Genomic DNA, 56,911 nt, shown 5'->3' on the forward strand with positions numbered 1-56,911 from the left:
AGACCGAGCGGCTCGTGAGCCGTTCCGTGACCGCCAAACTTCCGACCCGTCACGGCAATTTTATAGCCCATCTTTATGAGGATGTTTTGAACAAGGAACATCATCTGGCGATTGTTCACGGAGATGTTGATGGAAAGAAAGACGTTCTGGTCCGCGTGCACTCGTCCTGCTTTACGGGAGACACGCTGGGCTCGCTGCGCTGCGATTGCGGAGAGCAGCTTCACAAGGCGCTCGCCCGCATCGCTCAGGAGAAGCGGGGCGTCCTGCTCTATATGCATCAAGAGGGGCGCGGCATCGGCCTGGAAAACAAGTTGAAGGCCTACGCGCTTCAGGACCAGGGCATGGACACCGTCGAGGCCAATGAAGCGCTGGGATTCAAGCCGGACCTGCGTCATTACGGGATCGGCGCCCAGATTCTGGTGGACCTGGGGTTGAGCAGCATCCGTCTGATGACCAACAATCCCCGGAAAATCGTCGGGATCGACGGCTACGGCCTGCACGTGACCCAGCGGGTGCCGCTGGAAGTGCCGGCCAACCGGACCAACCGGAAATATTTAAGAACGAAAAAAGAAAAAATGGGACATTTGCTGGAACAAATTACAGTACAGTAAACACACGTCGTCACCCCCGAATGCCCCTGTCCCGTCACTTGTCGACGTGGGACTGCCCCGACAATATGACTTCACAGGAGGACGGGGCTGTCGGGGGTCCAGCAAAGTCATTCTGGATCCCCCGCCAGCGACCGCGGGGGATGACGTTGGGTGTAGTAAGGGAAAATTTATGGTGACCGCTAAAACGAAACTCACTCTGCCTAAGGATGCCGCTGCTGGAAAACGGTTCGGTATCGTGGCGGCGCATTATCACGAAGAGCTGACGCAGGTCCTGCACGCGGGCGCGGTCTCGGTCTTAAAAGAGCACGGCGCCAAAGCGGACAATATCGTGACGGTCTGGGTTCCGGGGTCTTTTGAGATCCCTCTGGCGGCCCGGGCCATGGCCCAGCAGTCTTTTGACGCCATTATTTGCCTCGGTGTGATTGTGAAGGGGGAAACCTCTCACGATAAGTACATCGCCAGGGAAGTGGCGCGCGGCATTTCACAGATCTCCCAGAAATCAGGTATTCCTGTGTCCTTCGGTGTGCTGACCACTCAGACGCTGGAGCAGGCGCAGGCGCGCGCCGGCGGAGACAAAGGAAACAAGGGCGCTGAAGCGGCGGAGACGGCGGTGGCCATGATTCACGTTTTGAAACAAATCAAAGATTGTTCAGCGAAACCGAGCCAAAGCGTCGGTTTCGGCTTCGGACCCCAATAACCCATGGCCAACGGATCACGTCGGCAGGGTCGCGAAGCGGCTTTGCAGGTTGTTTATATGGTTGATTTGTGCAAGCAGTCCGTCACCGACGTGACGGCGGCGGCCTGGTCGGAGGAGCCGCTGACGGAAAAAATACGCCAGTTTGCCCAGCATCTGGCGCAGGGCGTGGTGGAGCGGCAGGCGGAAATCGATCAGCTGTTGAAGAAGTACACGGAGAACTGGGAACTGAGCCGGATGGCGGCGATCGACCGGTCTATCTTGAGGATCGCGGCCTTTGAAATTTTGCAGGATCTGGAAACGCCCATTAACGTGATCATTAATGAGGCCGTTGAAGTGGCGAAGAAGTACTCCACGTCGGAGTCCGGCCGGTTCGTGAACGGGATTTTGGACAAGCTGAAGCTGGAACGCAAGAGCTGAATCTGTTTTAATCATCTACACATGGATCGAGCCGAAGCCAGAAAAACCATCGAGCAGCTCCGCGAAGCCCTCCTCCAGCACGATTATCTTTATTACGTTCTCGCCCAACCGGAAATTACCGATACCGACTATGACAAGAAGTTGCGCGAACTGGAGAATATCGAGAAGCAATTCCCGGACCTGATCGTGCCCGATTCTCCCACCCAGCGCGTGGGAGGGATGCTCGTCGGCGCGTTCCCGTCGGTACCGCACCGCTCGCCCATGCTCTCGCTGACGAACGCCTACAACGAGAATGAAGTGCTGGAGTGGGACGACCGGCTTCGGAAGGCGCTGGGGATTACGGAATTCAATTACGTGACGGAGCCCAAGATCGACGGGGTCAGCCTGTCGCTCATTTACGAGAACGGGGTGCTTGTGCGCGGGGTCACGCGCGGTGACGGCGACACCGGCGAAGACATCACGCTGACGGTGCGGACCATCCGTTCGATTCCGCTGCGGCTTCGGCCTCCTTTTCCGACATTTTTTGACGTGCGGGGGGAAGTCTACATGGACCGGAAAGACTTCGCCCGCATGAATACCCAGTTGGAGAAGCAGGGGGAAGAATCGTTCGCCAATCCCCGCAACGCCGCGGCCGGTTCGCTGCGGCAGAAAGATCCCGCGGTTGCCGCGTCACGGCCGTTGCGCTTTTTGGTCCATTCCTTCGGTGTTGCCGAGGGGCTTAACTGGGCCAATCACTACGATTTCCTGAAAGCGTGCACCGTGATGGGACTGCCCGTGCCGCCGTACAACCAGCGCTGCGACACCGTGATGGAGTGTATGCGGCATTGCCGGTTTCTGGAGCGCGAGCGCGACAGCCTGGCTTACGATATCGACGGCGCGGTGCTCAAGGTGAACGATTTCCGGCTGCGGGAGCGGACCGGTTCGACGCATAAATCCCCGCGTTGGGCGATCGCCTACAAATTTGCAGCCCAGCAGGGGCTCACCCAGATCCTCGATATCAAAGCGTCCGTCGGGCGGACCGGCACCATTACCCCGGTGGCGAAACTCAAGCCGGTCTCGGTCGGCGGGGTGACCATCTCGAGCGCCACCCTTCACAACTTCGATGAGATCAAGCGTCTGGGCGTGAAGATCGGGGACCCCGTCATCGTTCAGCGCGCCGGCGATGTGATTCCCAAGGTGCTCAAAGTGGTGGAAGAACAGCGCACTGGCAAAGAGAAAGTTTTTCAAGTGCCCGAGGAATGCCCGGTCTGCGACAGTCCCATCGCCAAGGAGAAAGAAATCGAGGTGGCCTACCGCTGCACGAACCCGGGATGCCCGGCCCAGCTTATGCGCGGGCTGCTGCATTACGCCAGCCGCGAAGCGATGGATATCGACGGGATGGGCGAAGCGCTCGTCAATCAGCTGGTGGAACGGAAAATGATCCGGGACATCGCGGATATTTATTCGTTAACGAAGAAGGACATCAGCCGTCTGGAACTTTACGCGGATAAGCGCACCGACAATCTTCTCAAGGCGCTCCAGCGCAGCAAGACGCGGGCGCTCTCGCGCCTGCTCTTCGGGCTGGGCATACGGCATGTGGGGGAAAAGGCCGCGTATGTCCTGGCCCAGCAATACCGGACGATGCCCGCGCTGATGGAGGCCACCGAGCCGCAGCTACGCGCGATCCATGAAGTCGGGCCGGTGATGGCCAAATCCCTCGTGTCCTATTTTGGTTTTCCGACGACACGCACGGTTTTGAATAAACTCCGGCGGGCCGGGCTCACCATGGAAGAGAAAGTGGCCGAGGTAAAAGGGCCGCAGCTTCTGGCCGGCAAAACCGTGGTGTTCACCGGAGAACTGGAAAGCATGAGCCGCAGCGAAGCGGAAGCGAAAGTCCGTCAGCTGGGGGGGAATCCCACCGGAAGCGTTTCCGCCAAGACCGACCTGGTGGTGACCGGCAACGCGCCGGGATCCAAATTTACGAAAGCCCGCAAACTCGGCGTCAAAGTCCTCACCGAAAAAGAATTCCTCGCCAAATACGACGGCCAACAAAACTAAGCTCGGGGAGCCGCCTCCGCGTTCGCTCTAGCGCAGTTTCCCCACACGGAAGCCCGTGTGGTCGCGTCACGGGACTGCCTTCGGCTCGGAGCCCCACACACGGGTTCCTCGCCGAAACACCCGGCCGCCCCGTTCCGCTGAAACTGCAATATCGCTCACCGCGAAGGCGGCTCCCCTCGCAATAAAAACGTAGGGGCGCACCGCTGCCCGCGCTTCCGCAATTTCTTGTAGCGCGCAGGCACCGCGGTCGTATGCGGTGTGCGCCCACCATGTATTCGCCGGCCAACCCCCGCCGCGCCTCTCGATAAGATGAATAAATGACCTCCAAGTGGCTCTAAGAGCCAGGAGGTCTTCCCTTGACGGGCTGTAAACTTATAGCTACACTCGATAAGGTATGAAGAAGAAAATACAGAAAAGACCCCCGGCTGTTCCCTATGAAAAAGGACTTTACGAGGATCTTCGCAATCCCGAAGAAGCCGCTGGCTATCTGAATGAAGCCCTGAAAGAGGGAGACCCGGACGGGATCCTTCTGGCTATGCACGATGTCGCCAAAGCGCGCGGTATGTCTCGTATCGCCGACACAATCAAGGTGCACCGCGTCAGTCTTCACAAAATGTTGAGAAAGAACGGCAACCCAGGCTTACGGACATTTCTGATGCTCTTGAGCGAATTCGACGTACAGCTTTCCGCCGCCAGTCACAAGCCTCTCCCACGCGCCGCGTAGTAGGGGCGTACCTAAATGATAGGATTTGAGCAAGATGACAGAGATTTGCGCAGGAATTTTCATTTTTATCTTTTCTGCTCTCGTGCCATCAATTCTAGAGAGTTTCGTTTATCTCTTTATTGCTTATGTGGTTGCTCTTATATGTGAATTTGTTGTGGTTTTTTCGTATCTTAAAAAACGTTCCTTGGTGCCAAGAATTTCTATTTCGGTAATTGCATGCCTTCTATTCGGTTTGATTTTCTGGAAACCTCTTCATGAGAAATATATAAAGGAATACGGACAAAGAAGAGATGATTTATACAGTAAAGGAATCGAAGATACGCTTGAGAGTAAGAGACATGTTGCAGCCTTGAAACATGATCGTAAGAATAGCCATTCCATTTCATCTAAAGATTTTTCGTTCTATATAAATAATGTGAAATTTGCTTATAGGGATAATGGTGACCCTATGCCAATTCAAGTTGACCTATCAAACAGTACTGGGACCAATATTGTTATCAATGTGCATAATGATGCAAAAACTCTTGATAAAGCACTGATAAATTTTCAAATACAGGATTGTGGTGCTGAAACTCCAACTGGTGATTGGACAAAGCTAACCACTCCTGAGAATGTGGCAGGATTATCATTTGCAATATCGTCCCAAACGAAGCCACCCTTTTTAACTCGTGGCTTCCCCACAAATTTTCCGATTATTAAAATAGATTGCAAGGGATTACTTGATGTACATGGCAGAATGGATTTATATGCAGACGAGGTAGCAAATCCAACACCATATTTCTTTAGATTAGTTGATAAAAAAATGGTTTTCGCAAAATAAAAATGAACTAAGAACAATTAAATCTTCTGATAAAACTGGTCTCCCAGCCTGCGAAACCATTAAGCACAAAGCAAAGCGAGCAGGCCCAGTACGTGGGGACGGGGTCTGACACTTTCCGAGAAGCTAGGGGTTCAAAAGGGACAGAGCATTTCCCCAAAAGGCCCACCTGATAAGATAAAGTGAATAGTGAGAGGTGAACCAACCATGAGAAAAGCACTTTACCGCAGCCGGTCCGCTCCGAAGAAGAAATCCCGCGCCAGGGTGTGGCACCGGAAACCCGCGGCCAAACCGCTTGCCAAACGCGCGGGCCCGCGCAGTAACTTTCAGAACATCAGTCAGGAAAAAAGACGCCGCAAAAAACCCGGAAAATAACTGCGCCTGCCGCGGAGGAGAAGTGTCATGGAAGAATTGACGGTTGAAGAACTGGCGCAAAAAGCGGCCAAGCTTGTGGATTGGGCCGATTACCAAAAAGGATCGATCGTCAGCCGGAAGATTATTCAGAAGGAAACGGGATCTGCGACATTCTTTGCCTTTGACCAGGGCCAGGAGCTGAGCACCCATCGCGCTCCTTATGACGCCCTCGTATACCTTGTAGACGGTGAGGCGGAAATACAGATTGACGAACAGCTCCACCATGTTTCGGCAGGGCAGATCCTGATGCTTCCCGCAAACCGGCCTCATGCGGTGAAAGCGGCCCGGCGCTTTAAGATGCTGCTGGTAATGATATAGTCTTGAAGAAAGATGCCTGACCCAAAGGAGCCTGGATCGATAGACGAGCGAGCAGGTTCTAGAGGTTGCGGCGGTTCAGGAGGACGGCTCCGGCGATGGCGGCGGCCGCGCCGCTGACCAGCATCCACATCGCCTTGTTCGTGGCGGAGCCGGTGAAGAACCTCGAGACATCCGAGCTGAAGGACTGCGACGCGTTGAAGCCGGTAACGATCAGGATGATACCCGCGACCAGCAGGGCCAATCCGAGTGCTTTAGTCATAGAACCTCCGGGGGAAGCGATTTAAACTTTTTTGTGCCGGATGTATCCGATCAATTTCAGGAAAACGAAGGCCCCGATCACGGCCATAATCAATTGACCGAGCAGGCTGTAGGCCGCAATACCGAGCAGGCTAAAAAGAAATCCACCGATAAACGATCCGAGTATGCCGATGACCATATCCCCGATGATCCCAAACCCGCTGCCCTTGGTCAGGCGCCCCGCTATGTACCCCGCCAACAGGCCGATCAGTAAAAACCAAACGAAGGATAATCCCATAGGCCCCACCCTCCCTTTCACCCGTCATTCATTCCTTCAATTTCTATTTAACTTCATTGCGAGGAGTCCCGCCATCAGGGTTTTACCGATGGTAAATATAGGCTTGACCCGGACGGGGGAGTAATTGCCTATAATCAAACGATAGCAGTTGGGTAGATAGCCGATACGGATAGATGGAATCCATTGGATATGTAGGGGCGCACCGCTGTGCGCCCGATAGCCAGGAGGTCGCCGTATGATGCCCGTTGGTCCTTTGATGGTCGAACACCGGCTGATCGAGCGGATGATCGCTCTGCTGGGAAAGGAATCCGCGCGGATCCGGTCCACGGGCCTGGTCGATGTGGAGTTTGTTCTTTCCGCGGTTGATTTCATCCGGACCTATGCGGACCAGTGCCATCACGGGAAAGAGGAGAATATCCTTTTCCGGGATCTGGGAAAGAAAACGTTGTCGTCGGAGCATGAGCGGGTCTTGATCGAGCTGATAGCGGAACACGTCAAAGGCCGCCAGGTTGTCCGGGATCTCGTGGCGGCGCAGGAACGGTATCTCAAGAACGACAAGACCGCTGTCGATGAAGTCGCCCGGCTCATGGACGTTCTCGTCCAGTTTTATCCGAAACATATCGAAAAAGAGGACAAGCATTTCTTTATCCCCTGCATGGCGTATTTCACGAAACCCGAGCAGGAGGCGATGCTGGCGGAGTGCTACGACTTCGACCGCCGGCTCATTCACGAGAAATACGACCAGGTTGTCCGGCATCTGGAAGGGAGCAGGTGAGTCATGGATAAATACCGCTGTACCGTTTGCGGGTATCTCTACGATCCTGCCAAAGGAGATCCCGAGGGGAATATCCCGCCGGGAACGGCTTTCGAAGACCTTCCGGACGGCTGGCAATGTCCGCGATGCCACGCTTCCAAAGAATTGTTTGAACAGGAGGGGGAGTAAGATATGCTTTATTGTCTGCACGTCTTCCTGTGCGGGATGAGAGGGTTTTAATAACTCGCTCCAAGAAAGGACCTTTATGGCCGGCCTGCTGATCTTGCTGATATTTTATGGAGTTCCTGTCGTGGCGGCGGGGTACATCGCTCGCCAAAAAAAGCGCAGTGTGATTCTCTGGGCGCTGGCCGCTGTGTTCTTTTCGTACCTCGCTCTAATTGTGGTGGCCTTGCTGTCTTCGAAAGATCCAAAACCAGCGACCGGGAATAGCACGGTGAGCATTGTAGCGGTTGTCCTTGCTGTCATTTTTGGTGGCCTCATCATTCTCGGGATTCTGTCCGCCATCGCTATCCCACAGTTCATAAAGGCGAAGGTCAAAGCGGATGAAGACATCACCAAAAGCAATCTCCAGGACATTCGGTTGGCGCTGGATGCCTATTATGGCTCAACGAGCGGACACTACCCTAAAACGCTGGAGGAACTGACTTCTGCGAAGGGGGTACAGAATTTTCAGCAGATCCCGGAAGCGATTCTTCCCCGCACGGATAACAACGTCGGTCATCCGCGGACCTCTTCGGTCACCACCGGAAACCTGAGCGACGGGGTAACCGATACGGGCGGGTGGTTCTATGATACGAGCCGCGGCAATACCGCAGGCCGGGTTGTTGTGAACTGCTCCCACCAGGACGTGAGAAGTAAGCCTTGGGACAAATACTGATCTAACGAAATAACCCAATGTAACGTATTGGTGGGCGCACACCGCATACCCCGCTGTGCGCCCGACTTTGGTAGAATAAATTTCCATGAGTAAACCCCAGAAGCGCGTTTTGATCAGCGTCACCGATAAAACCGGCATCGTTGAGTTCGCCAATGAACTCCGCACCCGGGGCTATGAGATCATCTCCACGGGAGGCACCGCCAAGAAGCTGAAACAGGCGGAAGTGCCTGTGCGCGAGGTGGAGGAACTGACCGGCTATCCGGAAATCCTCGACGGCCGCGTGAAGACGCTCCACCCCAAAATTTTCGGTGCCTTGCTCGCCATCCGCGGCAATCCCCGTCATGAAAAAGACATGGCCGCTCACGATATCGAGGCGATCGATATGGTGGTGGTGAACCTATATCCTTTCGAGAAGGTCGTAACCGAAACGGTCCTTCCCGAAGAAGAGCTTCTGGAATACATCGATATCGGCGGCGTGACGCTGCTGCGGGCCGCGGGAAAAAATTTCCATCACGTGACGATCGTCAGCGATCCGGCGGATTACGCGGTGGTGCTTCAGGAATTGGCGGATTATCAGGACGTCCGCCTGCAGACCAAGCGGCGCCTGGCGGCCAAGGCTTTTGCGCACACCGCGCGCTACGATGCGGTGATTGCCTCCTACTTCCGCGAGCGCCAAAAGGGAGAGGATGTTTTCCCTCGGGAAATGACGGTGGGTCTCAAAAAAGTGCAGACCCTCCGCTACGGGGAAAACCCGCACCAGAAGGCCGCGATTTACCAGGAGACCGGCGCGCGCAGCGCGGAGTGGGGCATTGTTACGGCGAAGAAGCTCCAGGGCAAGGAGCTGTCTTATAACAATTACCTCGATCTGGAAGCGGCCTGGAGCCTGGTCAGCGAGTTTCAGCAGACCGCCTGCGTCATCGTCAAGCACAACACACCCTGCGGCGTGGCGCTGGCCGACAAACCGATCGACGCCTTCCATCTGGCGCAGGCCTGCGATCCGATGAGCGCGTTCGGCGGGATCGTCGGCTTCAACAAAGTCGTGGATGGTCCGACCGCTGAAGAGATGGTGAAAATATTTCTGGAGTGCATCATCGCCCCGGGTTACCGGCCGGAAGCGATGGAAGTCTTTAAGAAAAAAGAAAACCTACGATTACTGGAACTACCGCAGTTCATTACGACCGCCGCGAAAGAATTTGATCTGCGGCGCGTCTCTGGCGGGCTTCTGGTCCAGGAAAAGGATTACGCGCAGAACACGACGATGAAAACCGTGACCAAAAAAGCCCCGAGCGCGGAAGCGATGGCCTCGCTGGAATTCGCGTGGCGGGTGGTCAAGCACGTGAAGTCGAACGCCATCGTGCTGGCGCGCGGCCAGCAGACGATCGGGCTGGGGGCGGGGCAGATGTCCCGCATCGACGCGCTGCGCGTGGCTTGGATGAAGTTTCAGCAGCAGCAGCCACTGATCGTGGCGCATCCGCAGCCGCTGGTGCTGGCGTCCGACGCGTTCTTCCCGTTCCGGGACTGCGTGGATGAGGCGTCGCGGATGGGGATCGCGGCCATTGTGCAGCCGGGCGGATCGATCCATGACGAGGATTCCATCCGCGCGGCCGACGAACACGGCATCGCCATGGTCTTTACCGGCATGCGTCACTTTAGACATTAATGACCGCTAAACCCACAGTCGCAATTATCGGTCTCGGCCTCATTGGAGGTTCGCTCGGCCAGGCGTTGCGGCGCAGCAAGCGCTACCGGGTGATCGGCTTCAGCCGGCGGCCGGTCACGCTCCGGAACGCGAAACGTCTGGGCGCGGTCGACCAGACCTTCACCCGGCTGGACGATCTTCACTCCGCGCAGATCGTTGTCCTGGCGACTCCCGTCGACAGAATTATCCCGACCGTCAAAAAAATTCTCCCGCATCTGCGGCCAGGGACATATCTCACCGATGTGGGAAGCGTCAAAGGCACGCTCGTTCCGTCGATTTTCCGTCTATTGAAGGGACGGTCCATCCATTGGGTGGGCGGACATCCATTAGCCGGATCGCATAAAACAGGCGTAAAGGCCGCTAGAAGCGATTTGTTTCAAAAGGCGACGTGTGTGCTCGTTCCCGCCACGAAAGCCTCTTTAAAACCAATTTTGGCCCTTTGGAACGCGGTTGGCGCGCGGCCTCTCATCCTTTCCGCGCGGGACCACGATGCCGCGGTCGCGATCACGAGCCACTTGCCTCATGTGCTGGCCCATGCGCTGGTTCAATTAGTGGCGGCTCACCCGGACCAGGTCCTTCTGAAAAAAATGGTGGCCGGTTCTTTCCGGGATGTGACCCGTATCGCTTCTTCCGATCCGGAGCTGTGGGCCGAAATCTTCCGGGCCAATGCGCCTCAGCTTCGTCGAGCCATTCAGCTTTTCCGCCGGCAGCTGGTCCGCCTTGAACAAACGCTGGAACGGCCGAGCCTGCGACCGCTTTTAAAACGCTCCCAGCAATTCCGGTCTCCGCTTTTTCATGGAATCTAAAACCATCGCACCGGCAAAAACAGTTGCCGGGACGGTCGAGGTCCCCGGAGATAAATCCATCTCGCATCGCGCGGTCATTCTGGGCGCCCTGTCCAATCGCGTCTGCGCCGTTGATAATTTTCTTCTGGCGGACGATTGCCTCCGCACCGTGGAAGCCTTCCGGCAGATGGGGATCGTCATCGAATCCTCCGGCACGCATCTCTCCATTCGCGGGCAGGGGCTGGATGGGCTGAAACGTCCGGCCGGTCCTATCCAGTGCGGCAACTCCGGGACGACCACCCGGCTGCTGATGGGAGTCCTGACCGGCCAGCCGTTTGACGTGCAACTCATCGGAGACGCCTCACTTTCGCGCCGGCCCATGGATCGTGTCATTGAGCCGCTCAGCCAGATGGGGGCTAACTTTCTCGATATCAAAGACAAGCCTGCTTATCTACCGTTGCGGATGCAGGGGAGCCGGAACGTTCGAAGCATCCACTGGAAGAGTCCAGTGGCGAGCGCCCAGGTGAAATCCGCGATTCTGCTAGCGGGTTTGTACGCGTCGGGTTCTACAACGGTGGAGGAGCCGTCGCTCTCCCGCGATCATACCGAACGGATGCTTCAGGCCAGCGGCGTCACGCTGGAACGAAAGGGAGCCAGTGTGAGTGTGTTGGGGACCGCCACGGTGCGCGCGGACGCTTTTCAGGTTCCGGGAGATCTGTCGAGCGCGGCGTTTCTTCTGGCCGCCGGGTTGTTGCGTGGTCCTCGTGTTGTTGTGCGCGGGGTGGGTGTTAACCCGACGCGCACGGGATTTCTGGACGTGATCAAGGCCATGGGCGGAAGCTGCCGGTTCGTTTCAGCCACGGAGTCGGGCGGCGAACCGCTGGCGGATATCGACGTTCAGAAGTCTTCCCTGAAAGGACTTTCCATCGGCGGCGAGATGATCCCGCGCGCTATCGATGAGATCCCCATTCTGACGGTGCTGGCCACCCAGGCGCAGGGGCGGACGGTGATCAGCGATGCGAAGGAGCTGCGGGTCAAAGAATCGGACCGCCTGGCCGCCTTGCGCGAAGAGCTTTCGAAAATGGGCGCCCAGATCACCGAGAAACCGGATGGGCTGGTGATCGACGGGCCAACGCCTCTGACCGGCGCGGTGGTCAAGAGCCACGGCGACCATCGCCTGGCGATGTCCCTGGCCGTCGCCGGATTAGTCGCCGGCGGGACAACCACCATCGAAGATGTCGCCTGCGTAGCGACCTCGTTTCCGTCCTTCTGGTCTTTGCTGGAGCAGCTCCGGGGGAACGCATGAGCGCGCACCCCCACCGTCCCGGCCAGGCGAACCCGCTCTTCAATCCGTTCTTGTACTTTCTTGGGAAACAATTTACCGGCCGGTCTTTTGATCTCATCTGGCGGCGGCGCGTGTTCGGGCTGGAAAATATCCCGCCGGCCGGCACGCCGGTCATCTTTGCCGCCAACCACCGTTCCCTGGCGGATCCTAATCTCGTCGGCAGCGCGGTCCCCTATCCGATCCATTTCTTTACCAAGGATGAGCTCTTTCAGATCCCGCTTCTGGGGTGGTATATCCGCAGGGTGAACGCGTTTCCCGTGAAGCGAGAGGAGCATGATGTGGGCGCGTTCCGGCGGGCGGTCCACATTCTGGAGCATGGAGAAGCCCTGCTGCTTTTTCCGGAGGGCGGACGGCGGCTCAATCCCGCCCGCCAATGGAAAGCCAAGGCTGGTGTGGGCACGCTCGCCTGCATGACCGGCGCGCAGATTGTTCCCGTCGGTGTCCTTCATTCGGAGCGCTTTACCCGTCTGTCCGGCATTACGGTGCGCTTTGGAAAGCCGATTTTCCCGCCGGAAAAAGAGGGGAATCGAGCCATGTATCAGGAGTTAAGTAATCGTGTGATGCAGCGCATTAAGGAGTTATGTGATGAGCCCGAATAAGACCACGCTTCGTTTAATAATTGTGACGCAGGTGTTCACCTTGTTTGCTGTTCTTTTAATGCCTGTTCTGATCCGGATTCTGGATGAAACGTCCGGCATGGTGCTGTACGCGCTGCTCATCCTGATTTCAGTGGGATTGACTTTGGCCCTCCGCTACGCCCTGATCTCTCTCGATTAAACCGGCCGCCGGCCAGACGCGCCATCCGAGTGGAAATGGTATACTCCAGACGGCCAGATGGTTACACTGGCTGTACACATTTTTTGGAGGAGTAGGGTATGGCTGAAGAGAAACTTCTCATCGATGATATGTCCATGAGCGACTTGCTGGCGGGGATTCCTGAGCGCGTATCGAACGGGACCGTTGTGCAGGCGCGCGTTCTCGGGAAGTCCGCGGAGGGCGTGCTGGTGGATATCGGTCTCAAGATGGAAGGTCTCATCCCTAGCGGTGAATTCCCTGATTTTGAAAAAACCCTGCCCTTTGAGATCGGTGCGACGATCCCCGTTCTGGTGCGGCAGTTGGATGGTCGCGATGCCCATCACAAAGTTTCCTGGCGTGCGGCGAGGGAGTCCACCGCCTGGGACAAACTGACGAAGGCTTTTCAGGCACAAGAACCGCTGGACGGAGTGATTGTCCGGAAGGTTAAAGGCGGTTATATCGCCGATATCGGTGTGGACGCCTTTTTGCCGGGCTCACAGGTGGATATTCGCCCCACCAAGGATGCCGACAGCTGGATCAAGCGGAACGTTACCATTCTTATCACCGAAATGGACCGGAATAAATCCAATGTGGTTGTCTCCCGGCGCAAGCTTCTGGAGCGGGAACGGCAGCGCCTGCGGGAAATCACTTTGGCGCAACTTGCGGAAGGCCAGGTGTGCGAGGGCGTTGTGGCCAGCGTGACGAATTTCGGGGCCTTTGTCGACATCGGCGGCATTGAAGGGCTGCTTCACGTTTCAGATATGACATGGAACCGCGCCGAGCGTGTGGACAAATTGGTCAAGGTCGGACAGACGATGAAGGTTAAAATTTTGAAGTATGAGCCGGCCACGCAACGGATTTCGTTGGGGCTGAAGCAGTTACAGCCGCATCCCTGGGAAGGAATTGCCAAACGCTATGCGGTCGGATCCTTCGTGAAAGGGAAAGTCACGACCGTGACGTCCTTCGGTGTTTTTGTTGAACTCGAGCCAGGGGTCGAGGGGCTGCTGCATGTCAGCGAGCTTTCCTGGAAGGACCGTGCGGCCAAACCCCAGGACCTTCTGAAGATCGGCCAGGACGTGGAAGCGAAAGTGCTTCTGGTGGATTCGTCCAAAGAAAAGATTTCGCTCTCCCTGAAGCGCGTGGGTCCAAGCCCGTGGGATATGGCGAAGACCCATTATCCGGCAGGGACTCATGTGAAAGGCCCCGTGACGCACCTGACGCCGTTCGGCGCCTTTGTCATGCTTCCGGAGGGGATTGAAGGCCTGATTCATATTTCGGATATTTCCTGGACCCAGCGCGTCCAACACCCGTCGGAGCTGCTCACCGTCGGCCAGGACGTGGAAGTCGTGGTCATGGATGTGAAAGCGGACGCGGAGAAGATTATTCTGTCCCTGAAGCATCTGCAGCCGGATCCCCTGGCGAGTTTTCGCGTGGGTCAGGTCGTGACTGGGCCTGTCACGCGCCTGACGGATGCGGGAGTGGTTCTGGAATTGGCTCCCGGGGTGGAAGGATTTGTCCGCCAGATGGAGCTGCCCGAGAATCTCGAAGGCCAGCTTCAAATCCCGCCGGTCGGCCAGGAAGTGACCGGGAAGATCAGCCGGATCGATAACCGGGACCGCCGCATCGATATCGCCGTCCGGCGCTATGACCGGGAACAGGAACGGCAAATGATTAAACGGTATGCCAGTCAGAATCAGCAACCGTTAACGCTGGGGGATGTTCTGGTGGACGCCGGAAACACCGAGGAGGTCAGCGAGTAGCGATGGCGTCACGCCGTCCTCTTGTTCTGGACCTTTCGATCGTCGCGGTGGGGATGGCCCTGATCGTGTTGACTTTCCGTAGTTACGAAATCCCCAGCGCCATTAAACGAAACCACAAAACGTCCCGACTCTCAGCCTCTGAAGCCAACCGCCGCATCGAAGCCTGTAAATCCCGCCTGCAGAAAAATCCGGACGATTTTGACGTTTGGACACAAATGGCCATCGCCTGCTACGGGAAAGGTCCTGACTCTTATGTGGAAGCGCTGAATGCGCTGGAGAAAGCGCGTTCGCTGGGCGCGACGAGCGAAGAACTGTTTTATTATGCCGGTCTCATGTATGACGCGCTGGGGCTTCCCGCGTACGCCGTCAATGAGCTCACCAAATACCTGCGTCACCACCCGCAGGACTATGAAGCGCAGGCGCATCTGGCCAACGCGTACTTCAAAGAAAAACGATACGATGAAGCCTTGGATCTTTATAAGCAATCCATCCGCCACCGGCCGAAGGATATGACCGCCTGGTTCAATTACGCGGTGATCAATAAAGAAAAGGGGAATCTGGATGACGCGCAGGCCGCTCTGGAAAAGGCCAAAACCCTGGCCGGCGTGCTGCCGGAGGGGGGACTTTTCCAGGAAGGGGAAATCGCGCGGCTCAAAGGCTCTGATGTGAATGCCATGGCTCTCTACAAACAGGAGCTGGCCAGTCATGCGGAGTTTCTGCCTGCTTTAGAGGCTCTGGAAGCGGCGCAGCGGCGCGCCAACTTATGGAAAGAAGTTAAAGAAACACGGCAGCGGATCGCTGAAGTCAAAAAAGCGAAAACTCCCCCTTCTGTGCCGAATTAAGGGATTAACTTATGGCCAAGAACAAGAATCGCCATCATCTGAAAGAAACAAAGCCCCCCCGCCGCGTCTTTCTGTCTTCTCACAGCAAGAAATGGCTTGCGGCCGGGATCCTTCTGGCCATTCTCGGGTTCTGGCTGCTGACCTTCACAGACCCAGCCGGTCAAAACTGGGCGAGTACCTTGTCACCCTTCCTTCTAGTGATCGGTTATGTGTTCATCGGCATCGGATTTGTACTTCCTTCCCCTCTATCCTCCGAACCCGCTTCATCTCCCGAACCCCAAAAGAACTCCTGAAAGTTAATTCAGTTGATTTTATAAGCTGTTTTTGAATATTTTCTCGACGGAAAACGCACAAAAATGCGATTTTAAGGCCCAATTTTACGTAAATCGGCCTGGATATCGCGAGCTTCTAAACGCTTCTTGTGGTTTTTTCGGCGATAGTCATTTTTTGGTGCGACTCCTATCTTTTTTCGCTGGCTGATCTCTTCCGGGTTTTTCGGAGTTGGTTGCCTTTTACCTTCCTTGGCACGCTTTCTCCCTCATCCGGCACACTAAGCAGGTGAAAAAATCAATTTTGGTGCGTTTTATCGACGGAAAACGCTCAAAAATGCGTTTTTAGGGGGGTATTTTTTGAAAGATGCCTCCTGGTTCCTCCTTATGATGTATCCTTCCTGATGGTTTTTCTCAGCGGGGGGTATAAAGCCTTCTGCCTCCTGGTGTGTTTTTCTTCCCGCCTGCTGGTTGACTGATGTTTGCCTGGTGTGGGTGGTGGTCTTTTTCTTGCAGGGGAAAATGTACCGTGGCTCGTACCATTCCGCTCAAGAATCTGGCTGATTTCTGCCAATGTCTTCACCCATAAGCGCTCTGCTGCCAATTTTTGGCTTAAAACAGGAGTGCTAATATTGAATCCTTAAAGCATCCTATCGCCGCAGATAGTTGCTCTCTCAGGGAAATAGCTTTTGGCACAAAACCTCATATAAATACGAGCAGATGAGTATCGACGGTGATAAGGATTATAGGTAATATAATATATCTTATCGGAAGATGCAATTTTGGGTCTAGGGGGATAAAAATTCGAGAGAATGGCAGGGAGATTAATGAATAAAAGACGTGATAGAAAGCGAAGGAAGGCCCGTCAGAAAAGAACTAAATCAGCCAGGATTCGGCAAATGTGTCCTGAGTTGGGTAGGGTATGGAAATGGTTGTTTCGGTAGGCCAGCGTTCCTTTTTCTGGCCGTCCAGCTCGACTTCCACCTGGATCTGGAGCGATTGACCTTCCATTGCAGGCAGGTGTTTTAAAGGTACGGCGACTTCAATGACCTTCTTCGCCACCCCATTTGGAAGGTCTAAAAGCGGGTTGTCGGGAGGGTTTGTCAGGGCCTTCAGTTGAACGGTTGTGGCCAGTCCCTGGAACTTCACCCAGACCTCATATCCTTCCGGATTCAGAAAAATAATGGAGAGGGTTATTCCCTGCAAAACCTGGGCATCCAGAGGTTTCGAGAGGTCAAAACGGAAGTAAATAGTCTGCAGATCGAAGCCGTAATAAATGGATTTAAGCAGGTTTTGGGCGCGGTGCATGGTTCCTGTTGTTCCCGCCTCGGTTTCATAGAGTCCGGCCGATTGCCATTCAAAATAGCTGGTGACCCGCCCATCGATCTGGGGTGTGATGAAATCGATCGGGGGCCGGACCGCCGGGCCGACACGCTTCACTTTGATGGGTAGATGCAGGTCTTCCGGTGGTTTATCTCCCGTTAGACTGTAGACATTCATCAGGTGTTTCCGAAAAAGATAATCGAATGTGCCGTCATTGGCCGAGGAATGGTCGTCCCCATACCACCAACACCAGTCGCTGCCTTCCGCGATGTAGATTTCTTCCCAGGCGAGTTGAGCCGATGGTGAAGAGGCTTGTTCCGGATGTTTTTCAAGATGGCGCGTCAGGTAATCCCGTGTCCGGGTGACGAGATCCCAGGCCGTGTTATCCTCCCTGTGTCCGATCCAGATGCCAAAGTTGGCGTTGATCCAGGAGCCGGCCCAGAGTTTGGAGAGTGTTCGAATCTCCCCCGCCTTGGCGAGGGTGTCGCTAGCCAGTACGGTTTCCAGCGTCGGGTCTTCGGAAAGGCGTTTGTAGAGTTCACGCAAAAAGGGAAGGCCGTCCTGTTGATAGTATTCCCAGCAGTTTTCCCCATCCAGGATAACGGAAACCACATGAGAACGGGGCTGATTTCCGTCTTTCTTGATGAGACGGGACCGGATCCCATGCAACCGTTCGATGAAATCGTTTACGGCATCCGTTGCGTTCCAGCCCGGGTAAACGAAACCAATGGCGTCTGAGAGTTCGTGATCTCGGAAGAAGAAACGGAGCGTTTTTCCCCCCGCCTGGAATTGATAAGGTTCATAGATTTCTTCGCGTGTAAACGGAGCGGGTGAAACAGACTGCGCCAGAACCGACTCATCGGTGGCCACCCACTCGACTCCGGATTGGGCAAAAAGTTCTGCCGTCTGTTCGGAAACAGACCCTTCGGAAGGCCACATCCCGCGAGGGCGTTTGCCAAAGCGCCGTTCATGGTCGGCGAGCGCTTTATCAATTTGGGTCCGGGCGTCTTCCGGGTGCCTGAACCGTTCTTTGGGAAGAATCACTTGCGGCATGGCCATGAGGGCCGAGTTCGTGTCGCTCAGCAAGGGAAGAATCGGGTGGTAAAACGGAGAAGCGGTAACCTCGATCTGCCCGCGGTCCTGAACTTCCTTGTATTTGGCGACGACGAGACCGCAAATCGCGAGTTGTTTCTGGATGAGTTCCTGTTTTTCCTCTTCTGAGAAACCTTTCCCCTTCTCATGGAGCTTGCGAATAAATGGGTCTCGTTCGCGCCAGGTCGGATCAAACCATGACAGATTAAACCAGACCTGCAAGTCGAGCCAATCCTGCTGCTTGAAGTAGTTCTGAATGCGGGACAGGTCTTCCAGATGGGCTGACCGCCCGCGTTTTTCCAGAAGCTCCCTGTAACGGGGATAGGGATCGATCATGTTTTCCCAATGGGCCATGAAGAAGTTCAGAAGTAGAAAGTTCCGGTCTTCAAAGGAAAGGTCCCCCGCGCGCTTGAGCGTGAGCTCCACGAACTTGTCCTGGGCCCGGCCAGAAGCATAATCATCCAATTGAGTCAGAAGCGAAGGGACTAAATTAAAGTTGAGGCGGATTTTCGGGAATTCGTCCAGAATCGCCACCATGTCGTAGTAATCCTTGATGGCGTGCAGGCGGGCCCAGGGGAGCTCGTATCGATTGGTCAGCGGATCTTTATAGTAAGGCTGATGTTGATGCCAGAGGATCAGGACGGATAAAACAGGTTCAGCGGTCATACGAGCGAAGAGCTAAAAGCGTCCGACCGCTTCCACCAGGAAACGTGTGGCATTGTCTCGGTAAGCATAAGCCTTGCCAGGAGAAAAAAGCGCGACCGACCCTCGGAAACTCAAGTAGGACGTGTAAGCGAAGCCGATCCCGGCGTCGAGTTCAGTCCCCAGAGAGCTTTCGGTGCTGGAGGCTGGGAAATTCAATCCGGCGGTTTCCATGGCGTTAAAGACAAAATAGTCGATTCCGACGGAGACAAGGGATGTCGGATGGGCTGTGACGCCGGCGCCGATCACACGCATCCCGGAAAAGCCGGGAGGGAGGCCTGTGGAATTGGCAGCGAGGGCAGAGGACGATGACGTCGCGTCGTAAAGCGTCGCGCCGTAGAATTCGCCGAATCCGCTGCGTTCCATCCCGTCAAAACGACGCCCGTGCGTCGGCCGGAAAGAAGAATCCTTGCGAGCGTCTCCGGAATCCCCGCTGGCCATGCCGAAGGTCCCGTGTATTTCGATGGGACCGTATTTACTGAAACGTGTAAAAAGGCCTGCGGAGATCAGGAACGCATACCCGCTCAAGTCTACCGTTCCCAGGGTCACGCTGCTGCGGTTCACCTGCCCGTTCTGAAGGGCGAATTCCCCTTTGTAGAAGCCTCCTTCGAGAAGGCGTCCTTCAATGCGCGCATCATAAAAGTTGCGTGTGATATGGGACGCCCGGAGATCAGTCCCGGCCAGCGTGCCGGAGCTGATATTTTCAGAGGGGCGGGCGTAAAGGGTTGTGCCGCTGTTGTCCCGCTCCATCACCCAGGTGAGTTGGTAACGGATGTTGCGGGTGGGCTTGCTGATCTGAAAACCGTAGATGTCGGTATCGCTTGAACCGATGAGGGAATCCTGCACTTTAAAGGTAAAGGCATCCGCCTGAAGCCCGTAGAGGGGTAATCGCGACTGGAGGCGCAATCCGGTAAAACCCAGATCGTCATCGGACAGGATCATTCCGTCTCCCAGCATGATCGGCTGGCGGCCGATGGTGAGATCCACCGGCAAATCATAGAGCTGGCTGGCCTTCATATAAGCCCACTGGACCCACGGAGAAAAATTGGCGTTCGGATAACGGTTCCCCGCCGGAGTTGAAAACGGGTTGGTAATCGTAGCCGAGGATCCCGCCAGGCCGATGGCCTGGAACTGGGTCATCATTTCGATATTGGGTGAGAAGCGCCCGCTGACATGCGCCAGCGCGCGTTGAGAATAGAAACCGTAATCCTGACCGGAGGAGGCCCCAAAATCAGCCTTGCTCACCGAGATGCCGCGGAGACGATACTGCGTGCCGATATCGAGAATGGAAGCGGTATAAGAGGGGTGTATGCAAAAGAAAAGCAGGCTTAAGGTAAAAACGGCGCGTGTTTTCATGCGAAACGATTATAAAAGAAACCCCCGACTCCGACAAGCAAAATCGCTGACGGAGTCGGGGGCTGTTGAAAGACGGCTCTTAGAACTTAATCTTTACGTCTGAACCCAACCGTGTGATCGGACTGGTAGCCGTTCCCGCATTTTGAAGCGCATCCCCCACCTGGAAGGTGGCCGCATTCACCTCGAAGCTTACGTTGTCCGAATGCTTCCATGAGAGAATGAGGTCATACTCGGTTCCAGCGCTGGTCTTTCCATTGTTGGCAACAGTGCCGGCGTCGTACATGAACCGATAGGCGTTCACATCTACACCGAGCTTAGCCAATGGATTGACGCCCACCCCGATATCGGCAACCTTTAGATTGCAGAGGCCATTCGCTTGGTTCCGGTTCAGTGCGGAAGGACCATAGGTCGAATGTTCACCCCAGATCAATCCAAAGCGCTTGGCCGGATTAATCGCCAGGAAGTCGTCCGAACCGCGGCCGACTTCAAGTTGCGCACGCACCGGGAGTTTCGCCACTTCGGTACCGTATTTCAAGCCCAGAAAGGCGGCGTTGCCATGGTAGGCAGGAGTTCCTGCGGTGGCATTCGCCCGGCCGAAGTTTTGAATGTACTCGGCATGGTAACCAAGACCCGGCAGAAGACCTCCCTGAACCCGAAGTCCCGTTGCCGTCAGAGTGTTATTCCCTACAGCGGCAGCGGATTTTTGAATGTGGGTTTGCATGGTGTAATAATACAGACCCGCATAGGCATGCGGAACGAGTTTCTCGGAACCGATTTCGCCTCCGTAGTACGTAAGAGGACCACCAGCAACTTGATTGGCGTTCCGTGCCGGAGAAGCAACGGAAGCGAGTTGCCCAGCCACACCGCAGATGCGCAGTAAGCCGTTGCCAATCGTCGTGTCCGCGCGGAAGGAATCCACCGAGGCGACCGTCAGCAAGTCATCCCCATTCGGGCCGAAGAACACGTTCAGATCGCTGTCACTCGGTCCAAGGAACTGCCGGCCGATCGTCAGATCCACCGAGCCGAAGACCTTGTCGATTTTGACGTAGGCGTTGTCGAGGGTCAGCGTATCCTGAACGGTTGTCACCGTGCCGGCCGCTGTTCCCATTCTGGGCGAGCGGTCGACCAAAAGACGCGCATGGACATCATCCAGCAGGTCGAAGTTCGTTCCCACCATGACACGCACGTTGGTTTCACTCCGGTAATCATCCGCCGTGCCGTTGCGATCCGTTTCGTTATCGATCCCGAATGACCGTGTTTCAATGCTGCCGTCGAGTTTGACGTTTTTCAAAAGCTCCGCGCGGACTGGAAGAGAAATGGAGTATACCAGCGCAAGCGCGAGGCTCAGGCTTAAGAATCTTCGCATGTCGTTTCCCCCTTTTTATGTTTTAAATCGCTCCACCTTCCTCAGACGGGGCGAATAAGCGCTCGAATAATAAACAACTTTTTAATGGGTGTCAAGCCGCTTTGGTACAAAAGTCGATCTGATTTGATCAAAATGACCGGGAGGGGTTACTTGGAAGCAGGGGTTTTCAAACCCGACAGCGCCTGGATTCGGGTTCGAGCCAAGGCGGTCCAGGGGCTTTGTGGATAAAGGATCACAAACCGGTCGTAAATGGCTGCGGCGGCGGAGGTATTTCCTGTGAGCTCATTTAAACGGGCTTGCGTCATATACATAGGAGCGGTCAAGAAGTGATCGGGGTAACGCTCTATAAAACGTTGCGCCATGGCCAATGCCTGGGGGTTGTTCCCCGACTTTTCCTCTAACGTCGTTTGGGCGGATAAGGCCAATGGGCGCAGTTCCATGGGTTGAGCAGTTTGGGCCAATTCCCCATAGATCTGGGACGCCGTGACATAATCCGATGTTTTATCGAGCAGATTGGCTTTCAAAAATTTGGAATAAGATGCGGCCGAAGAGTTCCCGAAGCGATTTTCCCATTCCTGCAGGCTTTTGCGGGTGGTGTCGAAGTGGCCCTGGACGAGGTGGCCGTGAATCAGCCCGAGCTGGTTCCAGGCATCCTCGTTTTGAACTTTTTGATGACGGACTGCAAAATAAACGAAAACAATGATCAGGAGAGTTAATCCTACAGCAGCCCAGAATTGCTCACGGTGCGTTTCAATCCAAAGAAGCCCCTGTTTGAATCGGTTTTGAATAAAGGACTCTACTTTTGTGGGTTGTCGTTGTATTTTCATAATCAAACGGTCACTTTCTATTTGAAGTCAATGCCCCCAGCCGGAATCGCCCGACACACTACGGTCGGGCGCCCGCCTGGTGTGTGGCGGGCGAACCCATATCAATGCCCCCAGCCGGAATCGAACCAGCATCTGCTCCTTAGGACGGAGTAGCTCTATCCATTGAGCTATGGAGGCAAAAGGAGTTCTAGTAACGAAGCAGCGAAGTGACTTCATGCCCGCGCAGCTTTTCGCGGCCGTGCAGGAATTCGAGCTCAATGACAAAGGACAGCCCGATGACGTTGGCTTTCAACTGCTTGATCAATTGGCAGCAGGCATACGCGGTGCCCCCCGTGGCCAGGACATCGTCGATCAGAAGAACCTTGGCATCCGCCGGCATCGCATCCGCATGCATCTCGACGGTGTCGGTGCCATATTCAAGATCGTACGTATAGGAAATGGTTTTGGAGGGCAACTTGCCTTTTTTGCGGATCGGCACGTAGCCGGCGTTGAGCAGGTAGGCGACCGGCGCGCCGAAGATAAAACCGCGCGATTCGACGGAGGCCACGTGCGTAATTCCTTTTCCTCGAAAAGGACCGGCCATCCGTTCAAGAGTCGTTTTAAAAAGTTCCGGGGATTGGAGAAGCGGGGTGATGTCTTTAAATATGATGCCGGCCTTCGGGAAATCAGGGACATCCCGGATCGACGATCTAATTTTATCCAGCGTAGTGAGGGTGGGCATTAGACAATCCCCATGCGCTGAGCCAGACGGCGAAGCCGTTCCAGCCCGCGTTTTTCCAGTTGGCGAATACGTTCCCGGGACACTTTCAGCTTTTGTCCCACTTCTTCCAAGGTCTGGTTTTCTCCGCTGAGGCCGAACCGCATTTCCAGAATCTGCCGTTCGCGCAGCGGCAATTGAGAAAGCGCCACGTCCAGCTCATCGTGAAGCTTAAAAATAGAAATGAGCCGGTCCGGCGCATACAACTTGTCATCGGAGATAACGTCCTTAATGGTTAGATTTTCGTCGTCATCCAGAGGCGCTTCCAAACTTCCAATGCCGCGGGCCGCTTCTGCGGCGTCGAGAATTCCTTTCACCTGCCGCGACGAAAGACGCAGCTTCTGGGCCATTTCCTGGAGCGTGGGATCTCTCCCGAGTTGTCCATGTAAAAGGTCCCATTGGCGCAGCCACCGGCGCAGCGCTTCCCAGGCGTGGGGCGGGATTCGAATGGTTTTCGACTGTTCGTCGATAGCGCGACGGATGGATTGTTCGATCCAGTAGGCGCCGTAGGTTGAAAAGCGAAATCCTTTTTTGGGATCGAATTTGTCGATCGCGTGCATCAATCCCAGATTTCCCTCTTCAATAATGTCGAGAAAATCCAATCCAGGACGGTAATACTTCTTGGCGATCGGAATCACCAGACGAAGATTGCGTTCAACCAGTTCCTTTTTAGCGGCTTTTTCCCCTTTGTTGGCACGATGCCAAAGGGTGTTGAACGCCTCGCGGGAAAGCTCGGGGAAGTCCTTAATGGCGCGGAAATAAAGAGAAACAGCATCTAAACTTTCAGGCATTCGTCAATCAGTGTGCTTCCAGAGTTTGTGAAACCTGTATCGACTTCTCGTTAGCAGACTCGGGGCGCCGGGATTTGCCCGCCACACTTCAGGCGGGCACCCGACCGTCGTGTGTCGGGTGAACCCGGGATCTGTCGCCAGACATATGGCGACCACGCTACCTACCGAAACCCTCGGGGCGCCGGGATTTGAACCCGGGACCTCTTGGTCCCGAACCAAGCGCGCTACCAGCTGCGCTACGCCCCGAGGCTTTCGGCTCGAAATCTTACCATATTGCCTTTCAGAGACCCAAAAGCGGAGGCCGTCCATCGGCTGAGCTGACGATTCGAAAAATATGCCGGGCGATTTCCATGGCGGCGTACGGCAAAGCCACTTCTTTTGTTTTTTCAGCCATCCGCCGGAGTTTGGTCGGATGGGTGATGAGATTGTTCACAATGTCCGAAATGGTTTGCGGGTCATTGGCTTCTTCGGCGACTCCGCGTTTCAAGAGATACCGCGCATTGCGTTCCTCTTGCCCGGGGATAGGGTTGGTGATCACCATCGGCAACCCTTTCGCCAGCGCCTCCGAGGACGTTAATCCCCCGGGTTTTGTGACGAGTAGGTCGGCGGCGTCCATCAGTGTGTTAATCATTCGGGTGTACCCGAAAAGCCGGACGCGTTTATCGCGGCGATAACGTTTATTCAGGGTTCGAAACAGCCCACGGTTCACGCCGGCGCTGACAATGCATTGAATCGGGAGCGGATGCAGGTGATCGAGCAAGTCCTGGAGGGGACCCAGGCCCTGGCTGCCGCCCATGATGAGCACGGTGAGACGGTTGGGATCCAGCCGCAGTTGAGCGCGGGCCTGCGCTTTGGGAATCCGGCGCAAAAAACTCGGGCTGATGGGAATCCCGGTCACCACAATTTTCGACGCATGAATGCCTCGGCGGATCAATTCCCTGCGGGCTTCTTCCGAGGAAACGCAATAGAGATCCACTTCTTTATAGACCCAATAGGAATGAATGGCAAAATCCGTGACCACCGCGATCAGCGGAATCGTCAATTTCCCCCGTCTTTTTTCGGCGGCAAAGACCGAGCACGGGACCGCTTGTGTGCAAACGAGGGCCTGTGGGTCATGACGGCGAACCAGTTTCTTGAGTTTCGGGGAGGAGATGAGGTTCAACACGTCTCGAATTTCCCGGGTCGCTTCGACCACATCCGGATTATCGTAAATGTAATTCCAGAGCACAGGGGTGTGACGCAGCACTTCCAGATAGGTCCGGGCAATCAGTTTGCCGATCGTGGGATACGCGTAGGACAGGGAATCAATGCCAACGGTCTCCCAGGAGGGAATCAGCAGCCCCAGCGCTTCGCGAATGGCCTCCGCCGCCCGCTGGTGGCCCGACGACATCGAAATATAGAAAAAGAGGATGCGGGTTGTCATAAAAGGTAAATGCCTCGCATCGGGCCAGTGGGATTTGCCCGCCACATGTCAGGCGGGCACCCGACAGCTGTGTGTCGGGTGAACCCAGTCGATAGAATCGGGCCAGTGGGATTTGAACCCACGACCTCTCCCACCCCAAAGGAGCGCGCTACCCCTGCGCTATGGCCCGATTCTGTCGACTAGACAATTTGCTCTCCCACCCCAAAGGACCTGGCACTCTGTGTCGCCAGGACCCCTGCGTATGGCCCGATTGGCCGGACTTAAAAGGAAACATGGCAAGTGTATCAAGATTTGAGAAGCCGGAGGGATTCTTCCAGGTCTTTTCGAACATCCCGCAAGGTTTCGAGGGTGTGGGACGGTTCCGTTCCATTCACACCCAGGTCCAGCTTGAGCTGAGCGATACCGCGGCGGCCCTCCTGTTTCATAAACTGTTTGGCGCCCGAAATCGTAAACCCTTTTTCGTAAAGGAGTTCTTTGATCCGGAGGATCGAGTCGATTTCTTTCTGGGTGAACTTTCGCTGTCCGGATTCGCGCCGGGCGGGGCGTAAAGACCCAAACTGGGATTCCCAATAACGAATGACATACGGTTTCACCTGTGTCTGTTCGCTGACTTCGCTGATGGAAAAATAGATTTGAGGAGGCAGAAGCGTTTCAAGCATCGCATTCATTCAAGCAAAAAAAAGACTGATTGCCAACGATTCCCGCTTAATTCCTTGGAAAAAGGTCTTTGGATATCTTGAAACGGACCGCCCGGCGAGGAGGGATGGGAACCACCTGTCCCGTGCGCGGGTTCCGGCCCACCTTGGCTTTGCGCATCTTCACATGCAGGCTGCCGATGCCGGCCAATACGATTTTTTCTCCAGATCGCAGCGCCATCTGCATGGCCCGCATGACGGCATCGACCGCCGCGGTGGCTTCCCGGCGCGTACTGACCACCCGTCCGACCACTTGAACCAGTGTCGATTTGTTCATCGCGTCATTCCCTCCGGTAATCCCTGCCATTCCGTATACGTCTGGCGTTTCATCAGGTCATGCAAAGATGTTTTGGGATCCTTGTCCTGATAAAGGACCTCATAGATTTCACGGGTCAACGGACAATCCAATCCCAGCTGTTCGGCCAATTGCTGAGCGGCGGCGGCGGTCTTGTAGCCTTCGGCGACCATGGTCATCTCCGCCAGCGCTTCTTTTGTTTTTTTCCCTTTTCCGATCTTTTCTCCCAAAAGGCGGTTGCGCGAATGGGGCGACAGGCACGTCACGATTAAATCCCCCATGCCGGTCAGTCCAAAAAAGGTGAGCAGCTGGGCTCCCATTCGGACGCCGATGCGCGTCATTTCGTTCAGCCCTCGCGTGAGCAGCGCGGCGTTCGTGTTGTCGCCCAGGCCAAGACCGTAGCCAATCCCGGCGGCAATCGCAAAAATATTTTTTAGCGCCCCGCCCAGTTCGACACCGATCAGATCGGAATGCGCGTAAACCCGGAAGTAGTCCTGAGGGAAAAGCGATTGAACCTTCTCCACCGTTTTTTTATCGGTTCCTGCCGCCACAGTCAGTGTCGGGATACGGCGGCAAACCTCTTCGGCGTGGCTCGGTCCAGTCAGGACAACCACCCGGGATTCAGGAATGTGAAGCTCTTCGACAATCACCTCGCTCATGCGTTTCAGGGAAGGGGTCTCCAGGCCTTTGGTCACGCTCACCACGGTGGCCTGAGCGGCCAGTGCCCCTGAGGCGCGGGCGTTTTTCATCGTGGTCCGAACGAATTGTGAAGGCGTCGCTGAGATCACCAGAGGACGCTGTTTCAGGCTTTCGGCAAGATTGGAGGTGACCTGTACGGAAGGAGGCAACAACAAATCGGGAAGCGTGGACAAGCGCCGGGTGGCGGCCAGAGACGCGGCGGCTTTCGCGTCAAATTCCCACAAGAGCACATCCTGTCCATTGTCCGCCAATAAGCCGGCCAACGTTGCTCCCCAGGAGCCGCCGCCGAGAATCGCGATGTGTTCACGGGGGAGTGTCATGTGGTTTTCTTATCCCAGAGACGGGGTTCGGTTCCGTGCCAGAGACGCAGGATGTTGCTGCGATGTTTCCAGATGATAAAAAGGGCTACTAGAAAAGCCAGTGCGGTTTGAAGGCTAGACGGCGACCAGATCAACGAGGCGGCGGCCAGCGTCAAGGCGGCGAGGATGGAGCTGAGCGAAACAATGCGCGAGAAAAGAAGGGAAAGCGCAAAAACGCCGATGGAGGCGAGGAAGGCCTCCGGGAGCAGAGCCAAAAAAACACCCGCGGACGTGGCCACGCCTTTTCCCCCTCGAAAACGGACAAAAACCGATGTGGTATGCCCGAGAATCGCGGCCAGGCCGACCCCGACTGCCAGAGAGGCATCATTCGGAAAATGAGTATGGCACCAGAGGACCGGCAATAGACCTTTCAAGATGTCGATCAATAAGGTGAAGGCTCCCGGACCTTTGCCGAGAACTCGAAACACATTGGTGGCTCCCAGATTCCCCGAGCCCTGTTGCCGGATATCGATGCCTTTCCAGAACTTCCCGAGCCAGTACCCTGTGGGAATCGAACCAATCCCATAAGCGCCGATCAGCAGGCCGAGCGTTCGCAGGGTCATCCCACACTCCCCAGGCGTTTATTGCCGATCCATACATAATCGCAGGCCGATACAACGGTCGTGATCACCATGGCGTAAAGAAGGGGTTGATAAAGGACGGCCGGGAAAGCAAAAAGAATTGCGACGGACACAAACATTTGAAACGCCGTTGTTATTTTTCCGAGAGGGCGCGGCTGGATCTTGGAATTCCCCGTCAAGATATAGACCACGGTCCATCCGAGAACAATCAGCATGTCGCGGGAGAGCACCACTATAAAAATCCAGATCGGCAGGGCGCCCGTTATTGTAAAGACAATATAAGTGGACACCAGTAAAAGCTTGTCGGCCATAGGGTCCAGGAAGCTTCCGAGGGGGGTTCGCTCCCCGCGTAGGCGCGCGAGCGTCCCATCCAGTGCATCGCTCAAAACCGATACCACAAAAATCGTCCGCGCCCAGACCAGGTGATGTTCTAAAAAGAGAATGACAAACACCGGGATGGCGATAATGCGAAGAACGGTGATTTTATTGGCGAGCGTCATTTAGTGAACCATTGGGCCAATGTTGCCGGATGGGCTCGGACCTTCATCCGGATGCCTTTGCTGGTCATTTCCTGCGATACCACATCCATATAGTCATGCAATCGGGCCAACCGATGGCCTTCTTTGTAGGGAATCCAGATCTTCCGTTCCACCCACTGCGCGGCCAGCTGGCGCTCCACGTGAACAAGCAAACCCTTCAGGTTGTCTCCTGTCGTCGCTGAAAGAAGCACGCCCGAACGATTGTTGAAGCCATCGCGCTGGGATGGAGAAAGGCGATCCATTTTATTATATGCCGTCAGACGTGGCAATTGATCGACCCCGATGTCCTTCAAAATATCCAGGACGGTCGCTTCCTGGCTTTTCCAATCCGGGTCCGACGCATCCACGACATGAACCAATAAATCGGAGTTGGACACTTCTTCGAGCGTGGCTCGAAACGCCGCGACCAGCTCCGTCGGCAATTTACGGATAAATCCAACGGTGTCGCTGAAGAGGATGATGTGCCCGGACGGAAGGCGAACCCGGCGCGTGGTCGGATCGAGCGTGGCGAACAGTTTATCGTCCGCATACACCTGGTGGCGGTCCGCTTTGGGAGCCCCGGCGGAGCCGCGCAGGAGGGCGTTCAGGAGCGTGGATTTGCCGGCATTGGTATAGCCGACGAACGCCACCTGCGGAACCGGAATGCTGCGGCGCATGCGGCGCTGGATTTGCCGCTCTTGGCGTATGCGTTCGATTTGTTTTTCAAGGTGTGCCATGCGCTCCCGTATGCGGCGGCGGTCGACTTCCAGTTTTCGTTCCCCCGGGCCGCGGGTGCCGATGCCTCCCACCTGCTGTTCGAAGCGTCCAAACCGTTCCGTGATCCGGGGCAGAAGATAAGCCAACTGGGCCAGCTCGACTTGAAGAATGCCTTCCCGCGTGCGGGCGCGCCGGGCGAAAATATCGAGGATCAAGCGGGTGCGGTCGACGACTTTGGCGTGAGTGACGGCTTCAAGATTCCGTTGCTGGACGGGTTTGAGTTCATCGTCAAAGACGAGGGTCTGGACCGCCAGGGAGTACACCCGCTCCGTCAGCTCGGCGGCTTTTCCTTTGCCGACAAACGTGGCCGGATCGGGCCCGTCTTTTTTCTGGCTGTGCGCTTCCACGACGCGGCCGCCCGCGGTTTCCACCAGGCGCTCCAGTTCTTCCAGTGACGCCTGCGTTTGTTCGGCGCTGGCCCCCCGGCGCTGGAGCGCAACGGTTATGACTTTTTCCATTGCACCTTCATCTGATGGCCAAACCAGGTTCGCTGCCGTTTGACATAGCGGCGGGTATCCTGGATCAGTCGTTGCAGGGTTTCGTCCCGGCTGATCGTTCCTTTCAGAAAAGCAACGATATGAGGGTATCCGAGGCCGCTCAGACCGGCACAATTGTCAGAAAACCCTTTCTGTAGAATGGACTGCGTTTCTTCAATCATCCCATTAGCCAACATCCAGCCGCATCGCTGCTGGAGACGTTTTTCGAGTTCTTCCTTGCCCGGATCCAGGCCGATCACCTCCAGCGGTTCGTCCGGGTTCGATTTGACGGGATGCTCCAGGTGCCATTGTGAAATGGGTTTGCCGGTGAGCCGGTATACTTCCAGGGCCCGGACGACGCGATGGATATTGTTAAAGGGAATTTTGGTTGCGGAAAGAGGATCCACCTGCGCCAGCTGGTGGTGCAGATATTCGCGGCCGTGGTGGTCTGCGACGGTGCGCAGCTCTTCGCGCAGCGCGTCATCTGCTGGCGGCAACGGAGCCAGGCCTTCGAGGAGCGCACGGAAATAAAATCCGGTTCCCCCCACAAGGATCGGCATGCGTTTCCGGGTCCGGATGCCTTTGATGAGGTCCTCCGCCCGCCGGGCAAAATCCGCTGCGGAAAAAACAGCGTCGGGATTTAAAAAATCGACCAGATGATAAGGAATGCCGTCGACAAGATACGTCCGGGGGGACGCCGGGCTCCACTGGCCCCGGGGTTTGGCTGTTCCGATCGTCAGGTAGCGGTAGACTTGTCGGGAGTCAACGGAAACAATTTCCCCGCCGCGCTCCTTCGCCAGGGCCAGCCCCCATTCGGTTTTACCGGAGGCGGTAGGCCCGACGATGGCGATCACGTTCTTTTGAACCTCCGGTTCAATTCCGCCAGGGGCAGCCGGATATGGGTTGGACGTCCATGGGGACAGGTCATCGGCCGTTCACAGGCCGACAGGTCACTCAAGAGTTTTTCAACCTCCGGAGCCGACATTGAATCGTTCGCCATCACCGCCGCGCGGCAGGCGGCGCGTGCGGCGATCTCATGCTGGATCTGCGTCCGGTCCGTCGGCCGTTCCACGGACAGCGCTTCGATGACTTCTTCCAGAAAACGTTTCGCCTGGCGCGATTCAGGCAGCGCCACGGGCCACTCCTTCAGCGCGAAGGTCTTCGGCCCGAACGGTTCCAGGTAAAAACCGAGCCGTTCAAAATCGTCCCGATACGTGCGAAGCGTCTCGGCTTGCGCGGGTGTCACGTCCCAGAGCACCGGCGACAGCAAGGGTTGCCGCGGCGGGACGTTTGTTGAGGATTGGTCCAGAAGCCTTTCGAAGAGAACCCGCTCGGCCGCCGCATGCTGGTCAACGATGAGAAGCTCATCGTTCTGTTCGATCAGCAGGTAAAGTTTTTGAAATTGCCCAAGGAACTTTGGTTTTGAGGAAAGCGGCAGAGCCCCTTCCGATTCCACGGTCATCAAGGCCGGGTCCGCATCCGCCACGAGATCCGTCTGCAGGGAAGAAGGCGCTTCCCTTCTTTCTTGTCCGCGCAGAGAGAAAGCGGTCGAGGACGGTTGTCCCATCATCACCGGGATGGAGGCAAACTCTTTGAAACGTTCGCGGATCTTCGTAAAAAGCAAATCATAGAGCGCCCGTTCGTCGGAGAAACGCACTTCCCGTTTGGTCGGGTGAACATTGACATCCACGAGTGCCGGATCAATGTCCAGAAAAAGGACAAATACCGGATGACGGCCGACCGGAAGCCATTCGTGATACGCTTCGTAAATGGCGTGGGTCAGCATCCGTTGCTGAACCGGACGCTGATTGACGTAGAGAAGTTGGAAGGCTTTTGTGGCATGGTGCCCCGGGATCGCGTTCACGAACCCGTGGACGGCGCAGGGGCCTTGCTTAAACTCCAGCGGGATCAGTTTTTCGACCACAGGGAGTCCCCATAAATCGGACAACCGCTCTCTCAATTCCTGGGTCGCGGCGAGTTCCAGAATCATTTTTCCATCGAACGAAAGAGACCAGCGAACGGACGGATGCGCGATCGCGATTTCCTGAACGGTTTTGAGCAGGCGGGTCCGTTCCGTGCTGTCACGCTTGAGAAATTTTTCCCGGACGGGTGTGTTGAAAAAAAGATCCTGAACATCCAGGGTCGTTCCTGGCGGGCCGCCGACCGCGGTCCCATCGGAGAGCCGGCCTCCTTCCACCCGCAAGCGCCAGCCTTGCGGGTCGTGGCGGGTCCGCGTCGTCAGCTCCAGGCGCGAGACCGCGGCGATGGAGGGCAGGGCCTCTCCGCGAAAACCAAACGTGGCCAAGGCATGAAGGTCGTCGAACGCTTTCAGTTTGGAAGTGGCATGCCGGTCGAGCGCGAGTTCCGCGTCTTCCCGCGTCATCCCCTCGCCATCATCGGAGACGCGCAGGCGCGTCCGGCCGGCTTCCCAGATGACGATATCGATCCGGGTGGCCTTCGCATCCAGGCTGTTTTCGATAAGTTCTTTGAGGACGCTGGCGGGGCGTTCAATCACTTCGCCGGCGGCGATCAGACGGATGAGCGATTCAGGCAGTTTCTGGATTTTACCCATAGGGGTAAAATAATTTTACCGCGCGACCAATTTCGGAAATATCCTGGCTTTTTCATCTTTCTGGCACAGGGTAAAGAAGCCACACTCTTTGAAGCAGAACCGGCGATCCCCCTGCGTCAGGCGGTCTTCACAGGTGTTATAGGCTTTGACCAGTTTTTCGACTAGATGCGCCCACTGCTCCTGAAATTCCGAGAAGGCAATGGCGACTTGATACGTATCTCCCTTTCGGCTGGCGCGGACCACGCGTCCCTGAACCTTGGCATTGACGAGCCCCGGCAGTTGTAGGCCGAACGTGACCCGTTGGGCGATTTTCGGCAGGGCAAAACAGATCATGCAGAGCCCGCCCGCGGAGATGTCGACCAAGATCGCCGGCGACGGATGGTTGAACCCTTCGCACTGGAAATCGACGAGCTTGGCGATGCCCAGGTGAAGCGGCAGTCGCGGATGTTTGCGTCGTTCTTTGGCTTGTGTCATAGAGAGTCCCTCTCTTTTTTAAATTGAGTGATTCGATCTTTCCATTCCTGAAGCTTGAGGAGCGCTTGCAGGGGAGTCGTCTGAGTCAAATCGAGTTGGACCAATTCCTGGATCCAAACCTCAATTAGCCTATCATTTTCCGAAGGATTGGCGCTCGGTTTGGCGATGTCGGTTGGTTCTTCTGCCTCCGGGAACAGAGATCCCTGCCGCGCGGAGTCCGAAGGACCGGGTGTTCTACGTTCAAACTGGCGAAGCAGCGCCGCGGCTCTGTCCAGAACAGGTCTCGGCACTCCGGCCAGCCGTGCCACATGAATGCCATACGCCCGGTCCGCCGGACCGGGTTCCACCTTATGAAGAAAGACCACCTGGTCTCCCCACTCGCGGACGGTCACATGCCAGTTATGGATGCCCGGCAGTTGCTGGGCCAGCTGCGTCAGTTCGAGATAATGTGTGGCAAAGAGCACCTTCGGACCGAGACCTGACGTTTCCGCAGAGGGCGCCTTGAAACGGCTGTTGAGATATTCGATACAGGCCCAGGCAATCGCCATCCCGTCATACGTTGACGTGCCGCGTCCCACCTCGTCCAGAATGACCAGGCTCCGGGACGTCGCGTGATGAAGAATTCGAGCGGTCTCCACCATCTCCACCATAAACGTTGATTCCCCTTCCAGCAGCCGGTCGGAAGCGCCGATGCGCGTAAAAAGATAATCGAGAACGCCGATCCGCGCTTCCGCGGCCGGCACGTAAGATCCCATTTGAGCCAGAATGGCGATGAGCGCGGTCTGTCGCAGGTAAGTCGATTTCCCGGACATGTTGGGTCCCGTCAGTATAACGATCTGTCTTTCCAAGCCATCCAGATCCACGTCATTGGGAACCAGCGTCCCGGAAGCCAGAAGGTTTTCTAAAACAGGGTGGCGCCCTTCACGGATAAAAAGAATATCCGACTCATCCACTACCGGTTTCACGTAGTGCTGTTTTTCGGCGACTTCCGCCAGGCTCAGGAAGACATCCAGTTCCGCCACCGCGGCGGAGAGGCGGCGCACCGTTTCCTTTCGTTGCAGAACCGCTTCACGCAACTCTTGGGCCAGTGCCGTTTCCAGGCGAAGCGCCCGCTCCTCGGCGCCCAGCATGTGGGTCTCAAATTCTTTCAGCTCCGGTGTAATATAGCGTTCGCCGTTGACCATCGTCTGTTTGCGGATGTAATGGGCCGGAACGCGGGCCAGATGGGTCTTGGTGATTTCGAGGTAGTAGCCAAAAATATTGTTAAAGCCGATTTTGAGCGAGCCGATCCCTGTTTGCTCGCGCTCCTGTTTCTCCAGCTCCAGCAGCCGACGCTTGCCGTCCTGAATCCAGCCGCGGATTTCGTCCAGTTCAACGTTGTATCCGGCGCGAATGACTCCGCCATCCTTTAAAGTCGCCGGCGGTGCCTCCACGAGCGCGCGCTCCAACAAGGCCATCAGGTGAGTTTCTTCCGGGAATTCCGTTAGAAAACGGTTCAATAAATGAGGAAACGTGCGGCCATGGTTGACGGCCTGTTCGTGAGCGCTCCGGAGTTGTTGGGTCACTTTCGGGAGCCGCTGGAGTCCATGGCTCAGATGGGCCAGATCCCGAGGCAACAGTGTGCCGGCACACAGCCGGGTGAGGATGCGCTCCATGTCGGGCCAGCTGTTTAAAAGGGTCCGGAGGTGATGCCGGACATCCCGGTTTTCAACAAAGAAATCCACTTTGGCCTGGCGTTCATGAATCGCCGCCACCTGCCGGAGAGGCGCAACCACCCAGCGCCGCAGGAGCCGTCCACCCATGGGGGTGAGGGTGTGATCCAGAATGTCGAGCAGGGTGTGTGTCTTTGCCGATCCCGCTTCGCCGACGAGGTCCAGGTGGTCGAGCGTGCCAGCGTCCATCTGCAGAAAATCGTCGAGCACGTACGTGCGAAGCGGTTGCACGCTCCAGGGCCGTTCGCATTGCGTGGTTTCGTAGTAGCGGATGGCGGCTCCGGCGGCCATAAGCGCCCGGTCTTTGTTTTCGAGGCCAAAGCCGCGCAGCGATTGCGTGCCCAGAAGTCGTTTCAACCGTTCCGTGGCCACGGGGACTGAAAAATCGGTAGCCGGCAAATCCGCGATGCGGAAACCTTGTTTTTTGAGACGCTCGATCAAAGGTTCGTTTGCCGGTGTCCGGGCGACCACTATTTCAGACGGCGCCAACCGGACCAGCTCATCCCAGATGCGGGACGATGACCCGGCGTCGTTGAGTTCCGTGGCCAGAAATTCTCCGGTTGAACACTCGATGGCGGCCAGACCGATCCCGTTCGCATCCGCTGAAAGGGCGACGAGAAAATTACACCGTTTGGCCGGCAGGAGCATGTCCTCCTGAAGCGTGCCGGGGGTCACGAGGCGAACCACCTGGCGTTTCACGAGGCCTTTGGCCAACGCCGGGTCTTCCATTTGATCCGCGATGGCCACACGGAAGCCTGCTTTCAGGAGTTTGGCGACGTAGGGGTCCACGGAATGAGCCGGCACGCCGCACATCGGAAGCTGCTGCCGGTGGGTCAGGGCGATGCCCAGAATAGGCGCGGCACGCCGGGCGTCCTCATCAAAAAGTTCAAAGAAATCGCCCAGCCGGAAGAAGAGGATTTCCTCCGGATAGCGGGCCTTCATCTCCTGATACTGCTGCATCAACGGAGTGACTTCTCGTTTTAAGCTAACGGTCGTGTCCATGCGCAAATCCAAAAATATGCTTCCACCCTTGCACCATTTTGAGCCATCCGTAGGTCCGGTCCACCTGCTTCACAAAACGCCGGGTCTCGGCGTATTCAATATCCTCCAGTTCCAGCGCGGGTTTGCCTTTCCGCCATTGCTGCGTAATGCCGGGGCCGGCGTTCCAGGCGGACAAAACAGCGATATCATCATCTGGAAAAAGGCGTTGAAGCTTGAAGAGATAATAGACTCCCAGGTGAATATTAATCTCCGGAGTTTTTAAGTCATCCTCTTTCAGATGGATGGCTCCGATTTCCGGTGCCAATTCGAGGGCGGTGGACGGCAGAAGCTGCATCAACCCGACAGCGCCCCGTTGCGATTGGGCCCACGGTTCGAAACGGGACTCGACTTTGATGATGGCCATGACCCAGAGCGGGTCGAATTTGTATTCCGCGGCGTAGCGGTTGATCAGAGGTTTATGGACAACCGGACGAAACCAGACCCAGGCGGTCCCCGAATAAACGAAAAAACCGAGCAGCACAAAAATGATGAACGAAATCCACAGCGCGCGGCGAGAGTTTGGTTCTGGCGTGCGCCAGTCATTCCTGGGGAAGATGGACATGTCGGAGGTGTTAGTTCCCTTCTTCGCGCAGGGTTTCCAGTTCCTTGCGGTGTTTTGACAGTTCTTTGCGGATACGGTGATGAATCGGAATCATGGCGATGAACATCAACAACGCGCCCGCGACCACCGCCATGATGATGAGCACGGCCAGCGGTATCGTCTGGGACTGCCAGACCAGAAAGCGAACCTTCACCGGAGCCATATTTTCGGACGCAAACAGAACCAGGGCCACGGCAAAAATAAGGGCAAAGAATAATTTGATCATGTGCGGGACGTTTCTCCTTTCAACTCTCGATTGCGCGCGAAAACCGTTTGAAGCCGCTCTTCTTTGACGGCCTGCGGCACATCGTCAACGCAGCAGGCGGCCGAGGTGCCGGGCCGAGGCGAATACTTGAACGCAAAAACACCATTGAAACGGACGTTTTCCAGGAGCGAAAGGGTTTCGCGAAAATCGGTTTCCGTTTCGCCGGGGTAGCCGACGATGAAATCCGTTGTGATCAGGATGTCCGGCATGGCCTTGCGCAACTTCGAGACAACGTCCAAATACTCTGGCCGCGTGTAAAGCCGTCTCATAGATGATAGCAGACGATCTGATCCCGTTTGCACCGGTAAATGGATATGCCGCGCCACCGTCCGGCACGCCGCCATGGCCTCGATGAGGCGATCGGACATAAACCGGGGATGCGGGCTCATAAACCGGAGAACCTCAACGCCTTCGATGGCGGCCGCCGCGCGCAGCAGATCAGCGAAATCGTGTCCCGGTTCACCCCATTGATTAACGGTCTGCCCCAACAGCATCGCGTCCCGGTACCCCTCGGCGACTTTCCGCTGAACATCTTCCAGGATCTGCGCCTTCGGCCGGCTGACCCCCCGCCCTCGCACCTGGGGCACGATGCAGTAGGAGCAGGTGAGGTTGCACCCCCGCATGACGGTGATGAAGGCGGTGCGGGTGTCGCCGAACAAATTTCCTGTATTTCCGGGCGGACAGCGGTCCGCCCCTACATCTCCAAATGTTCCCTTTGTTTCCCGTTCCCAATTCCACCGTTCCTTCAAAACATCCGCGATCATCTCCGGAAATTTCTCAATCTGGGTGGCGGGCCAGACCAGATCAATAAAGGGGTACTTTTCTTGAATGTATTTTCCCCACCGGCTGGCCGCGCAGCCGGCGACAATCAGGATCCGGTCCGGTTTCGCTTCCTTCCAGTCTTTGAGGCGTCCCAGATTCGACTTCGCCCGGTGCTCCGCCTGATCCCGGACGGTGCAGGTATTCATCAAAATGATATCGGCCTCCGCGGGATCGACGGTGGCCACAAACCCGCGGTCTTTCAGCGGTTGGGCCATCTCCTCCGAATCCGCCACATTCATCTGGCAGCCATAGGTGATAATTGTGTATCTAAGCGGTTTTTTGATGACTTCCGTATTATTTTGATTTTGATCTTGGGCTGAGAACATATCTTACTTACCAGTTTCTTAAATGGCTGATTGAGTTCGTACTTGCAGATAAAAGTGGGTTTTCGGGGTCCATAACAGACAGCATGAGCAAACAAGAAAACGGAATGAAAAAGGTCTTTCTTGCCCTTATTCTGTAGCCGACTGTAGATCGTATCAAAATTCCCTAAAATACCGAGTACTTTATCCATGTTGATATTCTGCGCTTGAAGAGTCTTTCTACGCGCCTCTAATCTTGCGAGGTTTTCTTTAATGACTCTCTCATCTTGTACCAATCTCTCATTCTCAGTTTGAAAGTCGTTTTTGCTGATGCGCTTTTCGTAGTAGAGTTCCAGCAGGACTCTTTTCTTTCTGCGAATATCGTGCAAATCCTTCTCGGCCAGACGCATGCTATTAAGAAGCTCTGGATTATGCTCCTCCATCGTTCGCTTCATTTCGGTTTTAGCTCTGAAAGTGACCACCTCGTTGTTGACCGCACTCTTGAGAATTTCCAACGCTTGTTGTTCGACAACTGAGGCTCGAATATATTGTCCTTTGCATGCCACGCTTGTTCGGCTGCGATTTAATGAACAGTTGTAATAACGGACTCCTTTTGCGCGATGGCCAACCATGTTCGATCCACAACGGCGACATTTGAGCGTACCTTGAAGGATAAATGAGCTATCGTCTCGTCTCGATCCTCGACGGGGTCCAGATCCTGGTGTTTTGTTGGCATTAAGCGCACGTTTTGCTCGCTCTAAAATTACTCGGTTTATAATCGGTTCAAGAATTGGTTTCTCGCTGATGATGCCGTTCCATCGGAGGTATCCATCCGCATACAATTCCCGTGGCACAAGTCCACCCAGCATTTTTGTCGTAAAAGGTTTTCCAGCGCGGTTTCGATAGCCTTGTCGATAAAGATATTTCGCCACAGAGCGGACGCTCTCTCCCTTAGAGACGTGTGCGAAGAGTATCTCTATGACTTTTACTTCGGAAGGGACCCATTCCAAACGCTTGTTAGGTTCGTTTTTAAGGTATTTGGTCCCATAGGGCGTATATCGAGTCCCTTGGTAATGGCCCAATCGAGCACCGCGCTTCATTCCCGGCATTACTCTTTCAATAATGCGGTTTCTTTCGTACTCCGCATTGTTCATGTGCATGATTGCGATGTATCTGGATTGAGGAACTTTCATGTCAAGCTCGCCTTCCAACATGCTGAAAAACCGAATTTTGAGTTTGACGCTTATCTCATCCAGATCGTTAACTCCGTCCTGACAATTTCGCGTAAATCGATCTGTTCTCCATACCACAACTGCGCCAATCTTTCCTAAACGACAATCGCGCAAGAGGCTCTGATACGCTGGTCGCTCTGTGGATGAGGCGGTTTCGTTATCTTCGTATTCAATAATCTTTGCAGGGCCAATAATCTGGCGAATGAATTTCGTGACAGAATCTCTTTGGTTGGGTATAGAAAATCCATGACGCGCTTGCTCTTCCGTGCTAACGCGCAAATAAATACCAACCGTTTTGATTGAGGAAATTGTCATTGAAGTTCGCCGCGCTTTCGGGCGATTTCTATGGCTTCTGAGGCCAAGAGATTAGCCACTACATTGAGGCGACGATATTCGCTTCGAGTAACAAGTACCTCCTCGTGTTTTGTGCGGATAATTCTTAGGATGATTCCCTTCTTTTTCAAATCGGTTTCGGTAAGCGTCGATTTCATGAGCTACATCCTTTCATTGTCTGGTACACCTGCGCTTCGGTAGCGCACCTACAACGGTGCGCTAAAGACCTCGCGCGAGAAGATAAAGGCATCGTTAACGTTATCGCTTGACTCCATGGTGGATTCCAGTGATTCGTTGGCAAATTTGTCCATCGTTCTTTAGCGCCCGCGTACTCCCAATCACCAGTTGACATCTTCTTTTTACAGAATCCTCGACTCCTTCCATATCGACGGAAACGGCGCATGACTCTACGGTCGATGGCTGAGAAGCCGGAGCTTGACGAAAAGTAATCAGGTAGTCTCGCCATATTCCATGCGATGTATTGGACGTGTGTTTCCTCCGCAGGTTTTAAGTGGACAATGTAATAGCCAGTCAGCTTGTGCCATTTTCGCTTGATCCATTTGAGCGAAGGTCGTCTCCCTTCTCCGAGGATGTGGATATGTATTTTCTTGCGCTTCGTGACCCCAAACCCCCAGAAATAACGCGGTGATCCATATTGATAGGAGAATGCTCGCAAGAATTGGCCGAGGTGTTTTTGAATGTCTTTAATATTCGTTGCGGGAGGCGCAAAAGGAATGTCGGTCGTGAGCGTAAGGAAATATGACCCTTTTAGCTTGCCCATTTCGGCTATCAAGGTCTGGGTCATGTTGTAAGCACATGCTTTACAGCGCCACGTCTTTTCGTTGGAAATCACAATCTCCCCCGACTTTTTGGACTTGTATTTCTGCATACGGCACGTATGGATCATTTTTTGAATCTTATCCTTATGTGTTATTAACACAGTCTTAAACCCTCGGGGAGATTGGGCGGACATAAAGAACCGCCACTCGGTCCGAATCGGTCCCATTGGGGGCTGGCGACTTCCGAGTGGCGGCAAAAGATGACCTAGTTGCTCTAGGCTTATCCAAGCGGACCGATTCGGATTCGTCGCCAGATTATTTTTATGTTTGTGTGAAGCGGGAATAAATAAGGCCCGTTTCGTCACAAAGGTGTGGCATACGTATGGGTGCCCACTTAGCGCATGACTCGACACCTTGTAGTGATCGAGCGGGAATCTACAAATTCCCTTGTGAGTACCCCCGCCGTATGCCCTCCGTTTGTGCGATACGGACCATGCAGGTCGTGTATCGGTGGCGGTACAACTGTAGAAATGAATGCTATCTTTTCCTTCTGCTTTTGTCAATCGAAAATCGCGGAAGATCGACGGTAAATGCCATCCGGCATTAAAAAAAGCATCCTCATTTCTGTAGAGATTGTCCTGTGTTTTCATTTCCTCGATTCGCTTAAGGGTGGGTAGGGGTAGGGTCATCGGATTGGCTGATGATTGCCTTTTCGGATTTCTCCACATTTCACAAACCCGGAGTATGTTTTATTCTTGCAAATCGCTCTCACGGTTGAGCCAAACCACTTTCTATGTTTCTGCGTTTGCACGTTTTCGGAGTTCAGCGTGTCCGCGATTTTCTGGAAACTGTTTCTGCCCATGCGCAATCTGAATATGCGCTTCACAATGTTGGCCTGATTTTCAGAGACAACAAGCTCCCCATTCTTGGTCGTGTATCCAAAAGGAATCCCACCGCCGGGAAATAGGCCAAGTTCCATTTTCTTTCTGCGGCCAGAGTAAAGTCGTTCTGAGATTCGTTTGCGTTCAAATTCGGCAAACGCGCTAATAATCGTCAAATAGATTTTCTCTGACGGGTTGTCCCAGCGCCCTGGTTCGGCAATGGAATAAAGGTCAACGTCGTATTTGCGGAATTCCTTGGCAAGCCATAGCGCGTATAGGGTGTCCCTGCTGAGGCGGTCGTATTTATGAAATACGACGCGGGAGAATAAATGCGCTCTGGCATCTTCCAACATGGACATGAGTCCGGGGCGGTTATCAATCTCTGATCCGCTAATGCCGGGGTCTTGGTAAATTTTGGTAAGCGTTAAGGCGTTTTTCTTGGCGTAAGAAATGATTGCATCTTTTTGAACGGCAAGAGAGTGGCCGTTTTCAGCAGACTCGTTGCTTGATACTCTAATGTAGCCACAACAGAGCCGTTTGTCCGCATCTCCCGCGCTCGAAGCTCCAAGCGCGGGGCTTTTCATGGCTGGCTAAGTGGCGAGCAGGAAGGCTAGATTTCTGAATTTCATAGCGTCTATATTTTAGCATTTTGGGCTATTTACCGTCGAGGATTATGTTTTGCTTGAAGTTTGTCAGGATATGTTCAGGTTCGGGGCTTGGGCAAGGATTGGAAAAGGTCAATCAGGTTCGTGCTGAAGGGGTCAAATTGGCGATTTGCGGGGCTTTGGGGTCAAAAATGGGGAGAGATAGGGCCAAGCTGGGTCAAAAGCGAGAATCAAATCGTCGCGGCTCTGGCATGGAATATCGTCTTAGAAGATTGAATTATCAGACATGGGCATAAAGGCGCATGTATGCTGATTTGCGGCAGGGCGAAGGCGAAAATCCAAGAATGTTTGTACAGATTGACCAGCTAGATCAGCAGAGTTATTTTAGAGATTGACTTGTTCTCAGCGGGTAATAAACGGGAAGATTCTCGAAGTAATCTCTGCCTCTAGCATTATCTATCGCGCAGATTCTCCGCATCGTTTCCAAGGCTTCCAAGATTTCTGGGTGCTTTGCTAACGATCCTTCGATCAGTTCTTCGGTTTTGGGTGGTTCGTTCATTGTCATGTTCCTTAGACTCTTAAGCTGCGATAAGAGTTTCAGTAATTGTTTCGATCATTTTTGCCGGTTTTGTAGAACCTTTTGTAATCCCTAAAGCAATATCTGCTCTAACATAATATTCCCAGATGGCTTTCCAATCGGGGCTATCTTTGCCTAATGGTTTCACGTTCAGTCCAAGAGCCGTCTTTGCAGTATGTGCATTTATCATTCTACCATGCACGATGAATGTATCAGTAGATGAAAGATCCTGCAAGACCTTGTTGATCTTCGTCTCCAAAGTGGTTTTGTTTGATGCATCTTTTTTAAACATGTACTTAGCGAGATACTTGCCAACCATGTCTCTTCCAAATTGCATGTATTTTTCGCACTGTTCAATGAAAGGAATATTCAATGAAGCTATCTGCTGAAGTATAGCTCTAACATCCTTTTGTTGTGTCACAGCGTCTTGAAAATCTTTTAGTAAAGACTTGCGAGCATTTATGAAGGATTGCGCAGAAATCATCCGCGGTATTCCATCCACCATTATGGGAACTTGTGCGTCAATTGGACCTATCTCAGAACAATACCCCATGGTTATCTCATCAGAGCCAAGCGCTATCATCGTCGCCGCACTTTTTGCCATGTTCGGAATTATGACTTCAAACTTTTTGCAATAAGAGCGGCACATGTCAACTATTTTTTCAGCCGTGACGCCATCACCACCAGGGCTATTGATAATTAGTCGCAAAACATCGACATGTCCGATCGACATCAAAGCACTACCCATTGCAGTTACATCTTTCGTATCAATACTGGAATGCATGCTCGCAGGATCAGCTATAAAAGCGATGACACCGACTTTTTTGTTATTTGTTTTACCGATTTTAGCTATGGTGTTCAGAAGCGCGACGCGCTTTTCTCTTTGAGAGGAAAAAGTATTGTACTCTTGAAGAATGTCTGTGTAATATTTATCTTTTTCGACCTGAATACCCGTCTCGACTTTTTCGTACCCAGTCTTTTCTTTTTGGTCCACGCAGATTCCCTATAGGTATGAATTATAGTGGTTCATTTTGACTGAACAACAATCCATTTGGCAGTATTTAAGTATAGCATGCGCAAGAATGGATTTCTTGCTTTATGGCTCTTGCCCTAATGAAGTGGAGCCCACGATAAGCCCTTTGGAAGTTTCGGTCGTGGATCATTTGGACCGCCTTCAAGTCCCATCCACGTTTCCTGAAAGTACCTTGTCTCACAAGGTTTCTCGCAATAGGCTAATTCTTTTCCAGTACTATATTTTCTGATCGTAAGCGCACTGATATCATACCCACAACTCCCTTGCCTATATTCACTACCATCTGCACGCTTCACAAAAACACAGCCAGCCTCAATGAACGCATCAAAAACCTTGTTGATATATTCATTTTTCGCATATTCCGTCTGATATTCCCACGCATCATCTACAACGATCCATGCGGAATCTTCGTGCTGGCCGGCAAGTCCCACAGTCATGGGGTTCTGTTTGAATGGATTTGTACCAAACCCGACATTTTTTGCCGCGAGCGCACTGAGAGATGCTGCCAACGCTTTTTCTTTTATGACCGCTGATTGTCCATGAACTCTAGCTGTTCCAAATAACACCAATGCGAGAACACACAGCCAGGTCATTTTCATTGATGCCTCCTCCGCCAATCATTCTCTGTGCATAATCATCTTGCTGGGGTCATCTGGATCAGGAGTCGCCGAGACATGATTGCCCTTTCTTTTGCGCGGTTTCTCCTCATCTTGGTTTTCGACAATGAATTTACGTTTCCTAAGTTCTTTGACCAAATAATTATGTTCCAGAATAATTCGTTCAAAGAAATTTGCTTCATTGAGCCGTTTAACCACGGCTTTTACATCAACGAATGTATTGGCAAAACTCGGCTGTTCTTTGGGGAATACAACAAGGGCTTCGGGAACCACGTAGAAAAAGGCGCAGAAAACACACGCCAGCATGATGCCAATCAAACAAACGATAATTGCTAACAATTTTGGGACTAAATGATTGATTCCTTTCACATCATCTAAAATGGATTTTGAGGGGTCTGTCGGTCCAAAATCCCACAACCACTTGAATAGCCCTCTCATATATCCTCCGATCAATACTCTTCGTTTGTCCACCCCAATAAATAAGGGGCGGACAATCGACTTGTGCCACTGCAAGTAACACAAGCGACCGCCGCCCCATGTCAGGAGCGGCTTCACTCGTACTTGCAGTGTGCACCCCGCTTTCGCGGATAGCTCTCCCTGCCCGTCAGGCAGGGTTACGACTAAAGCCCAAAATCTATATTTATTCGCGGGCCAGCTCTTGCCCGCACATTTTTAAATGCTATGTACTTCCTCGATTAGGCCAAGTATCTGTGGGGACTACGCCCATTAGAGCAACTCCAGGTCCCAAAATCAGAGACACCTAATCTTTCAGTGGCATATCTTTTTCAGACCCGCTGCTTAAACCATTCTCCATGACATCCCGAACGGCAGGGAATACAGGTGCTTCTGCCTTTGGTGGTTCAGTCTGTTCTGGTTTTTTCTTGTCATCCATATGCCCTCCTAGACAGAAAAATAAAATGCCAAACTTGCGAAAAGGGAAAGCAACGTCACTAAAATTAGAATGGGCACATTACTAAGCATTTCCCCCTTCGCGTCATTATTCAAAATAAATACATCTAATGAGACTGAATAACTCTCAATCAATCCTTTTCGGAATTCGGTTGCGATTCTGTCCTTGTCATCTTTGTAGTACTCCTCCGCCTGTGAAATAAAGCCTCTTAAATCTTTTGTCAGAGCAGGATATATATATTTACGCCCCCGCAATGCGCGAATCATCGCAATTAGCGCTATGATGGCGCAGGAAGCCGCCAAAAACACAAGAGAATAGAATGAAATGTGTTTCCACGTGTTCCCCCTTGGAAATCTCTCACAATATCTAGTAAAGATAGAAAAACTGAATAATAACAGGCCAGCATGAATCCCTATCTGCGTGTAAATTGCCTCCTTTCTCTTCAGCTCTAGGTCAAACCTTTCCTTTATTTCCCGTAGTAATTCAAAATCAATGCCCATGGATTTATGCTGGTTCATCTCCGAACCGTTCACCGTGAATATAATCTGGGATCTTCCCTGTTACTAATCTATTCAGCAGTGCCTTGCCATTTTGCAGTAAGGCTGCATCGTGATATTCCTCGCCAATCTTTAGCGCTTCCTTACACAAGTCAGTTGCTTGCTTCATCTCTCCGAAAGTCCGTATTTGGTTTGCAAGACTCATGAGAGCATATCCAATATTTAATTGATCACCGGCTGTCGAGTAGATATCTTTCGCAAGCATCAAAGAATCTTTGCAAAGTTTCTTTTCGGCAGCAGCTCTTTCATGGGCGCCCATCCCATTAACATGGATAAATCTTAACCCGGCAGCGCATCCAATGTGCAGATAAACTTCACCCAATACCTTATAGTCACCTAATTGCTGGGCGATATCTTGGGCTTCGGTAAATGACTTTGTGGCATCTTCATATATTGAACGTATCCTGGCCATTCTCTCTTGTTTTTGTTCTGCCGTTTGAATCGATATCCCTAGAGCAGCTTCAACTTTTAGTGAATGTCCCCAAGCAAGTTCTTCTTCTCCAAATTGGTCTGATAGTCGCTGACCTTTATAAGCTAATATTACTGCCTTTTCTGAAAAGGCATTTAGACGATTAGCCGCCATAAGACCAGCATCGCAATAGTGCAATTGATCTTCTAGGGTATCACCATTTGCGGGGCTAAACCAATTTAAGAGCCCCATAACGCATTGAAGTTTTGTGGCATCATCGCTAGTTTTGTAATAAAGAGTCTTTAGCGCAGTTTTTGTTTCAGTTGTTCGCGGTCCAGTGCAAATCTCAAGAGCTTTTTCTTGATCTGGACTTTTGGCGTCTGATGAGGTCGATATCGGAACAGATTGATTTAGTTCAGGGATCTTATGAGTTCGCAGGAGTAAGTCTGTTATTTCTCTTAGCCGAGAATCTATATCGGGCACATTAAGAGCGGGGAAATCTCGCAATATCTGGCTATGTATGAAAAGTTGGTTTGCTAAGTAGGTGGCTTCTAAATAGTTTCCACTAAAACCTCGACTATTGGCTTCCCGAATTAGTTCAGCGATGACATGACTACTTAGTTTGCGTGGAGTAACAAATGTCCATTGTTTTATTCGATATTTGCTTGTGTCGACCAATTTCTTAGCCTTATCTAGGTCGTTTCGTATTTTCTCGAGATACTTAGTGTCTGTATCTTTTTCCGGTTTCACCGGGCAATACATCGCCAACATCTTATGTTCTGATCGAATGTAGCCGTCATTGCCTCCGTCACATTGAGTCCCGTCGACAGCGCAGTATTCTTGGCCATACGTCGCAACAAAAACAGCATTGCACAGTCGAACAAACTCCTGCGGGTTATTCATTTGCGAAATCAAATCTTGTAATCCCATAGAAGGTATTAGGTTCTTTTGATGATTCGTTCCCATTCGATTAACTTGCCTTTTTTTGCGTATCCGTAACTTCCCGTACAACCAAACATGGATTTTTGTAGTTCGTGATGAAGTCGATGGAGAAACTCGGTGTGAGATTGGCTTAGCTGGTAGTAATCTTGAGCGCGAATGTCAACCGGCCCGGTATCTGTAGCCCCTTTCCACGTGGCTAAACATTTTGGTGTGCCGAGTGAAGTAATCACATCGGTTGAGTATCTGGGAGCATAGGTACCATTATTATGCATAAGTAAATTCCGAATGCGTCTGGCATGATCAACATCTTGGCAAACATTATCGGCTCGGGAGTTCCAATTGGCTCCACCATAATCCGTTCTCTTAACAAAGGGGATAGACCATATTATTCGCGCTTTATAGTTATTCTTGACGGTCTGAGGATGCCCCGTCTTACCCAATACTTCCAGAAAATCAACAATAGCTGCTTCAAGGATAGACACCATAATCAAGATTGCATTTCTTGCATGAACAATTTCAAAGGCTGATGTCATTTGCGTTATTAAAATGTCTTTATCGTGGAGTCGTTTCCAGTCATGTGTGATTTGAAGTCCATCGGTAGGAATAGTGGGATAGTCGTTGAGAGGTCTTAAAATCGCATCTGCTACATAAGCATGATATCCACGCAAGGCAATCAGCGCGTCATCAGCTATTTCAAATACCTTGACCAGATCCGGATTTGGGGCGACAGATGTTGGCATGGTTACTCCTCCAGCACTTTCTCGACTGCTACTGAAAGGGTTTGAGCGACATTCAATAATCGAGTCTCAGAATCCCCCTCTTTTGGTTGATACACAATCAAGTCGGTTCGGCCAGCCGTAGGTAATCAGGTGGTATTTCATTATGTGGAGTGTATTGTACTCCGTCGGCGGGAAGGCGGGCAATCATCCTCCCTCAAGAGGTCTGGCACAAAGGAAGAATCATGGAGGCAATCGTGACCGGAGAGACCGGCGGCGGGTGGCTATTGGCCCATGAGGCAGATGGGCTGTTGTTCAAAGATGTTCCATCCGGTAAATTCGCGTTCCCTCTTCAGCGTTTTCGTAAACCGGTTGGAATTTGTCAGGTTCCCGCCTCAACCATTCTTTGATTCGATCTTCATTGGCCTGTTGGTTGGCGCGCGAATCATTGGAAAGCGATGCCAGCCCGCCCTTCTGCGAAACGATAAAGCGTGCCCGGATTCTCGATAACAGGAAATGCAGCTCCTCCGGGTCTTGAACGACCGGGACGCTGATCCCGGCCCGGCCTGTAAATAGGAACAGGGTCGCCGGCGCGCGGATGCAGACGAGATCTTCCGGTTGAACTTTCTGCTGAATCCAGTTCATTGTCTCCAGGGGAGGACGCGATTCCGCCGGCTGGTTCGAAGACCAGGTCTGGCGGACATAGAAAATGTTGGTGGCGAGGAGCCCGGGCAAAAGCAGCGCGCAGGTGGCGGTAAGTGCCTGGCGGCGGCCGAGAGGAGCGAAAAGAAACTCCAAACCGCTGACCAAAAACAAAATGAGAAAAGGAAGCAAGGGGAGTATGTAGCGATCTTCAAAGACCGACCAGACGCCATGCACCGCCAGGTAGGAGAAGGTGAAAACAGCGAGCGCCGCCAGTAAGGGCCGATGATCTGGAGCCCGGCGCGCGCAAGCCCGTATGCCGGCCAGCGAAACGAGTATCCAGACGGCGATAATCACCGCTGCCAAACCCGTTCCATACGTCCTATGCCAAACCGCTAGTTGAAGCAGATGCGCGACGACGATTTGCAGATAAACATGGAAAGCATTTTGAAAAACGTGAAGGATTCCTGTGTTCGAAAAGAAATCATCATGCCAGTACCTCAAATAGTTGGAGGCGCTGTTGGATACGGCGACATTTCGAATCGCGAAGGCGGCCCACAGAGCGGCGGATACCGTTGTTCCGGTGACGAACGCTTTCCAGCGCCTCGCCAGAATGAGACCGGCCGCCGCGCTTGGCCAGATCAGCGCTCCAATCGGGCGTGTGAGCATCGTCCAGGCGAGCGCCGCTCCCACGTACCAGCCTCCGGCCGCGTGATCGGATTCGATGGCCTTCGTCAGCAAGACAAAGGACGCCAGGACCAGGAAGGTAAAGAAGGGTTCGGACATGAGGCTCGTGGCGTACATTCCGGTGACGGGATGGAGCGCGAAAAGTGACAGCGCCAATAGTCTGAAGGCGCCGGATAACCAGGGCCTTATCAGTCGATCCATGAGCAGGATCGACAGCAACGTGAACGCCATCGGCAACAGTTTCAGGACTGGACTCGTCGGAGAGACCCAAAGAATCAGCGGAGACAGCGCCAGCGGAAAGCCGGGTAAAAAGTGAGTTTGCGGAGGCTTGTCGAACAAATACAGCGCGCGAAAGGAGCCCTGGAGCAAGGATTGCGCCCCCGAAATGAAGGCGGCGTCATCCCCGAAATAGCCGGTGTAATAACGGGTCCAGTACGCGATATACAACACCGTCGCGGCAAAATAAACCGACAGGACGTTCCATTTGGCCTGATGCAAAGGGGTTTTCACCGACGTCATTATAGTGATTTTTGACTTTGCTGATCGCGATGTGGAAAAATGCTGGTTAACCCGGGTACGGTGATGTGCTCAGTGGGATCTCCGACAAGGCTGTCTGAGTCATTCCCCGATTCTTTCCGTCAATGAATTTGACGGTTTCATACAAAGGGGTACTTATGCGCCGCCACCTGGACCGCTTACGCGGTTGGCTGTTCCTGCCGTTTGTTTTCTTCTCTTTAACCATTCCTTGTTTTGCAGATGTCGCGCCACGGGTCGATACAGGAGACACCGCCTGGATCATGATCAGTTCGGCGCTGGTGTTCTTCATGATGCCCGGATTAGCTTTCTTCTATGGCGGGCTGGTTCGAAAAAAGAATGTTCTGTCGATCCTGATGCAGTGTTTTGTCACCATCTGTTTAATCTCCCTTCAGTGGTTCCTATTCGGCTACAGCCTGACGTTCGGTCCGGATGTTAATGGGGTGATCGGCAATTTCGCCTGGGCGGGCTTGCGCGGCGTCGGTCTGGAGCCGTTCCCGGCGTATGCCCCAACGATCCCGCATCAGGCCTTCATGCTTTATCAGGCCATGTTTGCGGTGATCACGCCTGCGTTAATCCTGGGTGCTTTTGCGGAGCGGATGAAATTCAGCGCGTTCTGCGTCTTCATGGTTCTTTGGTCCACTTTCGTCTATAACCCCGTGACGCATTGGATCTGGGGTCTCGGCGGGTTTCTACGTCAGGCGGGAACGCTTGATTTCGCGGGAGGGCTGGTGGTCCATGTCAACGCCGGGATTGCGGCGCTGGCCGCGGCGCTCTATATGGGCCGGCGGCAGGGTTTTCCGCTCCGCATTTCTCCGCCGCATAATCTTCCGCTGGCGGTGCTTGGCGCTGGGATGCTCTGGTTCGGCTGGTTCGGATTCAACGCGGGAAGCGCGCTGTGTTCCGGCCAACTGGCGGTGAGCGCTTTTGTCGCCACGCACGCGGCCGGATCGGCCGCAGGACTGACCTGGGGAATTCTCGATTGGATATTCAATAAGCGCCCGACGGTGCTCGGCATGATTACCGGAGCGGTCGGAGGCCTGGCGGCGGTGACGCCCGCCTCCGGTTTCGTCAACCTCTGGGGGGCGTTGGCCATCGGCGTGGGCGTTTCCATGATCTGCTACTGGGTGGTCGTATTCGTCAAAGCTAAGTTCGCCTATGACGACTCCCTGGACGTCTTCGGAGTCCATGGGATGGGCGGGATCTGGGGATCCATCGCCGTCGGGCTTTTCGGAACGCAGGCGGTCAATCCGGCGGGGGCCAACGGTTTGTTTTACGGCGGCCATACCGCGCAGCTGGTCGTCCAGCTGAAGGCCACCGCGATGACCACGGTCTACTCTCTGCTCGCCACCTTTTTGTTGTTGTGGGTGGTCGATCACCTGATCGGACTGCGTGTTTCGGAGAGCGACGAACGGATCGGTCTGGATCTGACCCAGCATCGGGAAGTCGGCTATACCCTGCTCGATTAAAGGAGAGTATCGATGAAATACATTGTTGCGGTTATTCAGCCGGACCGGGTGGATGAAGTCTTGCGGTTGCTCGAAGAGAAAGAAATTCATCTGGTGACGGTTTCGCAGGTGTTGGGACGCGGAAGGCAAAAGGGGATTGCGGAAGTTTACCGGAGTCACAAAGAAGCCGGTGCGTTGTTGAAGAAGATCAAATTGGAGATTGCGGTTAACGATGATTTCGTCCAAACGACTTTGGAGGCTATTGTGACCGGAGCTCGTACCGGCAACATCGGGGACGGGAAGATCTTCGTGTTTGACCTGAAAGATTGTTTGCGTATCCGAACCGGAGAGACCGGCGGGGCGGCTATAGGCTAACCCTTCGGGGAATGGCAGGCTTTCTGCGCCGCTTCATAGGCCGCTCGGATCGCCGGGTCATCCGGAAAAATCCGGAGAGCCGGTTCAATATACGACAGCGCTTCTGCCGGCCGTCCGGCGTTCAAATCGATCAGCCCCAGGTTGACATACAGGGGCACGGCTCGCGTAAAACGAAGCGACCACCGGTAATTCTTTTCGTCAGAGTTCCGGAGGATGATGTGAAGACGGGCGGAACCACTCCAGAGCAGCAGGAGTGCCGTACCCAGAAGGGCCTGTGCTCGTTTGGAGAAAAGGACGCTTCGGCCGGATGGGGACAGGGTGAGCGCTTGTGCCAGAGGCCAGATCAGCCCCGCGATGGCCGGATAGGCCCAATGATCCAGCATGAAACAACCGGAGGCCATCAGCGGAATTTTCGGAATCCAGGCGGCGACAAACCACAGAACCCCGAAGGCCAGCCATCGCTTGTGCCGTATCCACAGCGCATAACCGGCGATTCCTCCTCCGATAGTCAACAGCCCGAGCAGAAGGTTCGGGGAAGGCAACTGGCGATAGAGGTATAGCGGCCACGGGAAAATGAACAAAGCGACGAAACGCATCAGAACAAGCGGGAACTGAGTCAGTAGAAATTGAGGCATTTTGGAAGAAATCTCCAGGCCAGCCTGACCCACCATGTGAAATCGCAGAAGAAAATACATCCCCAGTATGACGGCCAGAATTCCTATCCGTGGAAGAATTTTCTTGGTGTGCCCCGTCGTCCATAAGAGGAGTATCACAAAGAAGGGGGTGGCCAGGGCGCTCTCTTTGCTGAGAAGAGCGGCCCCAAAAGTGAGACTTCCAGCCAGTATCGCCAATTTCTTTTCCCGGCAAAAAAGAATCGCGGCCAGAAGGGAAAAAAAGAAGCTCAGTATTTCCGAACGCCCGGAAACCATCAGGAGTTCTGAAACAATCATGGGGTGCGCGCCAAAGAGTATTCCCGATAGCACGCAGGCGATTTCCTTCAGTCCGAGAAGGAATCCAATTTCCATCACCAGCCAGGCGGTCAGCACATGGAAGATCAGATTGGTCAGATGGTGGCCGCGAGGATCCATCCCCCAGAGGGTCATATCAATCCGATGGCTCAGCGATTCGACGGGGCGATAGTAGGCCGTGCCCCAGGGGCTCTCCGGGGTCGGATGAAAATCACGAGCCAGTGTGGACCAGCTCCAATGCAGCAGGTCCGTGTTTCGTTCAATCACTTGATGATCGTCAAATAGGAAAGGAACCCGTATCACGGGGCCATAAAGAAGCGAGATAAACGCCAGAATAAACAGGCGTGAACCCCATTTGATCTGAGGAAGACGGAGAGCCCCGTATCTCAAGAGTCGCGTCATCGTTAAAGGGTGGTCGAATCTTCGAAAAACGTCAGAAACCGCTGCGTGCGCCGGCTTTCGGGAATCAGCCGGAGGTTGCGCAGCAGCTCCTGCCGAATGTCTTTCCGTCGGGCGGGCGACGTTTCTCGAAGCATCCGGGAAAAGAATTCAGGTTTCATGTCTGGGCGAATCACGCGGAATTCCCTGGCCTGGATCACCGCCCGGTTTTTGGCTCCCCGTCTTAAAAAGAGAACGCCGGCGTCATCCCAATAAACAAGGGCCCACCGGGAGGACGGAAAAATCGCTTCAAAAAGGGATGGAAAGGGCGTGTCCGGATAATATTTCAAAAGGGCCGCATTAATCGCATAGCGATCCAGAAAAGCTTTCCAGGCCTTTGGACTGCGCTGGGCCGTTTGAATCTCAGGGACAAGGGAAATATATCCCTGGACCGCCGGATAACGGCCGTCAATAAAGACCGGAAGGTCTTCTCCGAAGGCCCACATCCAATACCCGCCAAACGCATAATCGTTGTAAAAAGCCCCTGTCACTTTCTCGGTTCGAATAAAGTCGAATGCTTTAACCGGGAAAGACAGTGTTTGTACGCCCAGAGCCGGATGTGCGCGAGCGAGGCTTGCCAGCAAAAGGCCCCCGATGAGCAGGCCGAGGCCAAAATCATATTTTTCGAACCCGTAACGCTTCGTGATGGCTTCCATCCACCGGGATACGTGCTGGGCCAGAAACGGAATAGCCATCAGAAGGAAATAGGGAATAAACACAATGGAACGAAGCGCCCCTGCCGTTAAAACACCGGCCAATATCACGAGGGGCCAGGGTATCGCCCTCCGCTGCCAGCGGTCATAAAGGTGGGTCAGCCAGAAGAGAAAGACGATTCCGAGAAGAACGGGGTGATCCGTGAACCGCGGTGTTGCCCAGCCCATGATGAGCTGTGAGGAGAGCGTCATGTCCGTCCACATCATCGTATAGAGTTTTGCGCCATAGGGAGTCAGGAGCGTTGCCAGGATACAGAGGAGCACCCAGAGGATCGGAAGCGAGCGCTTCTTCTCCTGCAAAAAAATAACCAGTGCATAAGCCGATGCCATGAGGAGTCCTATGAGGAATCCACGGTGCATGTTGGCCCAGACCGCAAACAAAAGAGGGCCTATCCAATAGGTGTTTGTTGACGGGTCTTCCAGCCATCGATCGAGCAAAAGCAAAAGGGCTGATGTGAAAAAGATGGAGACGAGGCTGGCCTGGGGCCAGTATCCGGAAGGAGCTCCCAGAAGGAAAAAGAGGCTGAGTGCCCCTGTCGTAACGGCCCAAAAAACGTGTTTTTGATGAAGGCGGTAAGCCATCAGGAAAAAAACCAGTAAGGCCAGGAGGGCGTGGCCGATGACTACGCCGGCGATCGCCAGCCGGGAAAAAACCCAGAAGAGAACGGTGTCATAGAGCCAATAACTGTTGACCCAGGGGCTCCCTTTTGCGGTCCATGAAAAAACGTCGATGGTCGGAATGACCCGATGCATGACGATATAGCGGCCGGAGGCTAGATGCCACCAGAGGTCCGGATCCTGCGCAGGATGAAGGATGTTCGAAATAATCCAGGTCGAAAAGAGGACGACCAACAGAAAACGCAGCAGGAAAGAATGACTAATTGTGGGCCAACGTTTTGAATCGCTGCGGATCAAGAGATATTGTCGCCAAAGGAGGTGCCCACGGCCCGGGCGGCGCGGACTTCTTCTCCCAACGGATCCACCCGGTGCAGAGTACCGACGGCTTGTTCGATGGGGATCGCGCTGAACTGCGTTCCCCGCAGATTGACCATGTTACCCCACCGTTGGCTGGCGGCCAGTTCAATGGCTTTGAAGCCGAAGTGCGTGGCCAGCCAGCGGTCATGAGCGGTCGGGGTCCCCCCCCGTTGCACGTGCCCCAGAATGACGACGCGCGTTTCATCGCCTGTTTGTTTCTCCAGAGCCCGGGCGATGGTGTGTCCGATCCCTCCAAGTTGCGGCCGCTTGTCCGCCTCTTTATAGGTCCCCTGGGTGGTCATCTGGCCTCCCAGCGGTTTGGCTCCTTCAGCGACAACAATGATGCTGAAACGGCGCCCGCGCTTTTCTCTCTGGGTAATGGCCTGGCAAATGCTGTCGATCCGGTAGGGAATCTCCGGGATGAGAATCACGTCGCCTCCGCCTGCGGTCCCGGCTCGCAGCGCGATCCAGCCGGCATAGCGGCCCATGACTTCACAGATCAGCACGCGGTGGTGGGATTCCGCCGTGGTATGCAGCCGGTCGATCGCTTCCGTGGCCACCATCAGGGCCGTGTCAAATCCAAACGTCACATCCGTTCCGTTGAGATCGTTATCGATGGTTTTGGGAATGCCGATGACCGGAATTCCCTTCTTTAAAAGTTCCAGCGCGCATCGCAGGGTTCCGTCTCCGCCGACCGCCAGGAGGCCTTCCAGCCGAAGCCGCCGAACCGTGGCGACTGCGTCCTGGGAACGGTCTTTCGGTTTTCGGCCGGGGGCGGAAATATATTTAAACGGATTATCCCGGTTCGACGTGCCCAGAATGGTTCCCCCGCGCGGCAGAATACCGGAGACATCGTTCTCGCTGAGCAAGCGGGTCCGTCCTTCCACGAGGCCGGCGTAGCCGTCCAGAATACCGACCACTTCAAAGGCGGGATGTTGCCGCAGGCCGCTTTTCACAACGGCGCGAATCACGGCATTCAATCCGGCGCAATCCCCTCCGGCGGTCAGAATCCCGATGCGTCGTAATTTTTTCATGGGGGGTCGTTTCTCCTTACTCGGCTGTGGGCGGTTTCTGGGTGTCGAAAAAGAAGACCAAACCCAGAAGCAGGTCCGTGTAAAAGGCATTTTTCTCGATTGACAGAAGCGGAACATCCTGAAAATAAATGCCCTTGGATTCCAGCTCTGTGACCAACGGTTTTCGTCGGGCCTCATCCAGCGGCCGGTCCACCACAAAAAAGATGGCGCGAAGCCCCTCGGTCGCGTTGGATATAAGCATTTCCTTCCAATCGGATTTGGGATCATAGGGCCGGAAGGTCTGGACCCGCAGGCGAAAGGAGACTTTCGTAAATTTAGGGGTCAGCCTTTCAATTTTCTGGGCCAGTGTTTTCGCCTGACCCTCTCGGTCCGCCGGATAAATGACCGCTGTCGGCAGGATGGAATGGTCCTCCGGTGTGTCGGTGATGGAGGACTCGAACGCGGGCGCCGGCAGAGTTGGGGCCGGTTCCACTGGCGCCGGCTCAACAGGGGACGAAACCGGTTCGCCGACTGTTGGCGGCACAGGTTCTGCCGGGGGTGCGGCGGGTTCGTTCACCGGAAGGGTCGTTGACGGCACAGGCTCGCCGGGCGGTGAAGAGGCTGCTGGTAACGGCGGCGCGGAGACAGGTCCTTTCGGGGCTTCTGAAACGTCGATCTTATCTTTCGACTCTTCTTCTTCCGAGTGCGAAAGACGTCCGAAAATCCCCTGCAGCTGGGATAACAAATCTTCGATATGCTCGTCGCCGTGGGAATTCTTCGGATCGGTCATGGGGTCTTCAGGTCCATTACAATTTCACCGAGATGCCTTGCAGCATGGAAAGGAAATTATCGGGGCGAGTCGATTCCCTGAGGGCTGACTCGCGGAGGATTTTTCCTTCTTTCAACAGCCGCAGAAGGTCCTGATCAAACGTCATCATTCCCTCGCCTTGGCCGCGGCTCATCACGGAATGCAGGTCATTGGTCTTCCCGTCGGTAATCAGCTGCCGGACGTAGGGGGTCGTGATCAGAATATCCGTACAGGGAATCCGTCCATTCCCCTCGGCCGTCGTCAATAGTTTTTGAGCGATCACCCCGCGCAAGACGTTCGCGACCGCGGCCCGAACCTGGCTTTGCTGGGAAACGGGATAGCTGTCCACGATCCGCTGCACCGTTTGGATCGCATCCATGGTATGGATGGTGGATAAAACGATGTGCCCGGTTTCGGCCGCGGTGATGGCCGCCAGAATGGTTTCCGTGTCCCGCATCTCGCCAATCACGATGACATCCGGGTCCTGCCGCAAAATGTATTTGAGAGCGGTGGCAAACGAAACGGTGTCGTTGCCGACCTCGCGTTGCGAAATGGACGACCGATGGTCTTTGTGGTAAAACTCGATGGGATCTTCGATCGTAATAATGTTGTAGGCATAGGCCTGGTTCAGGTGGTTCACCATCGCGTTCAGTGTCGTTGTTTTTCCGGCGCCGGTCACGCCCGCCAGGAGAATGAGCCCGGAAGGGACCGCGCAGAGTTTTTGCAGGGTGGCGCTCGGCAGGTTGAGTTCCTCAAAGGGCTTGAGCTGGAGCGGAATCACGCGAAGGGACATGGCCAGCGTTCCTTTTTGACGGTAAACGTTGACACGGAAGCGGCTGACATTGTCCAGCGAATAGGAAAAATCGATTTCCCCTTCGGCCTCGAAGCGTTTTTTATGGGCATCGTTCATCATGCTGAAGGCGATGTGATGGATGATCTCAGGAGAAAACGGTTCCTTTTGAGTCGACAACAGCTGTCCGTTCAGCCGGATCAGCGGCGCGCAGTTGGCCTTGAAGTGAATGTCGGAAATGTTCTGCTGCACCATGAACTGCAGAAGTTCGCGGGTATCCATCTTAGAATCCCGGGAGGTTCAAGCCTTTGAGGTCCTTCATCAGGCTGGCGGCCTGGGAGGCTGATCGTTTCTGGACTTCCTCAAAAGCATCGTTAATGAGTTGC

At 54.1% G+C, this 56,911-nt stretch carries 61 protein-coding genes and 3 tRNA genes (2 of these 64 only partly in view); 21 read left to right on the plus strand and 43 right to left on the minus strand.

Features of this window, described 5'->3' with window-relative positions; translation table 11 throughout:
- The 8 genes from WC859_00565 to WC859_00600 form a co-directional block, all read left to right on the plus strand.
- On the plus strand, positions 1–611 hold the 3' portion of the coding sequence (locus WC859_00565; protein ID MFA5974643.1) for a bifunctional 3,4-dihydroxy-2-butanone-4-phosphate synthase/GTP cyclohydrolase II. 601 nt of this gene lie to the left of the window's left edge; only the last 611 of its 1,212 coding nucleotides appear in the window; its start codon lies beyond the left edge, outside the window; the stop codon is at positions 609–611.
- Between the two features lie 169 nt (positions 612–780).
- Positions 781–1,308 carry a 6,7-dimethyl-8-ribityllumazine synthase gene (ribH, locus tag WC859_00570; protein ID MFA5974644.1) on the plus strand — a complete coding sequence of 176 codons (528 nt, stop codon included), beginning with the start codon at positions 781–783 and terminating at the stop codon, positions 1,306–1,308.
- A gap of 3 nt (positions 1,309–1,311) precedes the next feature.
- The gene (gene nusB, locus WC859_00575; GenBank protein ID MFA5974645.1) at positions 1,312–1,725 is read left to right on the plus strand and encodes a transcription antitermination factor NusB; all 414 of its coding nucleotides are present in this window, start codon (positions 1,312–1,314) and stop codon (positions 1,723–1,725) included.
- A gap of 21 nt (positions 1,726–1,746) precedes the next feature.
- Entirely contained in the window at positions 1,747–3,762 is a 2,016-nt protein-coding gene (gene ligA / locus WC859_00580; GenBank protein ID MFA5974646.1) for an NAD-dependent DNA ligase LigA, read from the plus strand.
- Between the two features lie 394 nt (positions 3,763–4,156).
- Positions 4,157–4,486 (plus strand): addiction module antidote protein, encoded by a 330-nt coding sequence (locus WC859_00585; protein MFA5974647.1) that lies wholly within the window; start codon positions 4,157–4,159, stop codon positions 4,484–4,486.
- A 25-nt stretch (positions 4,487–4,511) separates the two neighbouring features.
- Positions 4,512–5,306, plus strand: a complete 795-nt coding sequence (locus WC859_00590) for a hypothetical protein (GenBank protein ID MFA5974648.1) — start codon at positions 4,512–4,514, stop codon at positions 5,304–5,306.
- 204 nt (positions 5,307–5,510) lie between these two features.
- A complete protein-coding gene (locus tag WC859_00595) occupies positions 5,511–5,678 on the plus strand; it encodes a hypothetical protein (protein ID MFA5974649.1) in 168 nt (55 codons plus the stop codon).
- Between the two features lie 27 nt (positions 5,679–5,705).
- A complete protein-coding gene (locus WC859_00600) occupies positions 5,706–6,035 on the plus strand; it encodes a cupin domain-containing protein (protein ID MFA5974650.1) in 330 nt (109 codons plus the stop codon).
- 58 nt (positions 6,036–6,093) lie between these two features.
- On the opposite strand, the gene WC859_00605 is transcribed toward WC859_00600, so the two are convergent.
- Positions 6,094–6,294 carry a DUF3185 family protein gene (locus WC859_00605; GenBank protein ID MFA5974651.1) on the minus strand — a complete coding sequence of 67 codons (201 nt, stop codon included), beginning with the start codon at positions 6,292–6,294 and terminating at the stop codon, positions 6,094–6,096.
- 21 nt (positions 6,295–6,315) lie between these two features.
- The gene (locus WC859_00610; protein MFA5974652.1) at positions 6,316–6,570 is read right to left on the minus strand and encodes a GlsB/YeaQ/YmgE family stress response membrane protein; all 255 of its coding nucleotides are present in this window, start codon (positions 6,568–6,570) and stop codon (positions 6,316–6,318) included.
- A 235-nt stretch (positions 6,571–6,805) separates the two neighbouring features.
- On the opposite strand from WC859_00610, the gene WC859_00615 reads away from it, so the two are divergent.
- From WC859_00615 to WC859_00665, 11 genes are all read left to right on the plus strand, one after another.
- On the plus strand, positions 6,806–7,345 hold the full coding sequence (locus WC859_00615; GenBank protein ID MFA5974653.1) for a hemerythrin domain-containing protein: 540 nt from the start codon (positions 6,806–6,808) through the stop codon (positions 7,343–7,345).
- 3 nt (positions 7,346–7,348) lie between these two features.
- Positions 7,349–7,513 carry a rubredoxin gene (locus WC859_00620; protein ID MFA5974654.1) on the plus strand — a complete coding sequence of 55 codons (165 nt, stop codon included), beginning with the start codon at positions 7,349–7,351 and terminating at the stop codon, positions 7,511–7,513.
- 76 nt (positions 7,514–7,589) lie between these two features.
- On the plus strand, positions 7,590–8,222 hold the full coding sequence (locus WC859_00625) for a hypothetical protein (protein ID MFA5974655.1): 633 nt from the start codon (positions 7,590–7,592) through the stop codon (positions 8,220–8,222).
- 85 nt (positions 8,223–8,307) lie between these two features.
- Positions 8,308–9,882 carry a bifunctional phosphoribosylaminoimidazolecarboxamide formyltransferase/IMP cyclohydrolase gene (gene purH, locus WC859_00630; protein ID MFA5974656.1) on the plus strand — a complete coding sequence of 525 codons (1,575 nt, stop codon included), beginning with the start codon at positions 8,308–8,310 and terminating at the stop codon, positions 9,880–9,882.
- Positions 9,882–10,727: a prephenate dehydrogenase/arogenate dehydrogenase family protein gene (locus WC859_00635; protein ID MFA5974657.1), complete on the plus strand. Its 846-nt coding sequence runs from the start codon at positions 9,882–9,884 to the stop codon at positions 10,725–10,727. Before purH ends, WC859_00635 begins: the two co-directional genes overlap by 1 nt.
- A complete protein-coding gene (gene aroA / locus WC859_00640) occupies positions 10,717–12,012 on the plus strand; it encodes a 3-phosphoshikimate 1-carboxyvinyltransferase (protein MFA5974658.1) in 1,296 nt (431 codons plus the stop codon). The genes WC859_00635 and aroA overlap by 11 nt, the downstream gene beginning before the upstream one ends.
- Positions 12,009–12,650, plus strand: coding sequence for a lysophospholipid acyltransferase family protein (locus tag WC859_00645; protein MFA5974659.1), 642 nt, complete (start codon positions 12,009–12,011; stop codon positions 12,648–12,650). Before aroA ends, WC859_00645 begins: the two co-directional genes overlap by 4 nt.
- Positions 12,637–12,828 (plus strand): hypothetical protein, encoded by a 192-nt coding sequence (locus WC859_00650; GenBank protein ID MFA5974660.1) that lies wholly within the window; start codon positions 12,637–12,639, stop codon positions 12,826–12,828. The genes WC859_00645 and WC859_00650 overlap by 14 nt, the downstream gene beginning before the upstream one ends.
- A 98-nt stretch (positions 12,829–12,926) precedes the next feature.
- Complete coding sequence (locus tag WC859_00655) at positions 12,927–14,606, plus strand: 30S ribosomal protein S1 (GenBank protein MFA5974661.1); 1,680 nt, start codon at positions 12,927–12,929, stop codon at positions 14,604–14,606.
- A gap of 2 nt (positions 14,607–14,608) precedes the next feature.
- Entirely contained in the window at positions 14,609–15,448 is an 840-nt protein-coding gene (locus WC859_00660; GenBank protein ID MFA5974662.1) for a tetratricopeptide repeat protein, read from the plus strand.
- A gap of 11 nt (positions 15,449–15,459) precedes the next feature.
- Positions 15,460–15,741 carry a hypothetical protein gene (locus WC859_00665; GenBank protein ID MFA5974663.1) on the plus strand — a complete coding sequence of 94 codons (282 nt, stop codon included), beginning with the start codon at positions 15,460–15,462 and terminating at the stop codon, positions 15,739–15,741.
- A gap of 852 nt (positions 15,742–16,593) precedes the next feature.
- Here the strand turns inward: WC859_00665 and WC859_00670 are convergent.
- From WC859_00670 to WC859_00840, 35 genes are all read right to left on the minus strand, one after another.
- Positions 16,594–18,798 carry a glycoside hydrolase family 57 protein gene (locus WC859_00670; GenBank protein MFA5974664.1) on the minus strand — a complete coding sequence of 735 codons (2,205 nt, stop codon included), beginning with the start codon at positions 18,796–18,798 and terminating at the stop codon, positions 16,594–16,596.
- Positions 18,799–18,810: 12 nt separating this feature from the next.
- Complete coding sequence (locus tag WC859_00675) at positions 18,811–20,190, minus strand: alginate export family protein (GenBank protein MFA5974665.1); 1,380 nt, start codon at positions 20,188–20,190, stop codon at positions 18,811–18,813.
- A gap of 79 nt (positions 20,191–20,269) precedes the next feature.
- Complete coding sequence (locus WC859_00680; GenBank protein MFA5974666.1) at positions 20,270–21,556, minus strand: alginate export family protein; 1,287 nt, start codon at positions 21,554–21,556, stop codon at positions 20,270–20,272.
- A 146-nt stretch (positions 21,557–21,702) separates the two neighbouring features.
- The gene (locus tag WC859_00685; protein MFA5974667.1) at positions 21,703–22,383 is read right to left on the minus strand and encodes a tetratricopeptide repeat protein; all 681 of its coding nucleotides are present in this window, start codon (positions 22,381–22,383) and stop codon (positions 21,703–21,705) included.
- 105 nt (positions 22,384–22,488) lie between these two features.
- Positions 22,489–22,560, minus strand: a tRNA-Arg gene (locus WC859_00690).
- 10 nt (positions 22,561–22,570) lie between these two features.
- Entirely contained in the window at positions 22,571–23,104 is a 534-nt protein-coding gene (locus WC859_00695) for an adenine phosphoribosyltransferase (GenBank protein MFA5974668.1), read from the minus strand.
- On the minus strand, positions 23,104–23,931 hold the full coding sequence (locus tag WC859_00700) for a sigma-70 family RNA polymerase sigma factor (GenBank protein MFA5974669.1): 828 nt from the start codon (positions 23,929–23,931) through the stop codon (positions 23,104–23,106). The genes WC859_00695 and WC859_00700 overlap by 1 nt, the downstream gene beginning before the upstream one ends.
- A gap of 173 nt (positions 23,932–24,104) precedes the next feature.
- Positions 24,105–24,177 (minus strand) — tRNA-Pro (locus WC859_00705).
- Positions 24,178–24,211: 34 nt separating this feature from the next.
- Entirely contained in the window at positions 24,212–25,354 is a 1,143-nt protein-coding gene (locus WC859_00710; protein ID MFA5974670.1) for a glycosyltransferase, read from the minus strand.
- A 97-nt stretch (positions 25,355–25,451) separates the two neighbouring features.
- Positions 25,452–25,523, minus strand: a tRNA-Pro gene (locus tag WC859_00715).
- Positions 25,524–25,638: 115 nt separating this feature from the next.
- Entirely contained in the window at positions 25,639–26,013 is a 375-nt protein-coding gene (locus tag WC859_00720) for a MerR family transcriptional regulator (GenBank protein ID MFA5974671.1), read from the minus strand.
- Between the two features lie 46 nt (positions 26,014–26,059).
- Positions 26,060–26,326: an HU family DNA-binding protein gene (locus WC859_00725; GenBank protein ID MFA5974672.1), complete on the minus strand. Its 267-nt coding sequence runs from the start codon at positions 26,324–26,326 to the stop codon at positions 26,060–26,062.
- Complete coding sequence (locus WC859_00730) at positions 26,323–27,363, minus strand: NAD(P)H-dependent glycerol-3-phosphate dehydrogenase (GenBank protein MFA5974673.1); 1,041 nt, start codon at positions 27,361–27,363, stop codon at positions 26,323–26,325. The genes WC859_00725 and WC859_00730 overlap by 4 nt, the downstream gene beginning before the upstream one ends.
- A complete protein-coding gene (plsY, locus tag WC859_00735; GenBank protein ID MFA5974674.1) occupies positions 27,360–27,965 on the minus strand; it encodes a glycerol-3-phosphate 1-O-acyltransferase PlsY in 606 nt (201 codons plus the stop codon). The genes WC859_00730 and plsY overlap by 4 nt, the downstream gene beginning before the upstream one ends.
- Positions 27,962–28,483 (minus strand): CDP-alcohol phosphatidyltransferase family protein, encoded by a 522-nt coding sequence (locus WC859_00740; protein MFA5974675.1) that lies wholly within the window; start codon positions 28,481–28,483, stop codon positions 27,962–27,964. Before WC859_00740 ends, plsY begins: the two co-directional genes overlap by 4 nt.
- A complete protein-coding gene (gene hflX / locus WC859_00745; GenBank protein ID MFA5974676.1) occupies positions 28,480–29,736 on the minus strand; it encodes a GTPase HflX in 1,257 nt (418 codons plus the stop codon). Before hflX ends, WC859_00740 begins: the two co-directional genes overlap by 4 nt.
- Positions 29,721–30,608: a tRNA (adenosine(37)-N6)-dimethylallyltransferase MiaA gene (gene miaA / locus WC859_00750; GenBank protein MFA5974677.1), complete on the minus strand. Its 888-nt coding sequence runs from the start codon at positions 30,606–30,608 to the stop codon at positions 29,721–29,723. Before miaA ends, hflX begins: the two co-directional genes overlap by 16 nt.
- A complete protein-coding gene (mutL, locus tag WC859_00755; protein MFA5974678.1) occupies positions 30,605–32,326 on the minus strand; it encodes a DNA mismatch repair endonuclease MutL in 1,722 nt (573 codons plus the stop codon). The genes miaA and mutL overlap by 4 nt, the downstream gene beginning before the upstream one ends.
- Before the next feature lie 15 nt (positions 32,327–32,341).
- Positions 32,342–32,800 carry a PilZ domain-containing protein gene (locus WC859_00760; protein ID MFA5974679.1) on the minus strand — a complete coding sequence of 153 codons (459 nt, stop codon included), beginning with the start codon at positions 32,798–32,800 and terminating at the stop codon, positions 32,342–32,344.
- The gene (gene mutS, locus WC859_00765) at positions 32,797–35,514 is read right to left on the minus strand and encodes a DNA mismatch repair protein MutS (GenBank protein ID MFA5974680.1); all 2,718 of its coding nucleotides are present in this window, start codon (positions 35,512–35,514) and stop codon (positions 32,797–32,799) included. Before mutS ends, WC859_00760 begins: the two co-directional genes overlap by 4 nt.
- Entirely contained in the window at positions 35,498–36,115 is a 618-nt protein-coding gene (locus WC859_00770) for a lytic transglycosylase domain-containing protein (GenBank protein MFA5974681.1), read from the minus strand. Before WC859_00770 ends, mutS begins: the two co-directional genes overlap by 17 nt.
- 10 nt (positions 36,116–36,125) lie before the next feature.
- Entirely contained in the window at positions 36,126–36,380 is a 255-nt protein-coding gene (locus WC859_00775) for a LapA family protein (GenBank protein MFA5974682.1), read from the minus strand.
- Positions 36,377–37,567 carry a tRNA (N6-isopentenyl adenosine(37)-C2)-methylthiotransferase MiaB gene (gene miaB, locus WC859_00780; GenBank protein MFA5974683.1) on the minus strand — a complete coding sequence of 397 codons (1,191 nt, stop codon included), beginning with the start codon at positions 37,565–37,567 and terminating at the stop codon, positions 36,377–36,379. Before miaB ends, WC859_00775 begins: the two co-directional genes overlap by 4 nt.
- Positions 37,477–39,090, minus strand: coding sequence for a recombinase family protein (locus WC859_00785; protein MFA5974684.1), 1,614 nt, complete (start codon positions 39,088–39,090; stop codon positions 37,477–37,479). Before WC859_00785 ends, miaB begins: the two co-directional genes overlap by 91 nt.
- The gene (locus WC859_00790) at positions 39,087–39,266 is read right to left on the minus strand and encodes a hypothetical protein (GenBank protein MFA5974685.1); all 180 of its coding nucleotides are present in this window, start codon (positions 39,264–39,266) and stop codon (positions 39,087–39,089) included. The genes WC859_00785 and WC859_00790 overlap by 4 nt, the downstream gene beginning before the upstream one ends.
- Complete coding sequence (locus WC859_00795) at positions 39,263–39,997, minus strand: hypothetical protein (GenBank protein ID MFA5974686.1); 735 nt, start codon at positions 39,995–39,997, stop codon at positions 39,263–39,265. The genes WC859_00790 and WC859_00795 overlap by 4 nt, the downstream gene beginning before the upstream one ends.
- Positions 39,998–40,572: 575 nt before the next feature.
- Entirely contained in the window at positions 40,573–41,352 is a 780-nt protein-coding gene (locus tag WC859_00800; protein ID MFA5974687.1) for a recombinase family protein, read from the minus strand.
- Between the two features lie 599 nt (positions 41,353–41,951).
- The gene (locus tag WC859_00805; protein ID MFA5974688.1) at positions 41,952–42,944 is read right to left on the minus strand and encodes a hypothetical protein; all 993 of its coding nucleotides are present in this window, start codon (positions 42,942–42,944) and stop codon (positions 41,952–41,954) included.
- Positions 42,945–43,060: 116 nt separating this feature from the next.
- Complete coding sequence (locus tag WC859_00810; GenBank protein MFA5974689.1) at positions 43,061–43,582, minus strand: hypothetical protein; 522 nt, start codon at positions 43,580–43,582, stop codon at positions 43,061–43,063.
- An 18-nt stretch (positions 43,583–43,600) separates the two neighbouring features.
- A complete protein-coding gene (locus tag WC859_00815; GenBank protein MFA5974690.1) occupies positions 43,601–44,155 on the minus strand; it encodes a hypothetical protein in 555 nt (184 codons plus the stop codon).
- Positions 44,156–44,360: 205 nt separating this feature from the next.
- Positions 44,361–44,492: a hypothetical protein gene (locus tag WC859_00820; GenBank protein ID MFA5974691.1), complete on the minus strand. Its 132-nt coding sequence runs from the start codon at positions 44,490–44,492 to the stop codon at positions 44,361–44,363.
- An 8-nt stretch (positions 44,493–44,500) separates the two neighbouring features.
- A complete protein-coding gene (locus WC859_00825) occupies positions 44,501–45,010 on the minus strand; it encodes a hypothetical protein (protein ID MFA5974692.1) in 510 nt (169 codons plus the stop codon).
- A gap of 4 nt (positions 45,011–45,014) precedes the next feature.
- Positions 45,015–46,406, minus strand: a complete 1,392-nt coding sequence (locus tag WC859_00830) for a hypothetical protein (protein ID MFA5974693.1) — start codon at positions 46,404–46,406, stop codon at positions 45,015–45,017.
- 8 nt (positions 46,407–46,414) lie between these two features.
- Positions 46,415–47,158, minus strand: a complete 744-nt coding sequence (locus tag WC859_00835) for a hypothetical protein (protein MFA5974694.1) — start codon at positions 47,156–47,158, stop codon at positions 46,415–46,417.
- A gap of 291 nt (positions 47,159–47,449) precedes the next feature.
- Positions 47,450–48,973 (minus strand): hypothetical protein, encoded by a 1,524-nt coding sequence (locus WC859_00840; protein ID MFA5974695.1) that lies wholly within the window; start codon positions 48,971–48,973, stop codon positions 47,450–47,452.
- A gap of 164 nt (positions 48,974–49,137) precedes the next feature.
- Between WC859_00840 and WC859_00845 the strand changes: the two genes are divergently transcribed.
- Both WC859_00845 and WC859_00850 read left to right on the plus strand, forming a co-directional pair.
- A complete protein-coding gene (locus WC859_00845) occupies positions 49,138–50,466 on the plus strand; it encodes an ammonium transporter (GenBank protein ID MFA5974696.1) in 1,329 nt (442 codons plus the stop codon).
- A 12-nt stretch (positions 50,467–50,478) separates the two neighbouring features.
- Positions 50,479–50,820: a P-II family nitrogen regulator gene (locus WC859_00850; protein ID MFA5974697.1), complete on the plus strand. Its 342-nt coding sequence runs from the start codon at positions 50,479–50,481 to the stop codon at positions 50,818–50,820.
- On the opposite strand, the gene WC859_00855 is transcribed toward WC859_00850, so the two are convergent.
- The 6 genes in view from WC859_00855 to WC859_00880 are tightly spaced (at most 16 nt apart) and all read right to left on the minus strand, a layout consistent with a single transcriptional unit that may run on beyond the window.
- Positions 50,817–52,178 carry a hypothetical protein gene (locus tag WC859_00855; GenBank protein ID MFA5974698.1) on the minus strand — a complete coding sequence of 454 codons (1,362 nt, stop codon included), beginning with the start codon at positions 52,176–52,178 and terminating at the stop codon, positions 50,817–50,819. The genes WC859_00850 and WC859_00855 overlap by 4 nt on opposite strands.
- A 14-nt stretch (positions 52,179–52,192) precedes the next feature.
- Positions 52,193–53,854, minus strand: a complete 1,662-nt coding sequence (locus WC859_00860) for a hypothetical protein (GenBank protein ID MFA5974699.1) — start codon at positions 53,852–53,854, stop codon at positions 52,193–52,195.
- A complete protein-coding gene (locus tag WC859_00865; protein ID MFA5974700.1) occupies positions 53,851–54,948 on the minus strand; it encodes an ATP-dependent 6-phosphofructokinase in 1,098 nt (365 codons plus the stop codon). Before WC859_00865 ends, WC859_00860 begins: the two co-directional genes overlap by 4 nt.
- A 16-nt stretch (positions 54,949–54,964) precedes the next feature.
- Positions 54,965–55,717 carry a hypothetical protein gene (locus WC859_00870; GenBank protein ID MFA5974701.1) on the minus strand — a complete coding sequence of 251 codons (753 nt, stop codon included), beginning with the start codon at positions 55,715–55,717 and terminating at the stop codon, positions 54,965–54,967.
- Between the two features lie 16 nt (positions 55,718–55,733).
- Positions 55,734–56,807, minus strand: coding sequence for a PilT/PilU family type 4a pilus ATPase (locus WC859_00875; protein MFA5974702.1), 1,074 nt, complete (start codon positions 56,805–56,807; stop codon positions 55,734–55,736).
- Between the two features lies 1 nt (position 56,808).
- Positions 56,809–56,911, minus strand: the final stretch of a protein-coding gene (locus tag WC859_00880; GenBank protein MFA5974703.1) for a YbaB/EbfC family nucleoid-associated protein. Its footprint extends 206 nt past the window's final position; 103 of the gene's 309 nt are visible here — the last part of the coding sequence; its start codon lies off the right edge, out of view; it ends in the stop codon at positions 56,809–56,811.

It is taken from the genome of Elusimicrobiota bacterium (assembly GCA_041660185.1).
In the GTDB taxonomy this organism is placed as follows: domain Bacteria; phylum Elusimicrobiota; class Elusimicrobia; order 2-01-FULL-59-12; family 2-01-FULL-59-12; genus JBAZWU01.

Coding starts and splice junctions, on each gene's coding strand:
- WC859_00700 (MFA5974669.1), bottom strand. CDS start 23,931: ATGCCTGAAAGTTTAGATGCTGTTTCTCTTTATTTCCGCGCCATTAAG.
- WC859_00870 (MFA5974701.1), bottom strand. CDS start 55,717: ATGACCGATCCGAAGAATTCCCACGGCGACGAGCATATCGAAGATTTG.
- WC859_00730 (MFA5974673.1), bottom strand. CDS start 27,363: ATGACACTCCCCCGTGAACACATCGCGATTCTCGGCGGCGGCTCCTGG.
- WC859_00770 (MFA5974681.1), bottom strand. CDS start 36,115: ATGTCCATCTTCCCCAGGAATGACTGGCGCACGCCAGAACCAAACTCT.
- WC859_00710 (MFA5974670.1), bottom strand. CDS start 25,354: ATGACAACCCGCATCCTCTTTTTCTATATTTCGATGTCGTCGGGCCAC.
- WC859_00845 (MFA5974696.1), top strand. CDS start 49,138: ATGCGCCGCCACCTGGACCGCTTACGCGGTTGGCTGTTCCTGCCGTTT.
- WC859_00790 (MFA5974685.1), bottom strand. CDS start 39,266: ATGAAATCGACGCTTACCGAAACCGATTTGAAAAAGAAGGGAATCATC.
- WC859_00775 (MFA5974682.1), bottom strand. CDS start 36,380: ATGATCAAATTATTCTTTGCCCTTATTTTTGCCGTGGCCCTGGTTCTG.
- WC859_00650 (MFA5974660.1), top strand. CDS start 12,637: ATGAGCCCGAATAAGACCACGCTTCGTTTAATAATTGTGACGCAGGTG.
- aroA (MFA5974658.1), top strand. CDS start 10,717: ATGGAATCTAAAACCATCGCACCGGCAAAAACAGTTGCCGGGACGGTC.
- WC859_00600 (MFA5974650.1), top strand. CDS start 5,706: ATGGAAGAATTGACGGTTGAAGAACTGGCGCAAAAAGCGGCCAAGCTT.
- mutS (MFA5974680.1), bottom strand. CDS start 35,514: ATGGACACGACCGTTAGCTTAAAACGAGAAGTCACTCCGTTGATGCAG.
- WC859_00625 (MFA5974655.1), top strand. CDS start 7,590: ATGGCCGGCCTGCTGATCTTGCTGATATTTTATGGAGTTCCTGTCGTG.
- WC859_00810 (MFA5974689.1), bottom strand. CDS start 43,582: ATGAAAATGACCTGGCTGTGTGTTCTCGCATTGGTGTTATTTGGAACA.
- WC859_00795 (MFA5974686.1), bottom strand. CDS start 39,997: ATGCAGAAATACAAGTCCAAAAAGTCGGGGGAGATTGTGATTTCCAAC.
- plsY (MFA5974674.1), bottom strand. CDS start 27,965: ATGACCCTGCGAACGCTCGGCCTGCTGATCGGCGCTTATGGGATTGGT.
- WC859_00665 (MFA5974663.1), top strand. CDS start 15,460: ATGGCCAAGAACAAGAATCGCCATCATCTGAAAGAAACAAAGCCCCCC.
- WC859_00680 (MFA5974666.1), bottom strand. CDS start 21,556: ATGCGAAGATTCTTAAGCCTGAGCCTCGCGCTTGCGCTGGTATACTCC.
- WC859_00585 (MFA5974647.1), top strand. CDS start 4,157: ATGAAGAAGAAAATACAGAAAAGACCCCCGGCTGTTCCCTATGAAAAA.
- WC859_00850 (MFA5974697.1), top strand. CDS start 50,479: ATGAAATACATTGTTGCGGTTATTCAGCCGGACCGGGTGGATGAAGTC.
- WC859_00835 (MFA5974694.1), bottom strand. CDS start 47,158: ATGCCAACATCTGTCGCCCCAAATCCGGATCTGGTCAAGGTATTTGAA.
- WC859_00610 (MFA5974652.1), bottom strand. CDS start 6,570: ATGGGATTATCCTTCGTTTGGTTTTTACTGATCGGCCTGTTGGCGGGG.
- mutL (MFA5974678.1), bottom strand. CDS start 32,326: ATGGGTAAAATCCAGAAACTGCCTGAATCGCTCATCCGTCTGATCGCC.
- WC859_00875 (MFA5974702.1), bottom strand. CDS start 56,807: ATGGATACCCGCGAACTTCTGCAGTTCATGGTGCAGCAGAACATTTCC.
- WC859_00785 (MFA5974684.1), bottom strand. CDS start 39,090: ATGACAATTTCCTCAATCAAAACGGTTGGTATTTATTTGCGCGTTAGC.
- WC859_00615 (MFA5974653.1), top strand. CDS start 6,806: ATGATGCCCGTTGGTCCTTTGATGGTCGAACACCGGCTGATCGAGCGG.
- WC859_00725 (MFA5974672.1), bottom strand. CDS start 26,326: ATGAACAAATCGACACTGGTTCAAGTGGTCGGACGGGTGGTCAGTACG.
- ligA (MFA5974646.1), top strand. CDS start 1,747: ATGGATCGAGCCGAAGCCAGAAAAACCATCGAGCAGCTCCGCGAAGCC.
- WC859_00695 (MFA5974668.1), bottom strand. CDS start 23,104: ATGCCCACCCTCACTACGCTGGATAAAATTAGATCGTCGATCCGGGAT.
- WC859_00670 (MFA5974664.1), bottom strand. CDS start 18,798: ATGACCGCTGAACCTGTTTTATCCGTCCTGATCCTCTGGCATCAACAT.
- hflX (MFA5974676.1), bottom strand. CDS start 29,736: ATGGAAAAAGTCATAACCGTTGCGCTCCAGCGCCGGGGGGCCAGCGCC.
- WC859_00830 (MFA5974693.1), bottom strand. CDS start 46,406: ATGGGATTACAAGATTTGATTTCGCAAATGAATAACCCGCAGGAGTTT.
- WC859_00605 (MFA5974651.1), bottom strand. CDS start 6,294: ATGACTAAAGCACTCGGATTGGCCCTGCTGGTCGCGGGTATCATCCTG.
- WC859_00645 (MFA5974659.1), top strand. CDS start 12,009: ATGAGCGCGCACCCCCACCGTCCCGGCCAGGCGAACCCGCTCTTCAAT.
- WC859_00825 (MFA5974692.1), bottom strand. CDS start 45,010: ATGGGCATTGATTTTGAATTACTACGGGAAATAAAGGAAAGGTTTGAC.
- WC859_00655 (MFA5974661.1), top strand. CDS start 12,927: ATGGCTGAAGAGAAACTTCTCATCGATGATATGTCCATGAGCGACTTG.
- WC859_00595 (MFA5974649.1), top strand. CDS start 5,511: ATGAGAAAAGCACTTTACCGCAGCCGGTCCGCTCCGAAGAAGAAATCC.
- WC859_00800 (MFA5974687.1), bottom strand. CDS start 41,352: ATGAAAAGCCCCGCGCTTGGAGCTTCGAGCGCGGGAGATGCGGACAAA.
- miaB (MFA5974683.1), bottom strand. CDS start 37,567: ATGTTCTCAGCCCAAGATCAAAATCAAAATAATACGGAAGTCATCAAA.
- ribH (MFA5974644.1), top strand. CDS start 781: ATGGTGACCGCTAAAACGAAACTCACTCTGCCTAAGGATGCCGCTGCT.
- WC859_00740 (MFA5974675.1), bottom strand. CDS start 28,483: ATGACGCTCGCCAATAAAATCACCGTTCTTCGCATTATCGCCATCCCG.
- WC859_00760 (MFA5974679.1), bottom strand. CDS start 32,800: ATGACACAAGCCAAAGAACGACGCAAACATCCGCGACTGCCGCTTCAC.
- WC859_00685 (MFA5974667.1), bottom strand. CDS start 22,383: ATGAAAATACAACGACAACCCACAAAAGTAGAGTCCTTTATTCAAAAC.
- WC859_00675 (MFA5974665.1), bottom strand. CDS start 20,190: ATGAAAACACGCGCCGTTTTTACCTTAAGCCTGCTTTTCTTTTGCATA.
- WC859_00635 (MFA5974657.1), top strand. CDS start 9,882: ATGACCGCTAAACCCACAGTCGCAATTATCGGTCTCGGCCTCATTGGA.
- purH (MFA5974656.1), top strand. CDS start 8,308: ATGAGTAAACCCCAGAAGCGCGTTTTGATCAGCGTCACCGATAAAACC.
- nusB (MFA5974645.1), top strand. CDS start 1,312: ATGGCCAACGGATCACGTCGGCAGGGTCGCGAAGCGGCTTTGCAGGTT.
- WC859_00620 (MFA5974654.1), top strand. CDS start 7,349: ATGGATAAATACCGCTGTACCGTTTGCGGGTATCTCTACGATCCTGCC.
- WC859_00820 (MFA5974691.1), bottom strand. CDS start 44,492: ATGGATGACAAGAAAAAACCAGAACAGACTGAACCACCAAAGGCAGAA.
- WC859_00660 (MFA5974662.1), top strand. CDS start 14,609: ATGGCGTCACGCCGTCCTCTTGTTCTGGACCTTTCGATCGTCGCGGTG.
- WC859_00865 (MFA5974700.1), bottom strand. CDS start 54,948: ATGAAAAAATTACGACGCATCGGGATTCTGACCGCCGGAGGGGATTGC.
- WC859_00720 (MFA5974671.1), bottom strand. CDS start 26,013: ATGCTTGAAACGCTTCTGCCTCCTCAAATCTATTTTTCCATCAGCGAA.